This is a genomic window from Actinophytocola gossypii (genome assembly GCF_025165815.1).
GTDB lineage: Bacteria > Actinomycetota > Actinomycetes > Mycobacteriales > Pseudonocardiaceae > Actinophytocola > Actinophytocola gossypii.
The window spans coordinates 110,103-166,361 of sequence record NZ_JAFFZE010000024.1 but is presented as its reverse complement, the minus strand read 5'-3'; the positions used below and the strand labels follow the sequence as shown (position 1 = coordinate 166,361).

At 73.4% G+C, this 56,259-nt stretch carries 55 protein-coding genes and 1 other RNA gene (2 of these 56 running past the window's edge); 16 read left to right on the top strand and 40 right to left on the bottom strand.

All coding sequences use genetic code 11. The features are described 5' to 3' along the window. Both JT362_RS30300 and sigJ read left to right on the top strand, forming a co-directional pair. A protein-coding gene (locus JT362_RS30300; RefSeq protein ID WP_260195249.1) for an MFS transporter crosses the window boundary here: on the top strand, nucleotides 1-1,327 show its 3' portion. It extends 425 nt beyond the left edge of the window; 1,327 of the gene's 1,752 nt are visible here — the last part of the coding sequence; its start codon lies beyond the left edge, outside the window; the stop codon is at nucleotides 1,325-1,327. Further along, nucleotides 1,306-2,184, top strand: coding sequence for an RNA polymerase sigma factor SigJ (sigJ, locus tag JT362_RS30295; RefSeq protein ID WP_260195248.1), 879 nt, complete (start codon nucleotides 1,306-1,308; stop codon nucleotides 2,182-2,184). Before JT362_RS30300 ends, sigJ begins: the two co-directional genes overlap by 22 nt. Nucleotides 2,185-2,187: 3 nt before the next feature. Here sigJ and JT362_RS30290 read toward each other — a convergent pair whose 3' ends face one another. Then, nucleotides 2,188-3,744 carry an alpha/beta hydrolase gene (locus JT362_RS30290; RefSeq protein WP_260195270.1) on the bottom strand — a complete coding sequence of 519 codons (1,557 nt, stop codon included), beginning with the start codon at nucleotides 3,742-3,744 and terminating at the stop codon, nucleotides 2,188-2,190. A 182-nt stretch (nucleotides 3,745-3,926) separates the two neighbouring features. On the opposite strand from JT362_RS30290, the gene secA2 reads away from it, so the two are divergent. From secA2 to JT362_RS30270, 4 genes are all read left to right on the top strand, one after another. Beyond that, nucleotides 3,927-6,257 (top strand): accessory Sec system translocase SecA2, encoded by a 2,331-nt coding sequence (gene secA2, locus JT362_RS30285; protein WP_260195247.1) that lies wholly within the window; start codon nucleotides 3,927-3,929, stop codon nucleotides 6,255-6,257. A 42-nt stretch (nucleotides 6,258-6,299) separates the two neighbouring features. After that, nucleotides 6,300-8,003, top strand: coding sequence for an NAD+ synthase (locus JT362_RS30280; RefSeq protein WP_260195246.1), 1,704 nt, complete (start codon nucleotides 6,300-6,302; stop codon nucleotides 8,001-8,003). A gap of 196 nt (nucleotides 8,004-8,199) precedes the next feature. After that, complete coding sequence (panB, locus tag JT362_RS30275) at nucleotides 8,200-9,075, top strand: 3-methyl-2-oxobutanoate hydroxymethyltransferase (protein WP_260195245.1); 876 nt, start codon at nucleotides 8,200-8,202, stop codon at nucleotides 9,073-9,075. A gap of 134 nt (nucleotides 9,076-9,209) precedes the next feature. Beyond that, the gene (locus JT362_RS30270) at nucleotides 9,210-9,824 is read left to right on the top strand and encodes a dihydrofolate reductase family protein (RefSeq protein WP_260195244.1); all 615 of its coding nucleotides are present in this window, start codon (nucleotides 9,210-9,212) and stop codon (nucleotides 9,822-9,824) included. Here the strand turns inward: JT362_RS30270 and JT362_RS30265 are convergent. Next, nucleotides 9,821-10,327: an SRPBCC family protein gene (locus tag JT362_RS30265; RefSeq protein ID WP_260195243.1), complete on the bottom strand. Its 507-nt coding sequence runs from the start codon at nucleotides 10,325-10,327 to the stop codon at nucleotides 9,821-9,823. The genes JT362_RS30270 and JT362_RS30265 overlap by 4 nt on opposite strands. Before the next feature lie 78 nt (nucleotides 10,328-10,405). After that, nucleotides 10,406-11,341 (bottom strand): glutathione S-transferase family protein, encoded by a 936-nt coding sequence (locus JT362_RS30260; RefSeq protein ID WP_260195242.1) that lies wholly within the window; start codon nucleotides 11,339-11,341, stop codon nucleotides 10,406-10,408. A 25-nt stretch (nucleotides 11,342-11,366) separates the two neighbouring features. On the opposite strand from JT362_RS30260, the gene pip reads away from it, so the two are divergent. Continuing rightward, nucleotides 11,367-12,320: a prolyl aminopeptidase gene (pip, locus tag JT362_RS30255; RefSeq protein ID WP_260195241.1), complete on the top strand. Its 954-nt coding sequence runs from the start codon at nucleotides 11,367-11,369 to the stop codon at nucleotides 12,318-12,320. A gap of 43 nt (nucleotides 12,321-12,363) precedes the next feature. On the opposite strand, the gene JT362_RS30250 is transcribed toward pip, so the two are convergent. From JT362_RS30250 to JT362_RS30145, 22 genes are all read right to left on the bottom strand, one after another. Beyond that, nucleotides 12,364-12,936: a lytic polysaccharide monooxygenase auxiliary activity family 9 protein gene (locus JT362_RS30250; RefSeq protein WP_260195240.1), complete on the bottom strand. Its 573-nt coding sequence runs from the start codon at nucleotides 12,934-12,936 to the stop codon at nucleotides 12,364-12,366. 107 nt (nucleotides 12,937-13,043) lie between these two features. Next, nucleotides 13,044-13,808 carry a helical backbone metal receptor gene (locus JT362_RS30245; RefSeq protein WP_260195269.1) on the bottom strand — a complete coding sequence of 255 codons (765 nt, stop codon included), beginning with the start codon at nucleotides 13,806-13,808 and terminating at the stop codon, nucleotides 13,044-13,046. A 12-nt stretch (nucleotides 13,809-13,820) separates the two neighbouring features. Then, nucleotides 13,821-14,210: a DUF4326 domain-containing protein gene (locus tag JT362_RS30240; RefSeq protein WP_260195239.1), complete on the bottom strand. Its 390-nt coding sequence runs from the start codon at nucleotides 14,208-14,210 to the stop codon at nucleotides 13,821-13,823. Between the two features lie 3 nt (nucleotides 14,211-14,213). Further along, nucleotides 14,214-15,074, bottom strand: coding sequence for an SDR family NAD(P)-dependent oxidoreductase (locus tag JT362_RS30235; protein ID WP_260195238.1), 861 nt, complete (start codon nucleotides 15,072-15,074; stop codon nucleotides 14,214-14,216). Nucleotides 15,075-15,079: 5 nt separating this feature from the next. After that, nucleotides 15,080-15,736 (bottom strand): NADPH-dependent F420 reductase, encoded by a 657-nt coding sequence (npdG, locus tag JT362_RS30230; RefSeq protein WP_260195237.1) that lies wholly within the window; start codon nucleotides 15,734-15,736, stop codon nucleotides 15,080-15,082. After that, nucleotides 15,729-17,171 (bottom strand): RNB domain-containing ribonuclease, encoded by a 1,443-nt coding sequence (locus JT362_RS30225; protein WP_260195236.1) that lies wholly within the window; start codon nucleotides 17,169-17,171, stop codon nucleotides 15,729-15,731. Before JT362_RS30225 ends, npdG begins: the two co-directional genes overlap by 8 nt. Before the next feature lie 29 nt (nucleotides 17,172-17,200). After that, on the bottom strand, nucleotides 17,201-17,395 hold the full coding sequence (locus JT362_RS30220) for a hypothetical protein (protein WP_260195235.1): 195 nt from the start codon (nucleotides 17,393-17,395) through the stop codon (nucleotides 17,201-17,203). A gap of 14 nt (nucleotides 17,396-17,409) precedes the next feature. Beyond that, nucleotides 17,410-17,877, bottom strand: a complete 468-nt coding sequence (locus tag JT362_RS30215; protein ID WP_260195268.1) for a hypothetical protein — start codon at nucleotides 17,875-17,877, stop codon at nucleotides 17,410-17,412. 22 nt (nucleotides 17,878-17,899) lie between these two features. After that, complete coding sequence (locus JT362_RS30210; protein ID WP_260195234.1) at nucleotides 17,900-18,907, bottom strand: C40 family peptidase; 1,008 nt, start codon at nucleotides 18,905-18,907, stop codon at nucleotides 17,900-17,902. Next, on the bottom strand, nucleotides 18,907-19,533 hold the full coding sequence (locus JT362_RS30205) for a hypothetical protein (protein WP_260195233.1): 627 nt from the start codon (nucleotides 19,531-19,533) through the stop codon (nucleotides 18,907-18,909). The genes JT362_RS30210 and JT362_RS30205 overlap by 1 nt, the downstream gene beginning before the upstream one ends. Before the next feature lies 1 nt (nucleotide 19,534). After that, entirely contained in the window at nucleotides 19,535-21,649 is a 2,115-nt protein-coding gene (locus tag JT362_RS30200) for a magnesium transporter (RefSeq protein ID WP_260195232.1), read from the bottom strand. Beyond that, nucleotides 21,646-24,540, bottom strand: a complete 2,895-nt coding sequence (locus tag JT362_RS30195) for an ATP-binding protein (protein ID WP_260195267.1) — start codon at nucleotides 24,538-24,540, stop codon at nucleotides 21,646-21,648. Before JT362_RS30195 ends, JT362_RS30200 begins: the two co-directional genes overlap by 4 nt. Nucleotides 24,541-24,751: 211 nt before the next feature. Continuing rightward, on the bottom strand, nucleotides 24,752-25,237 hold the full coding sequence (locus JT362_RS30190; protein ID WP_260195231.1) for a hypothetical protein: 486 nt from the start codon (nucleotides 25,235-25,237) through the stop codon (nucleotides 24,752-24,754). A 21-nt stretch (nucleotides 25,238-25,258) separates the two neighbouring features. Beyond that, entirely contained in the window at nucleotides 25,259-25,525 is a 267-nt protein-coding gene (locus JT362_RS30185; protein WP_260195230.1) for a hypothetical protein, read from the bottom strand. 484 nt (nucleotides 25,526-26,009) lie between these two features. Next, nucleotides 26,010-26,462, bottom strand: a complete 453-nt coding sequence (locus JT362_RS30180) for an SRPBCC family protein (protein ID WP_260195229.1) — start codon at nucleotides 26,460-26,462, stop codon at nucleotides 26,010-26,012. Further along, nucleotides 26,459-26,827 (bottom strand): ArsR/SmtB family transcription factor, encoded by a 369-nt coding sequence (locus JT362_RS30175; RefSeq protein WP_260195228.1) that lies wholly within the window; start codon nucleotides 26,825-26,827, stop codon nucleotides 26,459-26,461. The genes JT362_RS30180 and JT362_RS30175 overlap by 4 nt, the downstream gene beginning before the upstream one ends. An 86-nt stretch (nucleotides 26,828-26,913) precedes the next feature. Continuing rightward, an RNA gene (gene rnpB, locus JT362_RS30170) (RNase P RNA component class A) lies at nucleotides 26,914-27,292 on the bottom strand. 47 nt (nucleotides 27,293-27,339) lie between these two features. Further along, complete coding sequence (locus JT362_RS30165) at nucleotides 27,340-28,473, bottom strand: bifunctional RNase H/acid phosphatase (RefSeq protein WP_260195227.1); 1,134 nt, start codon at nucleotides 28,471-28,473, stop codon at nucleotides 27,340-27,342. Continuing rightward, a complete protein-coding gene (locus tag JT362_RS30160; RefSeq protein WP_260195226.1) occupies nucleotides 28,422-29,159 on the bottom strand; it encodes a zinc ribbon domain-containing protein in 738 nt (245 codons plus the stop codon). The genes JT362_RS30165 and JT362_RS30160 overlap by 52 nt, the downstream gene beginning before the upstream one ends. After that, a complete protein-coding gene (locus JT362_RS30155; RefSeq protein WP_260195225.1) occupies nucleotides 29,156-29,989 on the bottom strand; it encodes a Nif3-like dinuclear metal center hexameric protein in 834 nt (277 codons plus the stop codon). Before JT362_RS30155 ends, JT362_RS30160 begins: the two co-directional genes overlap by 4 nt. Before the next feature lie 367 nt (nucleotides 29,990-30,356). Next, nucleotides 30,357-31,376: an Rv2231c family histidinol phosphate aminotransferase CobC gene (gene cobC / locus JT362_RS30150; RefSeq protein WP_260195224.1), complete on the bottom strand. Its 1,020-nt coding sequence runs from the start codon at nucleotides 31,374-31,376 to the stop codon at nucleotides 30,357-30,359. Beyond that, nucleotides 31,373-32,155 (bottom strand): AraC family transcriptional regulator, encoded by a 783-nt coding sequence (locus JT362_RS30145; RefSeq protein ID WP_260195223.1) that lies wholly within the window; start codon nucleotides 32,153-32,155, stop codon nucleotides 31,373-31,375. Before JT362_RS30145 ends, cobC begins: the two co-directional genes overlap by 4 nt. A gap of 49 nt (nucleotides 32,156-32,204) precedes the next feature. Between JT362_RS30145 and JT362_RS30140 the strand changes: the two genes are divergently transcribed. The 4 genes from JT362_RS30140 to JT362_RS30125 are packed head-to-tail and all read left to right on the top strand — an operon-like array spanning nucleotide 32,205 to nucleotide 34,748. Continuing rightward, nucleotides 32,205-32,615: a DUF2000 domain-containing protein gene (locus JT362_RS30140; RefSeq protein WP_260195222.1), complete on the top strand. Its 411-nt coding sequence runs from the start codon at nucleotides 32,205-32,207 to the stop codon at nucleotides 32,613-32,615. Between the two features lie 14 nt (nucleotides 32,616-32,629). Further along, on the top strand, nucleotides 32,630-33,100 hold the full coding sequence (locus tag JT362_RS30135) for a low molecular weight protein-tyrosine-phosphatase (RefSeq protein ID WP_260195221.1): 471 nt from the start codon (nucleotides 32,630-32,632) through the stop codon (nucleotides 33,098-33,100). Next, entirely contained in the window at nucleotides 33,097-33,933 is an 837-nt protein-coding gene (locus tag JT362_RS30130; protein WP_375546581.1) for a fructosamine kinase family protein, read from the top strand. The genes JT362_RS30135 and JT362_RS30130 overlap by 4 nt, the downstream gene beginning before the upstream one ends. Before the next feature lie 20 nt (nucleotides 33,934-33,953). Further along, nucleotides 33,954-34,748 (top strand): SURF1 family cytochrome oxidase biogenesis protein, encoded by a 795-nt coding sequence (locus JT362_RS30125; protein WP_260195220.1) that lies wholly within the window; start codon nucleotides 33,954-33,956, stop codon nucleotides 34,746-34,748. 13 nt (nucleotides 34,749-34,761) lie between these two features. Here the strand turns inward: JT362_RS30125 and JT362_RS30120 are convergent, their stop codons facing one another. Beyond that, nucleotides 34,762-35,694, bottom strand: a complete 933-nt coding sequence (locus tag JT362_RS30120; protein WP_375546580.1) for a cobalamin biosynthesis protein — start codon at nucleotides 35,692-35,694, stop codon at nucleotides 34,762-34,764. Between the two features lie 134 nt (nucleotides 35,695-35,828). Here JT362_RS30120 and JT362_RS30115 point away from each other — a divergent pair, with 134 nt between their 5' ends. After that, nucleotides 35,829-36,263: a hypothetical protein gene (locus JT362_RS30115; protein WP_260195219.1), complete on the top strand. Its 435-nt coding sequence runs from the start codon at nucleotides 35,829-35,831 to the stop codon at nucleotides 36,261-36,263. On the opposite strand, the gene JT362_RS30110 is transcribed toward JT362_RS30115, so the two are convergent. Continuing rightward, complete coding sequence (locus JT362_RS30110; protein WP_260195218.1) at nucleotides 36,260-36,613, bottom strand: VOC family protein; 354 nt, start codon at nucleotides 36,611-36,613, stop codon at nucleotides 36,260-36,262. The two genes, JT362_RS30115 and JT362_RS30110, sit on opposite strands and share 4 nt — an antisense overlap. A 52-nt stretch (nucleotides 36,614-36,665) precedes the next feature. Here JT362_RS30110 and JT362_RS35480 point away from each other — a divergent pair, with 52 nt between their 5' ends. Further along, nucleotides 36,666-37,172 carry a TetR/AcrR family transcriptional regulator gene (locus tag JT362_RS35480; RefSeq protein WP_311202767.1) on the top strand — a complete coding sequence of 169 codons (507 nt, stop codon included), beginning with the start codon at nucleotides 36,666-36,668 and terminating at the stop codon, nucleotides 37,170-37,172. A 78-nt stretch (nucleotides 37,173-37,250) separates the two neighbouring features. Here JT362_RS35480 and JT362_RS30100 read toward each other — a convergent pair whose 3' ends face one another. From JT362_RS30100 to JT362_RS30075, 6 genes are all read right to left on the bottom strand, one after another. Next, nucleotides 37,251-37,673: a protein-tyrosine phosphatase family protein gene (locus JT362_RS30100; protein ID WP_260195217.1), complete on the bottom strand. Its 423-nt coding sequence runs from the start codon at nucleotides 37,671-37,673 to the stop codon at nucleotides 37,251-37,253. Beyond that, nucleotides 37,652-38,632 carry an NAD(+) diphosphatase gene (gene nudC, locus JT362_RS30095; protein ID WP_260195216.1) on the bottom strand — a complete coding sequence of 327 codons (981 nt, stop codon included), beginning with the start codon at nucleotides 38,630-38,632 and terminating at the stop codon, nucleotides 37,652-37,654. The genes JT362_RS30100 and nudC overlap by 22 nt, the downstream gene beginning before the upstream one ends. Then, the gene (locus JT362_RS30090) at nucleotides 38,629-39,993 is read right to left on the bottom strand and encodes a M16 family metallopeptidase (protein WP_260195215.1); all 1,365 of its coding nucleotides are present in this window, start codon (nucleotides 39,991-39,993) and stop codon (nucleotides 38,629-38,631) included. The genes nudC and JT362_RS30090 overlap by 4 nt, the downstream gene beginning before the upstream one ends. Beyond that, nucleotides 39,990-41,273 (bottom strand): M16 family metallopeptidase, encoded by a 1,284-nt coding sequence (locus tag JT362_RS30085; RefSeq protein ID WP_260195214.1) that lies wholly within the window; start codon nucleotides 41,271-41,273, stop codon nucleotides 39,990-39,992. Before JT362_RS30085 ends, JT362_RS30090 begins: the two co-directional genes overlap by 4 nt. A gap of 125 nt (nucleotides 41,274-41,398) precedes the next feature. Further along, complete coding sequence (locus tag JT362_RS30080) at nucleotides 41,399-41,863, bottom strand: hypothetical protein (protein ID WP_260195213.1); 465 nt, start codon at nucleotides 41,861-41,863, stop codon at nucleotides 41,399-41,401. 37 nt (nucleotides 41,864-41,900) lie between these two features. Next, entirely contained in the window at nucleotides 41,901-42,968 is a 1,068-nt protein-coding gene (locus JT362_RS30075) for a potassium channel family protein (protein WP_260195264.1), read from the bottom strand. Nucleotides 42,969-43,077: 109 nt separating this feature from the next. Here JT362_RS30075 and JT362_RS30070 point away from each other — a divergent pair, with 109 nt between their 5' ends. Continuing rightward, nucleotides 43,078-43,827, top strand: a complete 750-nt coding sequence (locus tag JT362_RS30070) for a CU044_5270 family protein (RefSeq protein WP_260195212.1) — start codon at nucleotides 43,078-43,080, stop codon at nucleotides 43,825-43,827. Between the two features lie 4 nt (nucleotides 43,828-43,831). Here JT362_RS30070 and JT362_RS30065 read toward each other — a convergent pair whose 3' ends face one another. Beyond that, a complete protein-coding gene (locus JT362_RS30065; protein ID WP_260195263.1) occupies nucleotides 43,832-47,056 on the bottom strand; it encodes an ATP-dependent helicase in 3,225 nt (1,074 codons plus the stop codon). A 20-nt stretch (nucleotides 47,057-47,076) separates the two neighbouring features. Next, entirely contained in the window at nucleotides 47,077-50,262 is a 3,186-nt protein-coding gene (locus JT362_RS30060; RefSeq protein WP_260195211.1) for an ATP-dependent helicase, read from the bottom strand. A gap of 68 nt (nucleotides 50,263-50,330) precedes the next feature. On the opposite strand from JT362_RS30060, the gene JT362_RS30055 reads away from it, so the two are divergent. Continuing rightward, nucleotides 50,331-50,618 carry an MGMT family protein gene (locus tag JT362_RS30055; RefSeq protein WP_260195210.1) on the top strand — a complete coding sequence of 96 codons (288 nt, stop codon included), beginning with the start codon at nucleotides 50,331-50,333 and terminating at the stop codon, nucleotides 50,616-50,618. On the opposite strand, the gene JT362_RS30050 is transcribed toward JT362_RS30055, so the two are convergent. Genes JT362_RS30050 through nirB form a run of 4 tightly spaced genes read right to left on the bottom strand, consistent with a single transcriptional unit; the run spans nucleotide 50,600 to nucleotide 55,201 of the window. After that, nucleotides 50,600-51,292 (bottom strand): sirohydrochlorin chelatase, encoded by a 693-nt coding sequence (locus tag JT362_RS30050; RefSeq protein ID WP_260195209.1) that lies wholly within the window; start codon nucleotides 51,290-51,292, stop codon nucleotides 50,600-50,602. The two genes, JT362_RS30055 and JT362_RS30050, sit on opposite strands and share 19 nt — an antisense overlap. Beyond that, complete coding sequence (locus tag JT362_RS30045) at nucleotides 51,289-52,413, bottom strand: uroporphyrinogen-III synthase (RefSeq protein WP_260195208.1); 1,125 nt, start codon at nucleotides 52,411-52,413, stop codon at nucleotides 51,289-51,291. The genes JT362_RS30050 and JT362_RS30045 overlap by 4 nt, the downstream gene beginning before the upstream one ends. Next, nucleotides 52,410-52,727 carry a nitrite reductase small subunit NirD gene (gene nirD / locus JT362_RS30040; RefSeq protein ID WP_260195207.1) on the bottom strand — a complete coding sequence of 106 codons (318 nt, stop codon included), beginning with the start codon at nucleotides 52,725-52,727 and terminating at the stop codon, nucleotides 52,410-52,412. The genes JT362_RS30045 and nirD overlap by 4 nt, the downstream gene beginning before the upstream one ends. Then, the gene (gene nirB / locus JT362_RS30035; protein ID WP_260195206.1) at nucleotides 52,724-55,201 is read right to left on the bottom strand and encodes a nitrite reductase large subunit NirB; all 2,478 of its coding nucleotides are present in this window, start codon (nucleotides 55,199-55,201) and stop codon (nucleotides 52,724-52,726) included. Before nirB ends, nirD begins: the two co-directional genes overlap by 4 nt. A 120-nt stretch (nucleotides 55,202-55,321) precedes the next feature. On the opposite strand from nirB, the gene JT362_RS30030 reads away from it, so the two are divergent. After that, nucleotides 55,322-56,167: an urea carboxylase-associated family protein gene (locus JT362_RS30030; protein ID WP_260195205.1), complete on the top strand. Its 846-nt coding sequence runs from the start codon at nucleotides 55,322-55,324 to the stop codon at nucleotides 56,165-56,167. 4 nt (nucleotides 56,168-56,171) lie between these two features. Here the strand turns inward: JT362_RS30030 and JT362_RS30025 are convergent, their stop codons facing one another. Further along, nucleotides 56,172-56,259: the 3' portion of an MFS transporter gene (locus JT362_RS30025; RefSeq protein ID WP_260195204.1), read on the bottom strand. The gene runs 1,337 nt beyond the window's last position; the window shows 88 of its 1,425 coding nt (coding positions 1,338-1,425); the start codon falls outside the window, past its right edge; its stop codon occupies nucleotides 56,172-56,174.

The following is a 56,259-nucleotide window of genomic DNA, read 5'->3' as shown; positions in this document are numbered from 1 at the left end:
GACGGTGCTGGGCGCGGTCGGGGCGGCGCAGGAGCTGGGGTCGGTGCTCGGACCGCTGTACGGGATCGCGATCGCCGCGGTGGCCGGGTGGCGCGGGGTGTTCTGGGTGAACGTGCCGCTGGCTGTGTTCGCGATGGTGGCGGTGTACTTCACGGTGCCGTCGGCGCGGGCGGCCGCGCGGGGAGCGGCGCGGGTGGCCGCGCGGGCGGCGGGCGACTCCGGTGCGGCCACGCCGTCCCCGCACGCGATCCGACCGGCAGACGAAGCCGGCAACGCTGGTGCGGCGACGAACGACACCGTGGCGGCGGCGCGTACGGACGGGCACGGGCCCCGGCAGGCGGTGGACGACGCCGGCAACGCGGCCGGGCCGCCACCCGCGCACGCGGCCCGGCCGGCGGTGGACGTCGTGGGCGCCGCGTTGTTGACCGTGGTGCTCGGCACGGCCGTGGTCGGGCTGTACAACCCGGAACCGAGGGACCGGGTGCTGCCGCCGTGGGGGGTGCCGCTGCTGGTCGTGGCCGCGGTGGCGCTGGTGTGCTTCGTGGTCTGGGAGAAGCGGGCGCGGACGAAGCTGATCGACCCGCGCGGGGTGTCGCTCGTGCCGTTCCTGGCCGCGCTGGGGGCGAGTCTCGCGGCGGGTGCGGCGCTGATGGTGACGTTGGTGAACGTCGACCTGTTCGCCCAGACCCTGCTCGGTCGGGACGACACCGGCAGCGTGCTGCTGCTGGTCCGGTTCCTGGTGGCGTTGCCGGTGGGCGCGCTGGTGGGCGGGTGGCTGGCGGCCCGGTTCGGCGACCGGTGGCCGGCGGTGGCCGGGATGCTGGTCGCGGCGGTGGGCTTCCTGCTGATCTCGGGCTGGCCGGTGGAGGTGCTGGCGGCCAGGCACGACCTCGGGTTCGTGTCGCTGCCCCGGCTGGACACCGACCTCGCGGTGACCGGGCTCGGGCTGGGGCTGGTCATCGCGCCGCTGTCGGCCGCGGCGCTGCGGGTGGTGCCGGAGTCGCAGCACGGGGTGGCCGCCGCGGGAGTGGTGGTGGCGCGGATGACCGGGATGCTGGTCGGTGTCGCGGCGCTCGCGGCCTGGGGGCTGCACCGGTTCCACTCGCTGACCGCCGAGCTGGACACGCCGCTGCCGTTCGGCAAGCCGCCGGAGCAGGCGGAGGCCGAGCTCGCCGCCTATCGTGCGGCGGTGAACGACGCGCTGCTGACCCAGTACACGGAGATCTTCTTCATCACCGCCTTCGTGTGCGTCGCGGGTGCCGTGCTGGCGCTGTTCGTGACGGGACGGGACGGATGGCGCGGAACATGGCACCGAACACCGGAGTGATCGAGCGGTTCGACGAGCACCGCGGCCGGCTGCGCGCGGTCGCGTACCGGATGCTGGGCTCGCTCAGCGAGGCCGACGACGCGGTGCAGGAGACGTGGCTGCGGTACGACCGCACCGACGTGGCCGAGGTGGACAACCTGGCCGCCTGGCTGACCACGGTGGTGTCCCGGGTCTGCCTGAACATGCTGCGCTCCCGGGAGACGCGGCGGGAGGAACCGCTGGAGGTGCACCTGCCCGACCCGCTGGTCAGTCGAGCGGACGTGCCCGACCCCGAGCAGGAGGCACTGCTGGCCGACTCGGTCGGGCTGGCCATGCTGGTGGTGCTCGACACACTGGCACCGCCCGAGCGGCTGGCGTTCGTGCTGCACGACATGTTCGCGGTGCCGTTCGACGAGATCGCTCCGATGCTCGACCGGAGTGCCACCGCGACCAGGCAGCTGGCCAGCCGGGCGCGGCGCAGGGTGCGGGACGCGGCCCCGGCGCCCGACCAGGACCTGGCGAGCCAGCGCAAGGTGGTGGACGCGTTCTTCGCCGCCGCCCGCGACGGCGATCTGGACGCGCTGGTGTCCGTGCTGGACCCGGAGGTCGTGCTGCGGGCCGACGGCGGGGGCGCGCGCGGGCGGCCGACGTTCGCGGTGCGCGGGACGCGGAACGTGCTGGAGCACACGGTCACCGGCACCCGCTGGGCGTCGGCCGTGCGGCCCGCGCTGGTCAACGGCGGCGCCGGGGTCGTGGTGGCGACCGAGGACCAGGTGTGGTCGGTGATGGCCTTCACCGTGGTGAACGGGCGGATCGTCGCCATCGACGTGCTCTGGGACCCGGAGCGGCTGGCCGGCCTGGACCTCGGTGCCGGGTAGCGGTCACGGCTGGCAGCGGGTTCCTTCCCCGGGCACGGTGCCGTCGACCAGGTACGCGGTGCCAGCGTCGTCGACGCACGGGTTGCCCTGCAGGAACACGGTGTGCTGGGTGGCCTCGTAGGTGAGCAGCGCGCCGCCGAGCGCGTCGGCCAGGGCGACGCCGGCCTGGTAGGGGGTGGCCGGGTCGCCTGTGGTGGAGATCACCAGTACCGGTGGGATGCCCTCGACGTCGGGCAGGTGGGGTTCGCCGGTGTTGGGCACGGGCCAGAACGCGCAGCTGTCCCTGGCGGGGCTGGGCGGGTTGCCGTGGTCGAGGAACGGCGCGGCGTCCAGGTACCGCTGGCCGAGGAACCGCACCTGTGCCGGCTCGGTGATCCGGGGGTCGTCGACGCAGCGGATCGCGACGAAGGCGTCCTGGGTGGTGGAGTACTCGCCGTCGCGGCCGCGTTCGAGGTACAGGTCGGCCAGCGACATGAGCGTGCTGCCCTGCCCCTGGGAGAGCTCGGTGAGGCCGGTCTTGAGGTGCTCCCACAGCTGCTGGGAGTACAGCGCCTGGATCACGCCGGTGGTCGCGTCCTCGTAGGAGAGCGGGCGGCCGTCCGGCAGCTCGATCGGGTTGTCGGCGAGCGGCCGGGTCAGGTCCTGGAACGCGGTGGTCGCGGTCGCCGCGGAGTCGAACGGGCACTCGCCCTGGTCGACGCACCAGGCGACGAAGTCGTCGAACGCCTCCTGGAAGCCCTTGCCCTGGGCGACGACCTCGTCCTCGGGGCTCTTGGTCGGGTCGACCGCGCCGTCGAGGACCATGGCGCGCACGTTCTCCGGGAACGTCTCGGCGTAGGTGCTGCCGATCCGGGTGCCGTAGGAGAAGCCGAGGTAGGTGAGCTTCTCGTCGCCCAGGGCGGAGCGGAGCACGTCCATGTCCTTGACGACGTCGCGGGTGCCGAGGTTGGCGAGCATCTCCTCGCCGAACTCGGTCCGCTCGACGCACTTGGTCGCGTAGTCGCGGTTCTCCTGCTCGGTCTCGGTCACGCCGGCCCCGGTCGCGTCGATCTCGACGTCGTCGGCCCGGTCCGCGTCGCGCTCGTCGCCGGTCAGGCACTCGATGGTGGGCTCGCTGGAGCCGACGCCGCGCGGGTCGAAGCCGACGAAGTCGAACCGGGCGGCCAGGTCGTCGTTCTCCGCGCCGAGGGCCGCCGCGGTGGACAGGCCGGCGACGCCCGGTCCGCCGGGGTTGATCAGCAGCGAGCCGATCCGCTCGGCCGGGTTCGACGCGGGCCTGCGCAGCACGCCGATCCGGATGGTCTCGCCGCCCGGGTCCGTGTAGTCGAGCGGCACGGTCAGGTGGGTGCACTGCACGGCGGGATCGGCCAGCGGCTGGGCGTCCAGGTCGCTGGAGGCGTAGTCGACGCACTTCTCCCAGGTCAGCGCCTGGCCGTAGAACTCGTCCAGCCCGTCGGGCACCTCGCCGGCCGGGCCCGCGCTCTCCTCGAATGGCAGCTCGGGCCCGGACGCCCCGTCGACCGACGACGTGCAGCCGGCCGCCACCAGGGCGAGGATCATGGCGAGGACGGGGGCCGCACGGCGCCGGGATCGGGTCAGGGTTCGGGTCACACGCCCGATCCTGCCAAAGCGGAGTGAATAGGCTGTGTTGGTTGGCCAGGAACCACACGGCGCGGTTCACCGTTACCGTGCAGGGGCAGTGACCGAGCGAGCAAGGAGGTGAGCGTCGGGTGGCGGCGTTCATGCGACGCGTCAAGGACCGGTTCGGCCGGCTCCTGGATCGTCCGGCCACCGTCGACCTCTCCCGGTACCAGGAGCTGCTGAAAAGCATCGACTGGCGCGAGGCGAAGCTCGAGAAGCTGTCCGACGAGGAGCTGACCGAGACCGCGACGAAGCTCCGCGAGCGGGACTTCGACGAGAAGACGATGGCCGAGCTGTGCGGCGTCGGCCGGGAGGCGGCGCGGCGGGCGCTCGACGAGCGGCCCTACGACGTGCAGCTGCTCGGCGTGATGCAGCTGCTGGCCGGCAACATCGTGCAGATGGCCACCGGTGAGGGCAAGACGCTCGCCGGCGCGTTGGCCGCGGCCGGGTACGCCATCCAGGGCAAGCCGGTGCACGTGATGTCGGTCAACGACTACCTGGCCCGGCGCGACGCGGAGTGGATGGGCCCGGTGTACGCGCTGCTCGGCGTGTCGGTCGGCTGGGTGTCGCAGACCTCCACGCCGGAGGAGCGGCGGGAGGCCTACGCCAAGGACGTCACGTACGGCTCGGTCAGCGAGATCGGCTTCGACCTGCTGCGCGACCGGCTCGCCACCGACGTCGCCGAGATGGTGGGCCGCGAGCCGGGCGTGGTGCTGGTCGACGAGGCCGACTCGGTGCTGATCGACGAGGCGAAGGTGCCGCTGGTGCTGGCCGGCTCGTCGGCGGAGGCGGAGACCGACCCGGAGGTCGCGAAGATCGTCCGGACGCTGCGGCCCGGCGCGCACTACCAGCGCGACGAGGACGGCCGGAACGCCTGGCTGACCGGCCGGGGCGCGAAGGTCGTGGAGCGCGCGCTCGGCGACGTCGACCTGTACTCCGGCGAGCACAGCGACCGGCTGGCCGCGGTGAACGCCGCGCTGCACGCGCACGCGCTGCTGGAGCGGGACGTCGACTACATCGTGCGTGACGGCAAGGTGCACCTGATCAACAGCTCCCGCGGCCGGATCGCGCTGCGGCAGCGGTGGCCGGACGGGCTGCAGGCGGCGGTCGAGGCGAAGGAGCGGCTGCGGCCGACCGAGAGCGGCGAGGTGCTGGACTCGATCAGCGTGCAGGGCCTGATCGGCCGGTACCCGACGGTGTGTGGGATGACCGGTACCGCGGTGGCGGTGGCCGAGCAGCTGCGCGAGTTCTACCAGCTGCGGGTGGCGGTGATCCCGCCGAACACCCCGTGCGTGCGCGAGGACGAGCCGGACCGGCTGTACGACACGGTGGAGGCCAAGGAGGAGGCGATCGTCGCCGAGATCGCCTCGGTCCACGAGACCGGGCGCCCGATCCTGATCGGCACCCGGGACGTCGCCGAGTCCGAGCGGCTGGCCAAGATGCTCGCCGACGCGGACGTGACGTGCGTGGTGCTGAACGCGAAGAACGACGCCGAGGAGGCCGCGATCGTGGCCGAGGCGGGCGCGTACGACGCGGTGACGGTGTCCACGCAGATGGCCGGCCGGGGCACCGACATCCGGCTGGGCGGCCGGGACGGCGCCGATCACGACAAGGTCGCCGAGTTGGGCGGGCTGCTGGTCATCGGCACCGGCCGGTACCAGTCGTCGCGGCTGGACGACCAGCTGCGGGGCCGCGCCGGCCGGCAGGGCGATCCCGGCGGTTCGGTGATGTTCGCCTCACTCGCCGACGACCAGGTGGTGCAGTACGCGCCGGACGCGACCGCGGGCGCCGAGCCCGACGACGACGGCAGGCTCGAGGACCCCACGACGCAGCGGTTCGTCGACCACGCGCAGAAGGTGTCCGAGGGGGTGCAGCTGGAGATCCACCGGAACACCTGGCGGTACACCCGGCTGATCGAGCACCAGCGCAAGGTGTTGCTGGAGCACCGCGACGAGCTGCTGACCACGGACCTGGCGGTGACCGAGCTGGCCGCGCTGTGCCCGGAGCGGTGGGAGGAGCTGACCGAGGAGCACTCCGAGGAGACGCTCCAGCTGGCCGCGCGGCAGATCATGCTGTACCACCTCGACGAGCGGTGGACCGAGCACCTGGCGTTCCTGGCGGACGTGCGGGAGACGATCCACCTGCGGGCGCTGGCCAAGGAGACCCCGATCGACGAGTTCCACCGCACGGCGATCCCGGTGTTCAAGCAGATCCCGGACGAGATCGGCGAGCGCGCGGCGGAGACCCTCAAGAAGGTGGAGGTCACCGAGGAGGGTGCCGCGCTGGAGCGGGTCGGGCTGCGGCGGCCGTCGGCGACGTGGACGTACATGGTCCACGACAACCCGTTCGAAACCGACGCGGAGCAGGCGCTGCAACGGGTCCGGGCGATGATCAAGAAGGTGAAGGGCGGCTCGCGCCGGGCCGCGACCTGACCCTTTTTCGCCTCGGGAGCGAAAACGTGTGAGGATGGCGCCATGCCGCAGCTACGCATTGCCATGGCGCAGGTCAACGCGACGGTGGGTGACCTGGACGGGAACGCCCGCGTGGTCCTGGAGCGGACCCGGGAGGCGCACGAGGCCGGCGCGCACGTCGTCGTCTTCCCCGAGATGGTGCTCACCGGGTACCCGGTGGAGGACCTCGCGCTGCGGGAGTCCTTCGCCGCCGGCTCGACCCGGGCGCTGGACGCCCTGGCGGCCAGGCTCACCGAGGCCGGGTGCGGGGACGTCGCCGCCGTGGTCGGCTACCTCGACCGGGACGGGGTCGGCCCGCGCAACGCCGTCGCCGTGCTGCACGGCGGGGCGGTCGTCGCGACGCAGTTCAAGCACCACCTGCCCAACTACGGCGTGTTCGACGAGCGCCGGTACTTCTGGCCGGGGCAGAGCCTGGACGTGCTGCGCGTCCACGGGCTCGAGGTCGGCATGGTGGTCTGCGAGGACATCTGGCAGGAGGGCGGCCCGGTCTCCGCGCTCGGCGCGGCCGGGGTCGACCTGGTCGTGGTGCCCAACTCCTCGCCGTACGAGCAGGACAAGGACGACCTGCGGCTGCCGCTGGTGCGCCGCCGGGCCGAGGAGGCCGGCGCTCCCCTGGTCTACGTGAACATGGTCGGCGGGCAGGACGACCTGGTGTTCGACGGGGACTCGATGGTCGTCGCCGCGGACGGGACGCTGCTGGCCAGGGCGCCGAGGTTCGTCGAGCATCTGACCGTGCTCGACCTCGACCTGCCAGGGGGTGCCGCTACCACGGCCGGTGAGGTCGACGGGTTCCAGCTCACCCGGCGGGTCCTGCACCAGGAGCCGCTGCCGGCCTACGAACCCGCCCCTCCCCCGCCGGTCGCCGAGCCGTTGGACGAGCTGGCCGAGGTGTGGGCCGCGCTGGTGCTCGGGCTGCGGGACTACACCGCCAAGAACGGCTTCCGGACGGTCGTGCTCGGCCTGTCCGGCGGGATCGACTCGGCGGTGTGCGCGGCGCTGGCCGTGGACGCGGTGGGTGCCGAGAACGTGCACGGGGTGTCGATGCCGTCGGTGTACTCGTCGGACCACTCCCGCTCGGACGCGCACGCGCTGGCCGAGCGGACCGGGCTGCACTACCAGGTCCAGCCGATCGCCGACATGGTGGCGGTGTTCACCGGGCAGCTCGGGCTCACCGGGCTGGCCGAGGAGAACGTGCAGGCCAGGTGCCGGGGCGTGACCCTGATGGGGCTGTCCAACCAGCACGGGCACCTGGTGCTGGCCACCGGCAACAAGACCGAGCTGGCGGTCGGCTACTCCACGATCTACGGCGACGCGGTCGGTGGTTTCGCTCCGCTCAAGGACGTGCCGAAGACGCTGGTCTGGGAGCTGGCGCGGTGGCGCAACCGGCAGGATGACGAGCCGATCCCGGCGAACTCGATCGACAAGCCGCCGTCGGCGGAGCTGCGGCCGGGGCAGGTGGACACCGACTCGCTGCCCGACTACGCGGTGCTCGACCGGGTGCTGGACGACTACGTGGAGGGCGACCGGGGCTACGACGACCTGCTCGCGGCCGGGTTCGCGCCGGAGTTGGTCGACCGGGTGCTGCGGATGGTCGACCGCGCCGAGTACAAGCGCCGCCAGTACCCGCCGGGCACCAAGATCACCTTCCGCGCGTTCGGTCGCGACCGCCGCCTGCCCATCACCAATGCCTGGCGCGAGGGGACGTGATGCCCTGAACGACCCTTTCGGGACGCTCGACGTCCCAAGCGAGTCGTTCAGGCACTTGACCGCGGCTCGCGGCGGCGTGTGAAGCTCATCGCAGCTCGATGTCGGCCGGCGCGGTTGGTGCGACGCTGGGGTGGTAAGCCATCCAGGAACACCCGGGGACCCGCGCACGCGGGCCTCGAGGGAAGGACGGTCGACGATGACGTCAGCAACCCCTGGCGGCGGCGAGCTCGCCGCGCCGTACGGGACCGGGGCCGGGTCGGACAAGGCCAAGCCGGCCAAGCGGGTCCGCATCCACCACCTGCGGGAGCTCAAGGAACGCGGCGAGCCGTGGCCCATGCTCACCGCGTACGACATGTACACCGCCGAGCTGTTCGACGAGGCCGGGATCCCGGTCCTGCTGGTCGGCGACTCCGCGTCGAACAACGTCTACGGCTACGAGTCGTCCCTGCCGGTCACGGTCGACGAGCTGGTGCCGCTGGTGCGAGCCGTCACCCGGTCGGTGAAGCGGTCACTCGTGGTCGCGGACCTGCCGTTCGGGTCCTACCAGCTCTCGCCGGAGCAGGCGCTGGCCACGTCCGTGCGGATGATGAAGGAGGGCCGGGCGCACGCGGTCAAGCTCGAGGGCGGGCGGGCGTTCGCGCCACACGTCCAGGCGATCACCCAGGCGGGTGTCCCGGTGATGGGCCACATCGGGTTCACGCCGCAGAGCGAGCACAACCTCGGCGGGTACCGGGTGCAGGGCCGCGGCGACGCCGGTGACGAGCTGGTCGAGGACGCGCTCGCGCTGCAGGAGGCCGGGGCGTTCTCGGTGGTGATGGAGATGGTGCCGGCCGAGGCGGCCAAGCGGGTCACCCACGAGCTGGCGATCCCGACCATCGGCATCGGCGCCGGCCCGGACTGCGACGCGCAGGTGCTGGTGTGGCAGGACATGATGGGCCTGCGGCGGGGCAAGGGGCCGCGGTTCGTCAAGCGGTACGCCGACCTCGCCGGGGTCATGTCGGGTGCGGTGGAGCAGTTCGCGGCGGAGGTCCGCGGGCGGCAGTTCCCCGCGCCGGAGCACGTCTTCCACTGATTTCGCACCGAGCTGTCGAGCACGTCGGCGGTCGCCTCCTGGCGGCCGCCGATTTTTTTCTCCGGGGGTGTCGATCGGTACGCGGTCGGTTCGACGCGTCAGCGAGAACCGAAACGAACTCCTCGGAGGACACCATGAGCACGATCGTCGTCAGTACCTTCCTCACCCTCGATGGCGTCATGCAGGCGCCCGGCGGCCCGGACGAGGACCAGTCCGACGGCTTCCCCCACGGCGGCTGGCAGGCCCCGCACTTCGACGAGGCCGCGGGCGAGATCGTCGGCGCGTGGTACGCGACCTCCACCGGGATGCTGCTGGGCCGTCGCACGTACGAGATCTTCGCCGGGTACTGGCCGACCGTCGGGGACGACAGCCCGGAAGCGGCGATGGCCAAGGTGCTGAACGAGATGCCGAAGTACGTGGCCTCCCGCACCCTGTCCAGCGTCGACTGGCAGAACTCGCACCTGCTCGGCGACGACGTGCCGGCCGCGGTGGCGAAGCTGCGCGCGGAGCCGGGCGGCGAGCTGCACGTGGTGGGCAGCGCCGAGTTCGCCCAGACCCTGATCCGCCACGACCTGGTCGACGAGTACCGGCTGATGGTGTTCCCGCTGGTGCTCGGCACCGGCAAGCGCCTCTTCGGCGACGGCACCGTGCCGGGGAACCTCGCTCTCGTCGAGTCCCGCACGACGCCGGCCGGGGCGGTCGCGTCCGTGTACCGCCGCGCCGGCGAGGTGCGCTACGGCTCGTTCTAGCGGCCCTCGATGTGGGCCTTCAGCCGGGCCAGGGTGGTGGCGATGTTGGTGGTGTTGGTCCCGGCGCGGTCCGGCTCGCCGGTGATGAGGATCGCGATCGGGACGAACCAGCGCGGGGCGCGCAGCCAGTTCCGCACGGCCAGCCGGCAGCCGGCGCCCTCCGGCGTGATCTCGTACTCCCACCGGGAGATCGGCACGACGAACCGCACCCGGTAGGCGAACAGGCGGCCCGGCTCCGCGGCGGTCACCGTCGCGTACGTGACCCAGCGGTGCCACCCGTTGCGGTTGCTGCCGAGGAACCGGTTGCCGACGCCGGCCTCGGTGGCGCCGCGCAGCCAGCGCGCCCGGTAGAACTCCTCGGCGAACGCGGCCATCGCGACCGGATCGCTCACCAGCCCGTACACCGCCTCCGGGGAGGCGTCGACGGTCACCTCGCCCTCGGCGAAGGGTCGCGCGTAGGCCTCCGCGTACGCCTGCTTGTCCGGCATCCTGATCAGCGTCACCGCGCACCTCCCAGTGGTCCCGCACCGACCACACCAGCGCGGGACGAACCGGTCAACAGCCGTTCAGGCGAAGGTCAGTTACGCGCGACCGTGGGGTTCGTGCCAGCCGGACAGGTCCGGGCCCTTCGGCACGATCAGCGTCGGGTTGATGGCGTCGTGGGTGGCGTAGTAGTGCCGCTTGATGTGGTCGAAGTCCACCGTCTCGCCGAAGCCCGGGGTTTGGAACAGGTCGCGTGCGTAGGCCCACAGCACCGGCAGCTCGGTCAGCTTGTTCCGGTTGCACTTGAAGTGGCCGTGGTAGACGGCGTCGAACCGGACCAGCGTGGTGAACAGCCGGATGTCGGCCTCGGTGATCGTGTCGCCGACCAGGTAGCGCTGGTGCGCCAGCCGCTCGGAGAGCCGGTCGAGCTCGGCGAACAGCGCGTCGTAGGCCTCCTCGTAGGCCTCCTGGGAGCCGGCGAACCCGCAGCGGTACACGCCGTTGTTGACGTTGCGGAAGATCGGTTCGCTGACCGCGTCGATCTCGGCGCGCAGGTGCTCGGGGTACAGGTCGGGTGCGCCGGGGGCGTGGAACTCGCGCCACTCGGTGGACAGGTCGAGGGTGATCCTCGGGTAGTCGTTGGTGACGACTTTGCCGGACTCGACGTCCACGATCGACGGCACGGTGTAGCGCCCGGAGAAGTCCTGGTCGGTGCGCAGGTACGCCTCGGACAGGTACTCGATGCCGAGTACCGGGTCGCGGCCGCCCTCGTCGAGGGTGAAGCGCCAGCCCTTCTCGTCGCGGATCGGGTCGACCACGGCGAGCGAGATCGCGTCGGTGAGCCCGAGCAGCCGCCGGACGATGATCGAGCGGTGCGCCCACGGGCAGGCCAGGCTCACCACGAGCCGGTAGCGGCCGGGTTCGGCGCGCCAGCCGGACGAGCCGTCCGCGGTGATCCGGTCGGTGAACCGGTTGGTCTGCCGGACGAACTCGCCCCGGTTCGAGGTTTCCTTGCCGAACTGCGTGGTCGCCATGGCTCCAGCGTAGAGAATGCTCGGCGTGCGCAACCTGTATCCGCCGGTCGAACCGCACGACCAGGGCATGCTCGACGTCGGTGACGGGCACCGGGTGTACTGGGAGGTGTCCGGCAACCCGGCCGGGAAGCCGGTGGTGTTCCTGCACGGCGGCCCCGGCGGGGGCACGGCGCCGCTGCACCGGCGGATGTTCGACCCGGCCGCGTACCGGATCGTGCTGGTCGACCAGCGCGGGTCCGGGCGCAGTACCCCGTCGGTGGTGGTCGCCGGGGACGAGGCGCTGGTGGCCAACACGACCTGGCACCTGGTGTCGGACCTGGAGCGGCTGCGGGAGCTGCTGGGGATCGAGCGGTGGCAGCTGTTCGGCGGTTCGTGGGGCGCGACGCTGGCGATGGCGTACGCGCAGACGCACCCCGAACGGGTGACCGAGATCGTGCTGCGCGGGGTGTTCCTGCTGCGGGCCGCGGAGCTGGACTGGATGTACCGGGGCGGGGCGGGGCACCTGTTCCCGGAGGCGTGGGCGGAGTTCAGCGCGCTGGTGCCGGACGGGGAGGATCCGCTCGCCGCGTACCACCGGCAGCTGGGCGATCGGTCGGCGGTGGTGTCGGCGCGGGCGGCGGCCGCGTGGAGCCTGTGGGAGGGGGCGGCGGTGTCGCTGGTGCCGAACCGGGCGGCGTCGGCGATCTACGCGGATCCGGCGTTCGCGGTGGCGTTCGCGCGGATCGCGTTGCACTACTTCACCCACCACGGGTGGCTGGCGGAGGACCAGCTGCTGCGGGACGCGGGAAAGCTGGCCGGGATCCCGGGGCGGATCGTGCAGGGGCGGTACGACGCGGTGTGCCCGCCGGTGACGGCGTGGGAGCTGCACCGGGCGTGGCCGGGGTCGGAGCTGCGCGTACTGCCCCAGGCCGGGCACTCGGTCGCCGACCCGGGCGTGCTGGAGGCGCTGATCGAGGCCACGGACGAGTTCCGACCATGAAGGTGACCTCCGGACGTGTCTCGGAGGTCACCTTCGGCAGAGGTCAGAACTCCACGTCGGCGCACTGGTAGAAGGCGTTGCCGGTGTCGGCGATGTCCCAGACGGACAGGATCAGGTGCCGGCCGGACTTGTTCGGCAGGGTGCCGCTGTGCGAGACGTCCGCCGGCGGCTGCTGGTTCTGGCCGTCGACGTACAGGAACGGCTCCGGCTCGAGCGCGGCCCTGGTCAGCGGCTGGCCGGGGTCCCACCCGTCCCGGGTGACGAAGTAGCGGAACGACGTCGTGACGTGCCGTGCGGTGAGGTGCCAGCGGAAGGTGAAGTCCTGGCCGCCGCTGACGTCGGTCGCCGGCCAGGCGCCGCCGCGCGGGTCGTCCAGCTCGGCGAACCGGGTGTTCCCGCCGGCGCAGATCGAGCCGTCGGCCGGGCCGGCCTCCGGGAAGCCCTTCGGGCCCTCGACGCTGTGCGGCTCCCACTGGATCGCGCCGCAGTCCTGCGCGCTGCCCTGGTTGCAGTGGTAGGCGCGGCTGGCCGGGCTGTTGGTGTAGCCGTGGGCCGACGCGCTACCGGTCGTCACCAGGGTCATCGGGATCACGGCGAGTGCCGCGATCGTGAGCATTCGTGTGATTCGTTTCCCCGACATGGTTACTCCTGTCGCTCAGGTGGTCACCAGAGGTCATTGTGCGACAGGGATCCGAACTGGTCTAGACCTCCGAAAGTATTGGTCTAATCCACCAGGGCGTCGGTGAGCGCGGCGTGCGCCTCGACCAGGGACGGCCCGCACCAGGTCAGATAGCGTCCGACGACGAGCGCGCAGCGGGCGCCGGGAAACGCCTCCGGGCCGTCGGTGGCGGTGAACTCGTACGGCTCGTCCGGCAGCACGACGAGATCCGCCTCGCCGTCGTCGAGCCTGGCGCGCAGGGCGTCCAGCTTCGGGCGCGGGTACCGGTCCCGGTCGCCGGCGTAGGCGTTGGCGACGCCGAGGCGGCGGAGCACGTCCCCGGCGAAGGTGTCCCGGCCGACGACCACCCACGGCCGCCGCCAGACCGGCACGATCGCGGTCGCGCGCACGGGCGGGACGTCCCGCCAGACGTCCTCGGCCTCGACGAGCCACTGGGGTTCGGCGATGGACAGGCCCTGGGTGAGCAGACGGCGGACCGAGCCGAGCCCCTCGGGGACGGTGGCCGCGGCCGTGGTCACCCACACGGGGATCCCGTCGGCGCGGAGCCGTTCCACGTCCTCCGGCCGGTTCTCCTCGGCGTTGGCGACGACGAGGTCCGGCCGCAGCGTCAGCACGTCGTCCACGCGCGGGTACTTCGAGCCACCGACCCGGGTGACGTCGAGCGACGGCGGGTGCGTGCAGTAGTCGGTAGCGCCGACGAGCAGACCGGGCCGGCTGGTCTCGATCGCGTCGGTGAGGGACGGAACCAGGCTCACCACCCGCTCCGGCGACGCGGCGACGGGAACGGGCTCCCCCAGGTCGTCGACGATCACGTGTCCAGGCTAGGCCAGTTCGGCCAGGACGTCCGCGTGGCAGGGTTCCGGGGCGCACCAGCAGCCGAGCGCGCGCCCGGCCAGCTCGGGGACGCGGTCGAGCAGGGCCGGGCGGGCGGCGAGCCAGTCCCGGTAGCGGCGAACCATCTCCTGGCGGTCGGCGCGCATGCCGACGAACGGGTTGGCGAAGTCGGACTCCGGCCAGGCGTGCCGAGGGCCGGCATGACCGACGTAGGTGAGCAGACCCGCCTCGACCAGCCACGGCACGAGCCGCCGGTGCGGACCGCCCTTGCGCACGTTGACCACGACGGTCCGCCCGGCAAGGACGTCGACGGCCAGTGCGCGCTCGGCCTCGGACCAGCGGTGCGCGCCGGGTGGCAGGGCCGTGGGTTCGGTCACCGGTCAGCCCTCGTCGCGCGGCGGGGGGTCGACCGTCGCGCGCGTCGGCCTGTCGAGGACGGCGAGCAGCTGGTCGTCGAACACCTCGGCGATGTCCTCGACGTCCCAGCCGTCGTTGCGCAGGACGGGGTCCTTGGCCGACAGCTGCCGCACGATGTGGATCTTGTTGGCGGTGAAGCGGATCAGCTGGCCGGTCACGGCCGAGGAGAGGTCGCTGAGCAGGTACGTCACGATCGGCGCGATCCGCTCGGGGGTTTCGTCGGCGGGCGCCGCCGACTTCGTGTCGGTCAGCGCCATTCGCGTGTGCGCCAACGGGAACAGCCCGTTCACCCGCACGCCGTGCTCGCCCAGTTCCCACGCCCACGCCACGGTCGTCGAGGACACCGCGCCCTTGGACGCGGAATAGGTCGCCGCGGTGGGCTGGCCGACCGTCGCCAGTGAGGCCATGTTCACGATCGACCCCGTGCCCCGGTCACGCATGGCCCTGGCGGCGGCGGACCCGCAGTACAGCGCGCCCAGAACGTTGACCTCGATCAACGCGCGCATCCGGTCCGGGGTGTCCTCCCACACCGGGGCCTGGTAGCGCACGCCGGCGTTGTTGACCAGACCGTCGATCCGGCCGAACGCGGCCAGGCAGCGCTCGACGGCCGCGTGCGCCTGGTCGGGATCGGCGACCGAACCGACGCTGGTCACCGCCCGACCACCGGAGTCCTCGATCAGCGAGACCACCTCGTCGGCGGGCTCCCCGTCGACGTCGTTCACGACCACCGCGGCGCCGTGCGCGGCGGCGTGCAGCGCGGACGCCCGGCCGAGACCGCGACCGGCACCGGTGACGACCACGGCCTTGCCGTCGAGAACACCCATGACGGCTAGATGTCGGTGACCCGGATGCCGGCGTGCGCCTTGTACCGCCGGTTGATCGCGATCAGGTTCGCGGTGAGGGCCTCGACCTGGTGGGAGTTGCGCAGCCGGCCGCCGTACACGCCGCGCATGCCGGGGATCGCGTCGGCGAGGGCCCGGACCTGGTCGGTCGCCTCGCGGTCGTCGCCGAGGACGAGGACGTCGGTGGTCATCTCGGCGATGGTCTGGTCGGCCAGGTGGACGGCGGAGACGTGGTGGAACGCCGCGGTCACCCGGGAGTCGGGGAGCAGCTTCTCCGCCTGCTGGGCGGCACTCCCCTCCTCGACCGGGAGCGCGTAGGGGCCCTGCTTGTCGAAGCCGAGCGGGTTCACGCAGTCGATGACGATCTTGCCGGCGAGCGGCTCGCGCAGGGACGTGAGCAGGTCGCCGTGGCCCTCCCACGGAACGGCGACCAGGACGATGTCGGCCTTCGCGGCGCAGTCGGCGTTCGCCAGGCCGCGGACCGACGACACCCCGGCCTCGGTGCGCAGCTCCGCCGCCGCCGACTCGGCGCGCTCGGCACTGCGCGAGCCGATGATCACCTCGATGCCGGCCTTCGCCCAGCGCAGGGCCAGGCCCCGGCCCTGCGGTCCGGTTCCGCCGAGCACACCCACGACGTCACTCACGAAACGAAGCCTCCTTCACCCGTTCGAAGGTCACCTTGCGTGCCTTCGCGTCCGCCCGCACCAACCGCACCCGAACGGTCCCGCCTTCCGGGAGGTCGTCAGGGAGGTCGCCAACCGGGTCCTCGTTGGCGCACTTCGCGATCACCGGCGGGTCCGGCACGAACACCTCCGCCGACGCACCCTCCGCACGAAGCACCACCGCGTCGAACTCCTGCCCGACCCGCTCCGCGAGGACCCACGCCTCCACCTGGTCCAGGCACGCCCGCTCGACCCGCCCGGCCAGCGCGTCCGAGGCCGCCATCACGCCCGGCAGCTCCGGCAACGCCTCCCGCACCCACGCCGGCACCGGCTCGTCCGCGCACAGCGCCAGGCACACCTCGGTGCCGTACCGGTCCACCAGCCGCCGCAGCGGCGCGGTCACGTGCGCGTACTCCGCCGCCAGGCCCGCGTGCGTCGACAACTCCGGCTCGGCGCCGTCGAACGCCGTGTACGCCGCGCCGCGCAGCAGCCTGGTCGCGTCCATGAACAGCGCGAGCGCCTCCGGCCGCGACGGGTCCAGCCCGCTGAGCAGCTCCGCCACGTCCACCGACCTCGGCCACTCGATCCCCAGCGAGTGGGCCGAGCGCCGCAGCCACCGCACCGCGCCGTCCTGGGCGGCCGGCAGCGTCCGCAGCACGCCGACCCCGGCGGAGAGCATCATCGACGCGGCCGCCATGCCGGTCAGCAGCGAGACCTCCGCGTTCCAGGCGTCCACCTCGGACCGCGGGCGCAGCGTCAGCCGCCAGCCGCCCCGGCCGTCCGGCTCGACCTCCTGGTCCGGCAGCGCCAGCTCCACCGCGCCGCGGGCCACCGCGTGCTCCCGGCGCAGCCGCCCGAGCGCGGGCAGCGCCGCCAGCGACGGGTGCACCGTGCCGCCGTCGACCATGGCCCGCACGGTCTCGTAGTCCAGGCGTTCCCGCGACCGCACCAGCGCGCGCCGCACGTGCGCCGACGTCAGCTCGCCGTCGGCCGAGCAGCGCAGGGTCCACAGCGCGGCCGGGCGCACCTGGTCGGGCAGCAGGCTCGCGGCGCCCTCGGAGAGCACGGTCGGGTGCAGCGGCACGTTCCCGTCCGGCAGGTACAGCGTCTGGCCGCGCCGGCGGACCTCCCGGTCCAGCGCGCCACCGGGCGGCACGAACGCGCCGAGATCGGCGATCGCGTAGTGCACCACGAACTCGTCACCGGAACGGGTGACGAGCATCGCCTGGTCGAGGTCCTTCGCGCCCGGTGGGTCGACGGTCACCAGCGGCAGGTCGGTCGCGTCGACGCGGTCCCCCAGCGGGCCGGCGGCGACCGCGCGGGCGGCCTCGTCCAGCACGGACTCCGGGAAGCGCACCGGCAGCTCGAACTCGGCGCGGATCCCGCCGAAGTCCGGTCCGGCCGCTCGGGACACCACGCCAGCACCCTATCCCGGCGCGCCGGGCGTCAGTCGTCGTTCCACTCCCGCTCGGCCTTGTCCCACGCCGCGCTGCGCTCGCGGGCGATCTCCAGCGCCCGCGACGCGGTCTCCCGGTCCGGGTACGGGCCGAGGCGGTCGGCGGCCCGGCAGACCTCGCCGTGCTCGACCGTGCCGTGCTTGGTGCAGTAGTACCAACCAGGGTCCGGGTTGCTGTCGGCCATGGCTCGAGCCTAGGTCAGGACCAGCGTTGCTGCGTGGGGAAACCGCGCGGCGGGGTGTCCTGGTTGGCGTTGCGGTGCTGCGACGGGATCGGGTCCAGGCAGGACACCAGCACCTCGGTGTGCTCCGGGTCGGCGATCCGCCTGCCGTTCCGCTCCCGGTACACCAGCTCCCCGTCCGCGTCGATCTCCACCAGGTAGCCGACCTCGGCCAGCTGGTCCTCGTCGAGGTTCACCAGCCGTTCGCGGCGGGACGGGACGACCCGGTACTCCGGCCAGTTCAGGTGCGCGTAGGCCTGGTGGAACTCCGCCAGGATCTGCGTCATCGCCTGCTGCCAGGGCAGCGGCATGGCCTCCACCAGCGACCTCGGCAGCACCACGTACCCGTCCGGCACGCCGGGGTGCGGCGTGGACAGGTAGTCGCGCACCGGCGCGCTGGACGCGGGCCGCCCGAGGTGCGGCTGGATCGGCTCCGGCGTGTACATGGTCACAACAGCCCCCTCAGCTCTATACGCCCGGCCGCACGGCCTGGGCGACCAGTCCCGACTCGTCCCAGCTCACCTCGCGGATGTGCACCGGAACCCCGGTCTGCTGCGCCTCGACCATCTTCCCGTCGCCGAGGTACATCGCCACGTGGTGGATCGTGTTCACCGGGTTGCTCGTGTCGTAGGCCCAGAACAGCAGGTCACCCGGTTGGGCCTGCTCCACCGGGAGCATCGCGCCCGCCTGGTACTGCTGGCGGGACACCCTCGGCAGCGTGATGCCGGCCTCCCGGTAGGCCTGCAGCATCAGGCTGGAACAGTCGAAGGAGTTCTGGTGCGTGGTCAGCGCGCCCCACTGGTACGGCTTGCCCTGCTGGGCCAGCGCGAACCGCATCGCCTCGCCCGCGGCCTCGGTCGGCGGCGGGAGCAGCGCCCCGGTGCCCTGCCCGCAGCCGGTCGGGTCGGCGACCAGGCCGACGTTGCCGATCAGGTGGGCGGCCATCGGCTCCCACTCGTGGTACCGGTCGGGGAACGCGGAGCGCTCGACGTCCTGCGCGGACTCGCCGGGGCGCTGCTGCTCCCAGTTCGGCACCTCCTCCAGCACGTCGTAGAACTTGTTGATCGCGTACGTCGGGTCGATCACCTGCTCGGGCGTGCCCCAGCCCATCGACGGGCGCATCTGGAAGATGCCGAGCGAGTCCCGGTCCCCGTAGTCCAGCGGGCGCAGGCCCGACTCGGTCATGCCGGCCTGGATCGCGACCTGCCACGCGCGCGGCGGCAGGTTCCGCTCCTTGCCGATCTGGATGATCTGGGCGACGATCCCGCGCTGGTCCTCGGTCAGGTTCGCCGCGTCCGCCGCGCCGCTGCCGGCCGGGCCGCTGGTGACCGGGCCGAGGGAGGCGTTGCAGGACAGGTTCGCCCGCCGCGCCTGGTCCTGCTCGGCGTCCTCGCGGACCACGGTGGTCACCGCGGTCACGCCGAACACCGTCACCGCGGCCATCACCACCGCTCCCACCGCCAGCGCCGCCTTCATCAGGCGACCTGCTCGTAGAAGGCCACCCGCCAGCCCTGCGGGGTGTCGATCACGGTGATCGCGAGCGTGCCGCCGTCGGTGGGCAGGTTGACCGTGACCGAGCTGGTGTACGAGTCGGTCGGCTCCGGTTCCCCGGTCACCTCGCTGGCCGGCACGTTCCTCGGGTCGACGGTCTCCATCTCGACCATGTACTCCTCGGTGGTCAGCGGGCGGAGCCCGTCGAGCCACTCCTCGGCGCTCACGCCCTCGTGGTCGACCCACGCCTCACCCCATCGGGTGGCCACCTCCAGCGCCGCCGGCTCGGCCGGCGCCGACGTCGGCCGCTGCGGGGGCGAGGTGATCCTGGTCGGCAGCTCGGTGGTCGCGCTTCCGCCACCGCCGGGCAGGGACTGCTCGTCGGTGGTGCCAGGACCCGAACCGGACGGGCTGGTCGACTGGCCGGTGGACCCGGCCGCGCCGGTTCCCCCGGCGCCGGAGCCGACGACCTGCGGGACGATCACGCTGATCGCGATGACCAGCACGGCCACCACGACGAGCACGACGACGAGGTGGGTGGGCGAGCGCATCGGCCAGCCCCACAGCTTGCGGTACACGGCGGCCCGGCCGCGGTTGGTGCGGATCGGCATGTCACCTCACCACCGAGTCGGTCTCCCGCGGCCCGTCCCGCAGCGGCATCTGGCGGGGCACCCGGCGTGGCGCCGGCTCGCGCACCTCCAGTCCACGGGACGGCCGGTACACCACGTGCACCGGGCGGCCGGCGACCATCTCCACGTCCGCCGGTCGGGGGGTCGGCCTCGGTGCGACCGGGGGCGCGGGCTCCTCGTAGCGACCGGACGCCTCACCCCGGCGACCCGGGACCTGGGACGGCACCAGGACAGCGTCCTCGCCGTGTTCCCAGCCCCGGTCCCAGCCTCGGTCGGCCACCGGCACGGTGTCGGCCACCCGGCTCGCCGCCCGGCCCGGCAGCATCCCGGCTGGGCCGTTGCGGCCGGGCGGGCCGGTGCCGATCAGCGCCTGGTCGGGGTCGAGGCCGTCGCGGGCGGCCGGCAGGGCGAGCCCGCCGGCGGCCAGGGCCGGCCGCCGGGTGTCCATGCGCTCGGCGGTGGCCTGCACCGGGCCGGTCGCCTCCGGGCGCGGGCGGCGCATCCGGCCGCCGGTGGTGGCGACCGTGTCGCCGGCCAGTTCGTCGTCGCGCAGCTGGTCCCAGAACTCGTCCTGCGGGCCGCGTTCGGCCGCCTGGCCCTTGCGCCTGCGGAACCGGGAGAACAGCCCGCCGGGGGTGGGCACCGAGGCACCGACCGCGCCGACGGACAGCTCGACCATCTGCCACATGCGCTTCATCGGCCGGCCGACCAGCAGGAACACCAGGGTGACGATGCCGGCCAGCAGCATCTGGGTGAGCATCGACAGGTTGACGTCCGGGCTGAAGATCATCTGCAGGAACTTGAAGTGGATGCCGGCCAGCACGGCCAGGATCAGCACGTTCAGCACCACCGCGGCGACCGCCCGGCCGACCTTGCGCAGGATGTCGTGGTGGATCAGCGCCACCAGGCCGATCACCGGCGCGGCCAGGGTGAAGATCCGCAGCAGCAGCTGGGCGAGCAGCACCGCGAGCTTGGCCATGAACTGGAAGAACGAGTACACCAGCGACTGGAAGAAGGCGAGGAACCCGGAGCCGGTGCGGCTGCCCTCGGCGCCGGTGAAGTAGCCCTGCGCCGAGCCTAGCTCGTTGTAGATCCGCTGGTACTCGGCGCGTTTGGCGGCTTCCTGCTCGTCGCTGTCGTCCCGGCCGGCGACCAGGTCGTCGCGGGTCCACGCCTGCGCCTCGAGCAGCGGGCGGCCGTGCTCCAGCGCCGCCGGGTCGTCCGGCTTGCCGAACTCGCCGCGCAGCCAGTTCTCGTAGACGACCCTGGTGTGCAGCTCGTTGGGCAGCACGTGCTGCTGCACGTCGTCGCGGTTCGGGTCCTCGAACCCGGCCTGGATGCCGGTGGTGGTGTCCACGATCAGCCGGTCGACCGCGTCGTAGTTGCTGACCAGCACCAGGGTGGACGCGGCGAGCCACATGCCGCCGAGGGCGAACAGCGCGCGTCTGGACACGGTGGCGAAGTCGCCGCGCCAGATCTGGCGGAACATCAGCACCGCCAGGATGATCATGAAGAGGCTGAACAGCTGCATGTAGACGTTGTCGAACACCGCGTTCGCGGCGTCGGAGATCTGCTGGTTCAGCCCGCCGAGCACGCCACCCTCGTGCAGCGTGTAGTGCAGCGAGTTGGTGGCGGCGACGATGTTCTTGCCGAGGTTGAACAGCTGGTTGCCGGCCCAGGTGTCGATCGTGGTGCTCGGGTTGGTGACCGACAGCGCCTGCTGGCAGTTCGGGTCGTAGACGTGCCAGATCATGCCCGCGTAGCCGTAGTCGCGGTACGGGCTGTTCGGGTACTCCTCGTTGGTGTAGGGCACCGGGTTCTCCGGCTCCCCGCGCAGGCCGTTGCCCTGCGGCGGGTCGATCGCGCCGGCCATGCCGGTACCCGGACGCTCCGCGGACGGCGCGCAGCTGGCGTCGGTCTCCGGCTGCGCCATCGCCGGCGAGCCGAGCAGCGTGCTCCCACCGAGGACGGCGGCCACCACGACCAGCGACGCGAACTTCCCGGACCGGGCGGTGGAACTCGTGGAACTCCTGGAACGACTCCGCCACCGCCGCGCGATGATCAGCACGGCGGTCATCACCACCAGGAAAGTGATCATGCGGCGTCGACCCGCCCCCGTTTGCCCGCCTGTGCCTTCCCGCCGTCCGGACTGGTGCCGCCGCCGGAGCCGTTGCCGCGCTGGTCGACCGCGGGCTTCCGGTCCGCGGCGCCGTTGCGGCCCGGTTCGACGTGGTCGGCCGGCACGTCCTCGTCGGTGAGGCCAAGCTCGAAGTCCGCCGCGAGCTCGAACTCGTCGTGCTCGCCCAGCTCGGGGTTCAGGCCGGACTCGTCGTCCACGCCGCCGTCGCGCGGTGGACCGCCGTCGTCGTCCGGGTCGGGCAGCTCGGGGGCGTGCTGGTCGGCCGGGAGCACGGCGCCGGGGGTGCTGTCGCGCAGCGCGTCCGGCGTGGTGTCCATGGCCGCGCGCAGGTGCTCCAGGTGCGGGCCGGACAGGTCGATCCGGATCCGCTCAACGCCGCCCGCGCCGTCGCCGAAGATGAACTGGCGCGGCGAGGTGTCCCGCTGCGGCTCGCGGTGCGCGCCCGGCCGGCGGCCGAGGCTCGCGATGACCTGCTCGTAGCCGGCGCCGACCGGCACCTTGAGCAGCCGCAGCGCGTCGGCCTGCGCCTGCTCGTCGTCGAGGCGGCCGACGAACACCGAGTCGAGCAGGCTGACGAAGCCCTGGATGCGCAGGAAGTCCGCCGGGATCTGCGAGGACAGCATGACCCGGACGTTCCACTTCCGGGAGTCGCGGGCGAACCGGTTCATCAGCACCCGGCCGGTCGGCACCTCGGACAGGAAGAACGCCTCGTCGATCCAGACGCCCTTGCGCAGATCCTTGGGCCGCTCGTAGATGGAGCGCTGGGTGAGCCACGCGGCGAGGTTCAGCATCTCCACGCCGAGCGCCTCGGCGTCGGTCCAGTGCTCGCGACCGACGCCGTCCTTGGGCAGGGTCAGGCCGGCCATGGTGAGCACGGTGAGCCGGTCGTCGCGGGCGTCGGTGTACGGGTCGGCGTCCTGTTCCGGGATGAGCAGCTGCATCCGCTCGCGCATCTCGTCGAGGAAGTCGGCGACCACGACGGCGTGCTCGTGGTGCTCGGAGGCGTCGCGGCGCAGCGCCTCGAACACCAGGCTGGGGTCGGCGTCCTGCCGACCGCCGACCATCCGGACCGCGCGCAGCAGCACGATCCTGGTCTGCGGCATCCGAGCCACGTCGTAGGGCAGCAGGCCGGTGAGCACGTCGAGCACGAGCCGGCGGCGGGTGGCGGCCGCGAGGGCCTTCTCCCGGCGCCAGGCCCGCTCCGGGTCCTCCTCGTCGTGGAAGTGCTCGAACTGCGGCTCGGCCACCACCCGGTACGGGTTGAGGATGCCCGGGTCGGCGTTGAGCAGGTTGATCGGCCGGGCGTAGGGCCGCAGCTCGGGCAGGTCGCAGAGCCGGGACAGCGGGCCGGACGGGTCGAGCAGCGTCCAGTGCGCGCCGGAGCGGAGCGTCTTGTAGACGATGCCGCCGCCGAGGAACGACTTGCCGCCACCCAGTCCGGCGACCATGGCCGTCAGGCCGGAGCCGTCGCGGATCTCCTGGGCCATCCACGGGTCCCAGGCCACGGGGCGGCGGGTCGCGGTGCAGGTCTCGCCGAGCAGGATGCCGCGCCGGTCACCGACCTCGGCGGTGGCGGTCGGCACCGAGGCGGCGGCCCAGACCACCGAGCCTCGGCGCATGTAGGCGCCGGAGGACAGCGGCTCGCCGGGGATGAACTCCCTGGCCAGGGCGTACTGCGCCTCCGGGTGCTCGATGGCGACCTTCGGCTTGTACAGCTCCAGCAGCTGCTGGGCCAGGCGCAGCGCGTCCCGCTCGGTGGGGCCGGACACCGCGAGCCGCCACCAGGAGCGGACCCGGGTGGCGAGCGCGGTGAAGCCCGACGTCATCTCGTCGTCGATCTCCAGCACCCTCGACGCCTGGCGGGCCAGCGACTGCGGCGGCTCCAGCTCGTGCTCGTCGGTGTAGTGCCGGACCTGGGAGCGGACCTTGTTCATCTGCCTGGCCAGCTCGCCCTGGACCTCCTCGGGGCGGCGCACGTAGATCCGCGCGGACCACTCGACGGAGGCGGCGAGCCGGTCGGAGTGCTGCACCCAGGGGTCGTCGATCTCGGGGATCTGCAGGCCGTGCATCTGGCCGACGGTGAGCACCGCGAGGTGCCGGGTCATGCCGGCGTTGGAGCCGGTGCGGCCGCGGACGGTGACCGTCGGCGAGTAGGGCTCCTGGTGGAAGTCGGCGGCGTCGGTGAACGACGCCAGGTCCTCCGGCTCCCACGCCGCGCCCGGCACGGCCGGCAGGTTGCGCGGCGCGGGCAGGCCGAGCGAGCACGACCGGTGCATCAGCCAGGACATCTCCTCGGCGGTGACCGGTCGACCCTCCAGCCCGGCGGAGCCGATCACCTGGTCGAGGTGCTCGACCTCGGAGTCGATGGCCAGCAGCTCGGCGTCGACGGCGGTCGGGAAGACCTTGCGCAGCAGCGGGGCCGCGCGTTCCACCGCCCGGTCGACCATGTTGCGGGTCTGCACCTGGACGCCGAGGTAGACCTCCTTCTCGGCCATCGACCGGCCGAGGAGCTGCTGCTGCTCGCCGATCAGGTAGTCGTCGAAGCTCAGCGCGCCCTGGGCGTCCGGGAGCCGGTTGACCGCGTTGTGCACGTGCGCCTCGGCCCACATCCGGATCGGGTACGGCCGGGTGGTGACCCGCAGGTGCAGCCAGCGGCCGGCGAGCTCGGCGTACTGCCCGGCGATCGCGGCGACCAGGTCCTGCCGCTGGGAGTCCGAGCGGAACGACCAGCGCTGCGGCGCGAGCCGGTACCAGGCGAACACGTCGTGCCCGTTGCGCAGCAGGTGGCCGTCGATGCTCCTGGCCGCGATGGACGGGGTGTAGGTGGGAATGGACTGCTCCCCCGGCAGCCGTCGGTTGCGCTTGCCGTTCCGGCCGGGGGCGACCGCCGGCCGGTACTGGGCCGGGTAGGCGGTGTCCCGCTTGCCGGACCGGACCGGGGGCGGCGGGTCGGCCGGCGTCGGCGCGGGGGCCGCGTGCCGGCCGTGCGGGCGCGGCTGGGGCCGGGGCAGCCCACCCGGGGGCGTTCCGACCACCGGGTACCCGGGCGCGGCCGACTGCTCAGGCGCGGGCTTGCGTCGGCGTCCGAACACCGCCACCCCTCCTGTTCCTGGCCGGGCGCTTGCTGCTGTGCTTGTGTTGACGGCTCGTGGACCGTTTCGGTTGTCGACCTTGCTTCGGTCTCGGCCGTGGCCGCTCGCCGCGCACCCGGACACGCGTGGCGCTGGCGGCGCCACCGGAGCCGGTGGTGACCTCGCGGGGTGCGGTCAGCTCCCGCACCCACATGGCGGCGGCCGCGCCGAGTGGCCGCTCGTGGCTGATCTTCGAGGTGATCAGCCGGGTGATCAGGATCGTGACCACGATGCCCCAGGCGATCGACCAGAACAGCGAGATGCCGATCCGCCGCTCGACGGTGAGCACGACCAGGAAGACGACGGCGCCGACGCCCCATGCCACGTAGCGGGCGCGCCACGGCATGGTGGCGCGGGGCGGACCGAGCCAGACCGCATCGACGCGGTACACCTCGTCGTCAGTACGAATGCGCACGCGATGTCCTCTACGGGTCGCTCAGCCGGTGAACAGGCCGGCTATCCACTTGCCGATGTTCTCCCCGGCGTTCGTGGTCACCGCCAACCCGATGATCGCCAGGGCGACGACGACTCCGCCGAGTCGGCGCATGACACCGGCGTTGTCCCCCTTGCCGCCGCCGAGCCAGAGCAGCAGCAGGGCGACCACCAGCAGCAGCAGCGGGATCAGGTTGTCGAGGATCCAAGTCCGGAGACCTCCGGTGCCCAGGCCCTCTTGGGCGAGCTCAAGGGTGGTCCTGGCGATCATGTCTTTCTCCCAAGTGCTCGGGGTGTTCGCGGCAGGCGCCCCGGGCGGCCGTTCTGCTGTCCGTCGGTCTGGTCGTCAGTGTGCGGTCGTTCGGCAACGAGTAGAGCACGTTTGGTATCACGATGTGTAGTGGTGGCCTGGCGCAGCGTCGATCGACATTCGCTCTCCTTCACGCCCTCCGGTACGCCGAGGCGTGTCGTATCTGACCACACCCATCATCAGGGGAACAGGCCCGGTTATGCGTCACGACCACCCGACTTGTCCAGGACGCATCGACAGGTTCACCCGGTTGCGGGGCAAGTCCTCACAGTAGGTACGGGACGTCACCGGTCAACCTGCCTTCGAACTCATGTCCGATAACCCGTTCGGTCGAAGCCGTGACGGACGCCACTGAGACTACGAGTTTCGAAACCTCTGCTCCACCTGGCCGTGCCCCTGCGCCGATCGACGCAGGGGCACAGGGCCGAGCGGGTGTCTCAGAACGTCACGACCCTTCGTCGATGTCCCGCAGGTGTGCGGCGAGGGCGTCGAGGACCGAGGCGAGCCCGGCGGCCGCCTGGGACGTGCGGAGCCCGGGAGGGAGCAGGCGCTGGTGGACCGTGAGGTCCGCGCCCTCGCCGGCCGGATGCACGCTGACCGTGGTGCGGAGGCCGGTGGCCGGCTCGTCGAACACCAGCTCGCGCGGGGCGGCGATGCTCACGTAGACGAACGCGAGCCGGTGGGTGGCGCCGTCCGCCGCGACGGTGTCGAGGGCGAACCCGCCGCCGGGGCGCAGGTCGACGGTGACCGAACCGGGGCGCACGATGGCGTGCGAACCGCCCCAGAAGGCCGCGATGCTCGCCGGGGTGGTGAAGGCGGCCCAGACCCGGTCCGGGCTCGCCGCGAGGCGGCGTCGGGCGATCAGTTCGTCGTCGATGAGCTGTGCGGTGGCGGTCAACGGTTCTCTCCTTCGGTGTGATCTTCGGTGTGATCGTCGGCGAGGTGTCGGTCGAGGACGTCGAGCCGGTCGTTCCAGGTGCGTCGCTGGTCGTCGATCCACGTGCCGAGCGCGGTCAGCTGGTCCACCCTCAGCCGACAGGGACGCCGGGCTCCCTCGCGGCGCTGCTCGACCAGCCCGCACCGGCGCAGGACGCTGATGTGGTGGGAGATGGCCTGTGGGGTCAGGTCGAACGGGGCGGCCAGCTCGCCCACGGTGGCGTCACCCTGGGCGAGACGGGTCACCAACGCGCGACGGACGCGGTCCCCGAGGGCGGCGAAGGCCGAGTCGAGCTCCGGCGTGGGCGCCACGGATGAGTCGGTCATGAGCCCACCCTATCGCAAACATATATTTGCGCAAATACTTGTTTGCGAATGAGGTCCCGCCGGACGGCGAAGGTCGCTTCCAGGGGCGGACGAGTCGGCGTGTAAGCCGGATCCTGTACCGGCGCGTGCGCCGGTGGCGGCCATCCATCTGGGCCCGCCGTCGCCGGCGGGCTCTAGCGGTCTACCCGCAGACTCGGACGGGCCGCCCTCGAACGCCTGCGCAGGAGCCTCTCGACTCCCTCTTGACCTTGCTCCGGGTGGGGTTTACCGAGCCACCCCGGTCACCCGGGGTGCTGGTGGTCTCTTACACCACCGTTTCACCCTTACCTGGCGTGACCGCCAGGCGGTCTGCTTTCTGTGGCACTGTCCCGCGGGTCGCCCCGGGTTGCCGTTAGCAACCACCCTGCCCTGCGGAGTCCGGACTTTCCTCGACGGGTTCTCCGCCGCGACCGCCCTGCCGACTCGTCCGCGACTCCAGGATAGCCGCCGGGTCGATCATGGTCTGATCTTGGTCAGAGATGGGACGTGTCGTTCACCAGTCGGACGGACGCCTGCCCGTCCGGGTAGAACTCGACCACGGACAGTGAGGCAAGGTCGAGGTGCAGCCGGTAGAGCAGCGACGGGCCGGCGTCCAGGCCCATCCGCAGCAGCGACTTGATCGGCGTGACGTGGCTGACCACGATGACCGTGCCGGCACCGTGCTCGGCGATCAGCGCGTCGCGGACCCGGCGGACCCGGCGGTGCACCTGGTCGAAGGACTCGCCGTCCGGGGCGGGCAGGGTGTGGTCGGCGAGCCAGCGGGCGTGCAGGTCGGCGTCGCGTTCGGCGGCCTCGGCGAAGGTCAGCCGCTCCCAGGCGCCGAAGTCGGTCTCGGTCAGGCCGTCGTGGACGGTGACGTCGCCGCCGGTCGCCTCGGCCACCGCGGCGGCGGTCTGACGTGCCCGACCGAGTGGCGACGACACGATCGGGGTCTCGGCGCTCACACCGGCAGTGACCGCGATGCGCTGTCCCGCGGCCTTGGCCTGCCGCTCGCCGAGCGGCGTGAGCGCGACGTCGCCGCGGCCGGAGTAGCGGCGTTCGACGGACAGCTCGGTCTGGCCGTGGCGGAGCAGGAGGAAGCGGGTCGGGGTGCCGGTCGCGCCGGTCCACCTCGGCGTCTCGGGGGCCGCGGGCCGTTCAGCCCGCGGGGCTTTTCCCGCCTGGGCGTCCATGGCCTCGTTGGCGAGCCGGTCGGCGTGCGAGTTCTGCGCGCGCGGGATCCACTCGTAGCCGATCCGCCCGAACTCACGGGCGATCCGCTGGGCCTCGAGCGCGAGCGGTTGCAGTGACGGGTGCTTGACCTTCCACCGCCCGGCCATCTGCTCGACGACGAGCTTGGAGTCCATCCGGACCCGCACGTCGTCCGCGCCGAGCTGCGCGGCCGCCCTGAGCCCGGCGATGAGCCCGCCGTACTCAGCGACGTTGTTGGTGGCGACGCCGATCCCCTCGGCCCGCTCGACCAGCACCTCGCGCGTGGCCGCGTCGAACACCACGGCCCCGTACCCGGCCGGGCCCGGGTTCCCCCGCGACCCCCCGTCGGCCTCCACGATGACCTTCACAGGCCCGACTCCGCCGTGCGCACCATGATCGCGCCGCACTCCTCGCATGTGACGACCTCGTCGGCGGCCGTGCCGGAGATCCGGGAGATCGCGCTGCGGTCGAGTTCGATCCGGCACGCCCCGCAGCGGCGGGCCCGCAGCAGGGCGGCGCCGATGCCCTTGTTCCGCCGGACCCGCTCGTACAGTCCGAGCAGCGGCTCGGGGAACTCGCCGACCAGGCCGCCGCGTTCGGCGTCGCGCCTGGCCTGGGTGGTGTCGAGGTCGGCCAGCGCGTCGTCGCGGCGCCGGGCGGCGTCGGCGAGCGCTTCCTCGGCCTTGGCGAGCTCGACGCCGGCGTGCTGGGAGTCGAGTTCGACGGCCTCGCGGCGTTCCATGATATCCAGCAGCTCGTCCTCCAGCGTGGACTGCCGGCGCTTGAGGGTCTCGAGTTCGTGCTCGAGGTCGGTGAGCTGCTTGGCGGAGACGCTGCCGTCGGCGAGCAGGGCGCGGTCGCGGTCCTCGCGGGCGCGGACGGCGTCGATCTCCTTCTCCTGGCGCTTGACCTCGCGGTCGAGGTCGGCGAGGGCGGTGTCGGTGGCGACCTGGGCGTCCCGCTTGGTGCGCACGGCCTGCTCGGCGGCGGCGATCTCGTCGAGCTCGGGCAAGGTGCGCCGCCGGTGGTCGACCCGCGCGAGCTCGGCGTCGATGTCGGCGAGCTCGAGCAGGCGGCGCTGCACTGCGGGATCGGCTTTCACCCTTGGGTCCTCCCGGTGTTGTCCGGACCGGCGGCGACGGTCCAGGGATCGGTGCGACGAGTGGAGACGGTGATGTCGACGGTACCGCCGAGCACGTCGCGCAGGATCGCCGCCGCCTGCTCGCACCACGGCCACTCACTCGCCCAGTGCGCGACGTCGACGAGCGCCGGCGCGTTCGGCCGGCCGAGGTGCTCGCCGGCGGGGTGATGCCGCAGGTCAGCGGTGACGAACGCGTCGACCCCCGCGCGGGTGGCCGCGTCGAGGTACCCGTCCCCGGCACCCCCGGACACGGCGACGATCCGGATCGGACGGGCGGGGTCACCCGCCCCACGCACCGCCCCGGCGGTAGTCGGCAGCGCCCCGGCCACCCGCTCGACGAACCCCGCGAACGGCTCGGCCACGGAAAGCTCGGCGATCCGCCCGATCCCGGTTCGCCCGTCCGCGTTCGGCGCCAAGGGCCCGACGACGGTCAGCCCGAGGGCGTCCGCGAGCGCGTCCGACACCCCGGGGTCGGCGGCGTCGGCGTTGGTGTGCGCGCAGAAAAGGGCGACCCCGGCTCGAACGAGCCGGTGCACGAGCCGCCCCTTCGGCGTGTCCGCCGCGACCCCGTGCACTCCCCGCAACAACAGCGGATGGTGCGCGACCACCAACTGCGCGCCGAGCTCGATCGCCTCGTCCACAGTGTCCTCGACGGGGTCGACGCAGACGAGGATCCGGCGCACCGCCTCGTCCGGATCCCCGCAGACGAGGCCCACCGCGTCCCACGCCTCGGCCAGCTCCGGCGGGTACGCCCGCTCGAGCACCTCGACGACGTCACCGACCCTGGTCACCGCATCCTCACCTCGTGGTCCCCCGTTCCGATCCCGAGTCCCCATCCGAACCCGCACGCACCGTCCATCCCCAGCTGTCCGCAATCATCCCGCTTGTCCACATGTCGATCTTGCACACCCCGCCCGGGCCCCACGCGGCACTAGACTGGCCCTGAGGGGTGCCCCCGGAGCGGGTGGGGGATGCCCTTCACGTGTTCGCGCGCGCGTTGAAAGAGGATTTGGGGCGCGGTTGCGCTTCGTGTGGGGGCCTCGTGGTGGGGCGCGAGGAGGATCGCGGACGGGAACCGCGGCGGGCGATGGGATCGGTGCCGAGGGTTGTCGGCTCGGTGAGCTTTCTCAGGCCGAGGATCGTGGACACAGCACTGGGCTAGCTGCGGACCTCGGCGGCCAGCGCCGCGATCAGGAGCTCGCACGTCTCGGGATCCCGGACGGCGACGCGGAGGTGGTCGCTCGTCAGGCCGGGGAACGTGTCGCCGCGACGTACCGCGATTCCCCGGCGCCGCAGGGCTTGGCGTACCCGCTCCCCCTCGCGCACGCGCAGCAGCAGGAACGGTCCCGCCGCCGGTAGCGTCACCTCGACGCCGGGTAGCCGGGCCAGCGACGCCGCCAGCGCGTCCCGGTGCTCGGCGATCTCCTGCGCCGCCTTCTCGGCCTCGGCCACGGCGGGGGGTTCCGCGCAGGCCGTCACCGCCGCCAGTTGGATCGTGCCCACCGGCCAGTGTGGACGGGCCGCCGCCAGTCGGGCCAGTACCGTCGGGGCACCCAGGGCGTAGCCGGCCCGCAGGCCGGGCAGTGCCCAGGTCTTCGTCAGGCTGCGCAGGACCACCACGTCCGGCGACCGCGTCCCCGCCAGGGACTCGACCTCGCCGGGTACCGCGTCCATGAACGCCTCGTCGACCACCAGCAGCCGGCCGGGGCGGGCGAGCGCGCGTACCGTCGCCGCCGGGTGCAGGGTCGACGTGGGGTTGGTCGGGTTGCCCACTACCACGAGATCCGCGGCGTCCGGGACCAGCGCGGGATCCAGTCGGTACTCCGGCAGGACCACTCGGCGCACCGGCACGCCCGCCTGGCGCAACGCCACCTCGGGCTCGGTGAAGGACGGGTGCACGATTGCGGCCAGCTTCGGCGCGAGCGACGGGAGCAGTGCGAAACCCTCCGCCGCTCCGGCCAGCACCAGCACCTCGTCTGGCGACCGGCCGTGACGCGCGGCGACCGCCTCGCGTGCTGCGCGGTCGTCCGCCGCGGACGGGTAGCGCCCGATCGTGTCCAGCGCGGTCACCAAGCGGTCTCGGAGCCACCGCGGCGGGCCGGTGCCGCGCACGTTCACCGCGAAGTCGACCAGGCCGGGACCGGCGTCCACGTCGCCGTGGTGCCGCAGGTCGGTCATCGGGCGGACCTGACGTACGCTCCCGGGCCGATCCCGAGCAGCCGGCTGAAGTGCCTGGTCAGGTGGGCCTGGTCGGCGAAACCGGCCAGGTCGGCCGCCACCGCTACCGGCACGCCGTCGAGCAGGTGCCGGCGCGCCAGCTCGAGCCGCCTGCCGACGACGTACCGGTGCGGCGGGATGCCGAACTCGGTGCTGAACGCCCGGACCAGCGAGGTCGGGTGTGCGCCGAGCGTCCGCGCGGCGTCGGTGAGCGGCACGGCCGACGGCAGCGCGGCGTCGAGCAGGTCGCGCAGCTCGTGGGCGAGGCCGGAGCGCGGCTCGATGCCGCGGGCGCGCGGGCGCAGGTGCCGGCGCAGCCGCTCGACCACGAACGCCAGCCTGCTCTCCGCCTCCAGGTCCTCGGTGCGTGCCGCCAGCGCGTCGTGCAGCTGAGCGATCCGGGTGCGCAGCAACGGATCCGGCAGGCTCGGGCGGTCGACCGCCGCGCCGACGAGCCCGGCACCGAGCACCGGCGGGTCCAGGTAGAGCACCCGCTTGCGGAACCCGGTCGGCCGCACCGACCGCCCGTCGTGCGGCACCCCCGGCGGCAGCAGGGTGACCGCCCGGCGCTCCGCACCGTGTGCCCGGCGATCCAGGTCGTAGCGCACCACCCCGTCGTCGACGATCAGCAGCGTCCACGCCTCGTGGGTGTGCGCCGGGTAGGCGTGCGCGGCGAAGCGGGCGTGGAACACCTCCTGGATGCCCACGACCGGCGGGTGCCACGCGCTGATGACCGCCACGCAAAGAACGTACAAGACGCGGTGGCGTGGCCGGGACCACGCTGACCAGGTGCGTTTCGAGACGAAGATCGCCGTGCTGATCCGGGACGACCTGGCCACCTGGCAGCGGCTGAACGTGTGCGCGTTCCTGGTCAGCGGGATCGCCGCGACCGTGCCCGAGCTGATCGGCGAGCCCTACCAGGACGGCGACGGAACCAAGTACCTGCCCATGTTCGGCCAACCCGTGCTCGTGTTCGAGGCCACCGCCGAGACCCTCACCACGGCCCACACCCGCGCCGACACGCGCGGCCTGCCGATGTCGATCTTCACCAGGGAGCTGTTCGGCACCGGCAACGACCAGGACAACCGTGCCGCCGTGCGCGCGGTCGGACGCGCGGACCTCGACCTGGTCGGCCTCGCCGTGCACGGTCCGCGCAACGCGGTGGACAAGATCGTCAAGGGCGCCCGGCTGCATCCCTGAGGCACAATGCGCACGTGCATGTGTGCTTCGTCTGCTCGGGCAACATCTGTCGGTCGCCGATGGCCGCGGTGGTGTTCACCGAGCATCTGCGGCGGGAGGGGCTGGCCGACAAGGTACTGGTGACCAGCGCGGGCATCGGGCCGTGGCATGTCGGGGAGCCGGCGGACCCGCGGGCGCTGCGGACGCTCCGGGACAACGCCTACGCGCCCGAGCACGTGGCCGCGCAGGTGGGGGCCGAGCACCTGTCGGCCGACCTGCTGCTCGCCATGGACTCCGGGCACGAGGCCGCGCTGCGTGACCTGCTCACCCATCAGGGTGATGACCCGAACAGGGTGCGGATGTTCCGCTCGTTCGACCCCGACGCCACCGGCGACCTGGACGTGCCCGACCCCTACTACGGCCACGGCGACGGCTTCGTCGAGGTGCTCGGCATGGTCGAGGCCGCGATGCCCGGCCTGCTCGCCTGGGTCCGCGAACGCCTGTGAGGGGCGCCGAGGCCGCGACCGCGCTGACCGGGGTCCGGGCGGTGTCGTCGGCCGCGCTCGGTGGGACGGCGCACCGGATCGAACTGGCGGACGGGTCGGTCGTGGTCGCGAAGCGGCACGACCACGCGAGCGCGGTGCTGGCCGAGGCGACCGGCCTGCGGTGGCTCGCGGACGCCGGCTCGGTCCCGGTACCGGCGGTGCGCGGGCACGACGACGAGTGGCTGGTCGCCGACCACGTCACCCCCGGCTCCCCCACGGCGACCGGCGCCGAGGCGCTGGGCCGGGACCTCGCCGGGCTGCACGCCGCCGGCGCGCCGGCGTTCGGGGCGCCGCCGCCGGACGGTCCGGTCGACGCCTGGATCGGGCTCGCTCCGATGCGGAACGAGACCGGCGCCGATTGGCCCTCCTGGTACGCCGCGCACCGCCTCGAGCCGTACCTGCGGACGGCCGCCGACCATGGCCACGACCTGCGCGTGGTCGGCGAGGTGTGCGAGCGGGTCGACGCGCTGGCCGGGCCGGCCGAACCCCCGGCCCGGCTGCACGGCGACCTGTGGAGCGGCAACGTGCTCTGGTCGACCGGCGGCGCCTGGCTGATCGACCCCGCCGCGCACGGCGGGCACCGGGAGACCGACCTCGCGATGCTTCACCTGTTCGGGTGTGCACACCTCGATCGGGTGGTCGCGGGGTACGAGGAGGTGGCCCCGCTGGCCGACGGCTGGCGGGCCCGGATCCCGCTGCACCAGCTGTTCCCGCTGCTGGTGCACACCGTGTTGTTCGGCGGCGGGTACGCGCGCCAGACGCGGGACGCCGCCCGGGCCGCACTGCGTGCGTGACCCTGCCCTACCGTTGGGGTGTGCGGTTGCGGTTCCTGCTCCGGCCAGGCTGGCTGGCGTTGACGGCGGCGGTCCTGGTCTTCGCCGGCGTCTGCTTCGCCGTGCTCGCGCCGTGGCAGTTCGGCCGGCACGCGGAGCGCTCGGCGGACAACGACGCGATCACCCGGTCGATGTCGGCGGAGCCCGTGCCGGTACTGGAGGTCGCCGAGCCGACCGAGTGGCGGACCATGACGGCCACCGGCACCTACCTCACCGACGACGAGCTGGTGGCCCGGCTGCGCAGCGTGCACGGCGAGCCGGCGTTCGAGATCCTCACCCCGTTCCGCCTGGCCGACGGCTCGGTGGTGCTCGTCGACCGCGGGTTCGTGCGGCCGGAACAGGGCGAGGTGCCGTCGTACGCGGAGCCGCCGGCCGGCGAGGTGACCGTCACCGCGCGGTACCGGCTCGACGAGCGGGACGCGCAGAACCGGAACGCGCCGCCCGGGCAGGTGTACGCGGTCGGTTCGCGCGAGGTGGCCGAGGAGACGGGGCTGTCGATCCGGCCCGGGTACCTGGCGCTGACCGAGGGGAGCCCTGGCGTGCTGTCGGCGTTGCCGTTGCCGGAGCTGGAGACCGGCCCGTTCCTGTCCTACGCCCTGCAGTGGATCACGTTCGGGGCGATGGCGCTGCTGGCGTGGCTGTACTTCACGTGGCGGGAGATCCGGCCGGGCGGCGCGCTCGCCACCCCGCGGACGAACCCGAACCGGCCGCGGCGGCAGTCGGTGGCGCAGCAGATCGCCGAGGAGGAGGCCAGGGAGCGCGCCACGAGCCCGTGACGCGGGCCGGCCGTCAGCGGCGGGAGCGGGCCAGCGCCGTCAGCGCGGCGAGCACCGCGGCCAGGCCGCCGACCACTCTGGACAGTTCCACCGCGCGCGTCACGTGCCCCGAGTCCGGCGTCCGCCCCTCCCCCAGGACCGGGCGCTCCTCCACGCCGTGCGGGTAGACCGTCCGGCCACCGAGGCGGACCTCGAGCGCGCCGGCGAACGCGGCCTCCACCCGGCCGGCGTTCGGACTCGGATGGGCGGCCGCGTCCCGGTGCCACGACTGCCACGCACCGCGCCACGAACCGCCGACCACCGGCGCCCCGGCGACGGTGAGCGCCGCGGCCAGCCGGGCGGGCAGCAGGTTCACCACGTCGTCGAGGCGCGCCGACGCCCAGCCGAACCGCCGGTACCGCGGGCTGCGGTAGCCGACCATCGCGTCGAGCGTGTTCACCGCCCGGTAGCCGAGCAGCCCCGGCACGCCCGCGACCGCGCCCCACACCAGCGGCGCGACCACCGCGTCCGACGTGTTCTCCGCGACCGACTCCACCGCCGCCCTGGCCAGCCCCTCGGCGTCCATCTCGGACGGGTCGCGCCCGCACAGGTGCGGCAGCCGTTCCCTGGCCGCCGGCAGCTCACCGGCGTCCAGCTCACGGCCGATCGCCGCGCCCTCCACCGCGAGCGACCGGCCGCCGAGCACCAGCCAGGTCGCGGCGGCGGTCGTCAGGGTCCGCACGACCGGGCTGTGCCGGCCGGCGCGCTCGACCAGCGCGCCGGCGGCGACCACGCCGCCGCCGAGCACGGCCACGTGCGCCACACCGGCGAGCTTGTGGTCGCGGTAGAGGACCCGTTCCAGCCGCTGCGCCGCCCGGCCGAAACCCGCTACCGGGTGCCCGCGCCGCGGGTCGCCGAACGCGCCGTCGGCGGCCACCCCCAGCAGCAGGCCGACCGCACGCGCCATGCCCACCACGTCATCACCCCCTCGGGCTCGCTCGGATGCCGAGCCACGAGATCGACACCGTATCGCCATCGAAGCGCACCGCGACGCACGGGCGCTGGTTGAATGCGCGCATGTTGCGAGCGAGCCGGCGAGGCGTGTTCAGACGAGCCTACGACCTCGTCGAGGACGACCACGCGGTGACCGAACTGACCGGTTTCCGGCGGGAGAGCTGCGAGTTCACCGTGGACGACCAACGGTTGCGGGTGGACCGCGAACGCGGCAAGCGGTTCGTGCTTTCCGGGCCGGTCGGCCGGATCGCGAGCGCGGACCGGGAGACCGGCCGTCGCTGGGCGATCACCACCGCCGCGGGCCGCCTCGAGTTGGAGCGACCATCGACGTGGCGGTCGGCGTGGGAGCTGCGGCGCGGCGGGGTGACCGTCGGCCGGTTCGAGCACCGCGGGGTGTTCTCCTGGACCGCGACCGGTGACGTGTCGGCCGAGCTGCCGCTGCCGGTGCGCGTGTTCGCGTTCTACGTGGTGCTGATGCTGTGGGAGCGGGCCGCGGCCACCGCCGCGGCGGCGTCGTCCTAGGCGGTTTGTTCGGCGGTGACGTCGAGCAGGTGGATGGTGTTGCCGGCCGGGTCGAGGAAGGCCGCGCCGCGTCCGCCGGGGAGGTCGAGCACCTCGCCGACCCACTTGAGGTCGGGGTGCTCGGCCATGAACGTGTCGACGCTGTCGACGGCGTAGAAGCCGCCGGCCTTCCACTCCGGGCCGTCGCCGGGTGGGACGTCGAGCATCAGTTCGACCTCGGTGCCGGGGAGGGCGAAGGCGGCGGTCGTGTCGCCCTCGCGCCAGGACTCGTCCAGGCCGAGGACGTCGCGGTAGAAGGCCACGGCGGCGGCGAGGTCGTCGACGGGTTGGTAGAGGAACATGAGCTTCATGCCCGGAACATAATTGGTTTACGGCCCTGGGTCAACGGATTATGGTGGGTCCGTGCGCGAATGGATTCCGATCCCGGGAAGCGTCAAGGCGAGGCTGGTGGAGGCCGCCGTGCACCAGTTCGAGCTGGCGGGCTACGAGGAGGTCAACGTCACGGAGCTGGCGGCGAAGGCGAGCGTGACGACGGGGGCGCTGTACCACCACTTCGACTCGAAGCTCGGGCTGTACCTGGTGGTGCGGGAGGAGATGGAGCGGCGGGTCGTGGACCGGATGGCCGGGGCGGCGGCCGCGGTGGGGGGCGAGGGCCGGGCGGCGGCCCGGGCGGCGTTGCTGGTCGCCTTCGACGCGGCGGTGCGGTTCGGGGTGTGCCGGATCCTGGCCGAGTCGGTGCCGGTGACGCGGGTCGATCCGATCGAGGCGACGTTGCGGCCACTGCTGCCGGACGCGGCGCGAACGGGTGGGGCGATGTTGGCGGCGGCCTGGCGGGCGGCACTACTGGCCGTGGCGGACGGGACGCCGAGCAGCACGGCGCGGGAGTCGCTGGAGTACGTGCTGGGGTAGGCGCGTTGGCCTCCGGCCCCCGGTTTCCATGCTACTCAGGGGTGCCGACAGTTTCGGGTTGAGTGGCGGAGAGGGCTCTCAGGGTGTGGGGAAGCGGGTGACCCAGCGGCGTTGCCAGGGGGTTTCGACGGCGCGGCGGTGGTAGTGGCGTCTGGTCCAGGCCACCGCTTCTCGTGGGTCTACGCCGGACAGGACGGCCAGGCAGGCGATCACGGTGCCCGTTCGGCCGATGCCACCGCCGCAGGCCACCTCGACCTGTTCGCCGGAGCGGGCGTGGGTGTGGAGGAGCTGGACCGCCCTGATGGCGGCGGGTGGGTCGCTCGGCAGGCGGAAGTCGGGCCAGTCGAGCCATTCGTGGGGCCAGTCCGGGCGGTAGTCGCGGTGGCTTCTGCCCAGGTAGAGGGCGCGGTCGGGCGGGTCGGCTGGGGCTGGGGAGCGGAGGGCGCGGCCGCGGACGCGGCAGCCGTCCGGGAGGTGGATCATGGCTGGGAACCCGCCCATCCGGTGAGCATCATGCGGGCTATGGACGTGGGGCCGGGGAGGCGGAGGCCCTCGATTTCACCGCCGGCGTCCAGGGCTTCGCGCACGCGGGCGCGGGAGATCCAGTGCGCCTCCTCGATCTCGCCGTCGGCGGGGTGGAGGGGGGCGCCACGGGGAGCCACGGCGGCGAAGCCGACCATGATCGAGCGGGGGAACGGCCACGGCTGGCTGCCGAGGTAGCGGATGTCGTGCACCGGCACGCTCACCTCTTCGGCGACCTCCCTGGCCACGCACGCTTCGAGGGACTCGCCCGCCTCGACGAAGCCGGCCAGCACCGAGTACCGCTCTGGCGGCCAGACCGGCTGCCTGGCCAGCAGGACGTGCTCACCGTTCACCCCGGTGTCGTCGTGGACCAGGCAGATCACGGCGGGGTCGGTGCGCGGGTACTCCTCCAGGCCGCAGCCGGCGCAGTGGGTGGCCCAGCCGGCGTTGCGTGCCTCGGTCCGGGCGCCGCACCTGCCGCAGAAGCGCGCCCGGTTGTGCCACCTGGTCAGCGCCACGGCCGTGGTGTACAGCCCGGCCGAGGTGTCGTCGAGGAGCGCGCCGATCGTGCGCAGGTCGTGCCATTCCTCGCCGTCCTCGGACGCCGCGCCGGTCCAGCGGCCCCAGGCGCTGTCGGGGGACGCGACGCCCTCCCGCAGGGTCATGGGCCGGTGGACGGCCCAGTAGCCGACGCCCTCGTGCTCGCCGAGCAGGTGGGCGTCGGCGGGACGCTCGTCGGCCACGGCGGACGCGGGGCGGGTGGCGAGGCTGGTGGCGTCCGGGCCGACCGGGGTGCGGCCCTTCTCGTCCAGCAGGATCACCCGGCCGGTCGTCCACAGTTCGGCCAGGCGACCGGGGTCCGTCCGCACCGGCTCGTTTCGGTCCACTGTGGACCTCGACAGGGTGGGCGGGCCGGACAGCTGGAACGGCACGCTCATGCCGACCGCACGCCGCCCAACGCCGTCAGGTACCGGACCTGCGCCTCGTCGCCGACCACGACGCCGGTGAAGCGGGCCGGGGCGTAGAAGTGCAGCGCCGCCTCGGCGATCTCGTCGGCGGTGACCTCGGCCAGCCGCGCGGGATGGTCGACGAGCCAGTCGACGCCGAGCCCGTACGCGGCCAGCGCGGCCAGCTGGGAGGCCAGGCCGGTCTGCGAGCCGGTCGAGATCAGCAGCGAGCCGATCGCGTACTGGCGCACGGTGTCCACTTCGGACTCGGTGGGCGGCACGACGCCGAGGCGGGCCAGCTCGTAGCGCATCTCGAGCAGCGCCGGCGCGGTGACCTCGCTGGCGGTGTCGGCCTCGACCAGCAGGGTCGCGCCGCTCGGCGTGAACTCCGGGTAGGACCGGGCGTGGTAGGTGTACCCCTTGTCCTCGCGGATGTTCTCCACCAGGCGCGAGGAGAAGAAGCCGCCGAACACCAGGTTCGCCAGCTGCAGCGCGGGGTAGCGCGGGTCGGTGCGCGGAATCGCCTCGGCGGTGAGCCGCAGCTGCGACTGCACGGCCCCCGCACGCGGCACGAACAGCAGGTCGCCGCCGGTGACCTCCGGCAGGTCGGGCAGCTCCACCGCCGACCGGTCCGAGCGCCAGCCGCCGAACGCGGACGCGATGCGCGCCACGGCGTCGTTCGGCTCGATGTCGCCGACCAGCACCAGCAGCGAGCCGCGCGGGAGCACCGAGGCGGCGTGCAGCTCGCGCACCCGCTCGGCGGTGACGGCCGCGACGTCGTCGGCATCGGGCATCTCGCGGGTGTACGGGTGGTCGCCGTAGCGGTGCCGCTGCAACGCCTCCCGCGCGATCACGCTCGGCTGCGAGCGCGCCACCGCGATCCGCTCGACCAGGCGGTCGCGCTCACGGACCACCTCGTCGTCGAGGTACACGGCACCGGTCAGCGCGTCGGCCAGCACGTCCAGCAGCGTGTCGAAGCCGCTGGCCAGCGCGTTGCCGCTGATGCTGAGCCGCTCCGGGTCGACGCCGGCGCTCAGCTCGCCGCCGACCAGCGCGAGGTCGGTGTCGATGGCGACCCGGTCGCGGCGCTCGGTCGCGGTGAGCAGCGTCTCGGCGAGCACCTCGGCGACCGCGGCGTGCGCCGGATCGGTGCCGGCGAAGGGGATGCGCATGCGCAGCTCGACCATCGGCACGGCCGACTGGTGCACGGCGATGACCCGCAACCCGTTGTCGAGCACGGTGTCCACACTGGACAGATTGGTGGCCGAGCGCTGCTCGCCGAGCGCCGGCAGCGGGCGCGGGCCGAGCTCGGTGCGGCCGATCTCGGCGGCGGTGCGGTAGCTGGTGGTCACTGGTTTCCTCCTGCCGGCGTGACGGTGAGCACCGCGCGCGCGTCCGGGCGCAGCGCCTTCGCGGCGGCGGCGACGGCGTCCGGCGTCACCGAGGCGATCCGGTCGGGCAGCCGGTGCACGAGGCCGGGGTCGCCGTAGAGCAGTTCGAGCGAGCCGAACGCGAGCGTGCGGGACACCAGCCGGTCGTGCTCGCGGTGCAGGCCGGCGGCCCAGCGAGCGGTGACCTTGGCCAGCTCCTGCTCGCTCGGCGGCGTCGAAGCGAGCGTGTCGAGTTCCTCGTCGACCGCGGCGAGCACCCTGGCCTGGTCGACCTCGGGCGAGTGCATGGCGGTGACGATGAACGTGTCCGGGTCGCGCGCCTCGAACGGGCCGAACAGGCCGCAGGCGGCGCCGACGTCGGTGACCACCGGCTCGCGGTGCAGCAGGCGCTGCTGCAGGCGCGACCCGTCGCCCTCGGCGAGGACCGCGGCCAGCACCAGGTTGGCCAGGTAGCCGTCGAGGTCGTTGATCGGGTCGGGCATCCGGTAGCCGGCGGCGAACGCGGGCAGCGGGGCGTGCGGGTCGAGGTGCTCGTCGCGCAGCTCGGTGGTCGGCGGCGGTTCGGCGAACGACGGCCGGTCGGGCGCGGGCCGGTGCGGCACGTCGCCGAAGTGCCGGTCGATCAGCTCGCGGGTCGCGTCGACGTCGAGGTCGCCGGCGACGGTGAGCACGGCGTTGGCCGGCGCGTAGTAGGTGTCGAAGAACTGGGCGCAGTCGTCGAGGTCGGCCTGCTCAAGCTCGGTGAAGTCGCCGTAGCCGTTGTGGGCGTTGGGGAACGTCCGGTAGAGCACCGGGGGCAGGAGGATCCAGGGGAACCCGCCGTAGGGCCGGTTCAGCACGTTGAGCCGGATCTCCTCCTTGACCACGTCGACCTGGTTGCGCAGGTTCTCCTCGGTGATCTTGGGCGCGCGCATCCGGTCGGCCTCGAGGAACAGCGCGCGCTCGAGGGCGGCCGAGGGCAGCACCTCGAAGTAGTCGGTGTAGTCCGGGTGGGTGGAGCCGTTGAAGGTGCCGCCCGAGGACTGCACGTGCCGGAAGTGCGCCAGCTTCTCCAAGCTCTCGCTGCCCTGGAACATCAGGTGCTCGAAGAGGTGCGCGAAGCCGGTGCGCCCCTCCGGTTCGGAGCGGAACCCGACGTCGTAGTGCACGCTCACGCCGACCACGGGCGCGGTCGGATCGGGCGCGAGCACCACCCGTAGGCCGTTGGGCAGCGTGAACCTGTTCAGCTCGGTTGCTGGCATGTCCGCAGCCTACGTGGCAGCACCGGCGCCCGGTCGGCGGCGCCACGGCCGCGACGGGAACGTACGACTCGCGCGACGGGAACGTACGACTCGCGGGACGGGAACGTACGACTCGCGGGGGGGAATCAGGGTTGGGGGGTTCGTGGGGGGCGGCGGAGAAGGTAGGTGTAGGCGGCGCCCGCGGTGGAGGCGGCGACGAGGAGGACGGAGCCGAGGCCTTCGCCCGCCGTGCCGTCGCCGGTGGCGGCCTGGGCGGCGTAGACGACGAGGTTGGGCGGGGGGTCGGCGGGGACGGTGATGTCGACCTGTTCGCCCTCGGCGTGGCCGCAGCCGTTGAAGCGGGCCTCGCGTTCCCGGCCGTCGATGGTGAAGGTGACCCGTTCGTTGGCGCCGCCGTCGGCGGTGCACGGGGCGCCCGCGGAGACGGTCGCGGTGACCTTCGTACCGGGGTCGCTCGACGCGGCGGCGAAACCGGTGAGGCCGAAGGCGTTGGCGGTGATCGTGATCCCGATGGCCAGCAGGAACAGCGCGATGCCCAGCGCAAGCCAGCGCAGGTACCCGAGGGGCACCGGCACTCGGGAGATCCGCACGCGACGATGGTCGCAGATCCCCGAGTGGGCGTATACCTCAGTCGGTGCCGCTCGCTGGGGTTATCTTCCGTACGTAGAGCAACCGGTCCCCGGCCTCCATCGCGTCGGCCTCGGGGTGGTCCACTCGATAGAGTTTGCCCGCTCGAACGACGCCCAACACGATGTCGGACAGGTGCCGGGGCGACCCACCGACCTCCGACGGATCGACGTCACGCTCCGCGATCGCGACCCCCGACTCGGGGGTGATCAGGTCCTCGACCATGTCCACGACCGACGGCGTGTGCGTGGCCATGCCGAGCAGCCGGCCGGCCGTCTCGCTGGACACCACCACCGAGTTCGCGCCGGACTGGCGCAGCAGGTGCACGTTCTCCGCCTCCCGCACGGCCGACACGATCTGCGCCTTCGGCGCCAGCTCCCGCGCGGTCAGCGTGACCAGCACGGCCGAGTCGTCCCGGTTCGCGGCCACCACGACCGCCCGCGCCCTCGGCACCCCGGCGACCCGCAGCACGTCCGACCGGGTGCCCGAGCCGTGCACGGTCACCAGCCCGAGCGCGGACGCCGCGTCCAGCATCGCCTGGTCGGTGTCCACCACGACGATGCGCTCGGGGTCGACGCCGTCGGACAGCACCGAGCTCACCGCCGACCGCCCCTTGGTGCCGTACCCGACGACCACCACGTGATCGCGCACCTTCGACCTCCAACGTTGCAGCTTGAACGCCTGGCGCGACCGCTCGGTGAGCACCGCCAGGGTGGTACCGACCAGCACGATCAGGAACAGCACCCGCAGCGGGGTGATCACCAGGATGTTGACCAGCCGCGCGGTCTCGCTCACCGGGGTGATGTCGCCGTACCCGGTGGTCGACAGCGACACCGTGGCGTAGTAGAAGCAGTCCAGCAGCGAGAGCCCGTCGCCGTTGCTGTCGCGGTACCCGTCGCGGTCGATGTAGACCAGGAACACGGCGGCCATCAGCGCCAGGAACGCCCACACGATCCGCCGCACGATCGAGGCGATCGGGCTGACCGAGCTCTCCGGCATCCGGATGACGCCGACCAGCGAGTGGTCGGGCCGATCCGTGAGCTTCTCGGCGGCCAGGCGCGCCCGCAGCTTCCTCGGCAGACGCCGTGCCGGCTCCTCTGGGCTGGTCACGCGCGGAAGCGTAACCAGCCCCGGTGCGCGCCGCCGCTCCGACCGGCCGAGGACCGACAATGTCGGCATGACCGACGACTACGGCCAGTACCACTACATCCGCACCCGCGGCTGGCACCTCTCCTCGCACCAGCGCCTCAGCCGCGCCGACGGCACCCTCACCGACATGGGGCTGACGTACCTGCAAGAGACGGTGGTCGAGCGGTGGGTGCCGGCACCGCCCGAACAGGAGTGCACCCAGCGCAACCACACCACCGGCGAGTACCAGTGGGTGGTCGGCGACGACGAGAAGGCCCGGGAGGCGGGGCTCGAGCTGCCGAAGCCGGACACCATGGAGCTGCGCGTGCCGTGCGGCGACTTCCCGGACGGCACGTGGCAGCGGCCGAGCACCGGGTTCCTGGCGGCGCTGCCGCGCGACCCGGGCGCGCTGCTCGACCGGCTGCGCCGGGACACCGAGGGCAAGCGCGGGGACCCGGACCTGCGGATGCTGGAGTACGTCGCCGACGCGCTGCAGTCCGGGCTGGTGCCCGCGGAGCTGCGGACCGCGCTGTACCGGGTGCTCGCCGAGGTGCCGGGCGTGGAGGTCGTCGAGCGGGTGCCGAACCTGGACGGCCGGGAGGGCACCGCCTACGGCCTGAGCCGCGCCGGCCGGCGGCGGGAGGTGTTCGCGGACCCGGACACCGGCCACTACCTCGGTGAACGGCACGTCGCCGAGGACGAGGCCCAGGTTCCGGCCGGCACGGTCACGTCCTTCACTGCGGTGTCGCTCCCGGTGGTCGTCGACTCGATCCCGCCAGGTGGCACGTCGGCGGGCTGACGGGTCACGACGAGGGGACGGCGCGCAGGAGGTCGCGGATGCCGTCCGCGGTGAGCAGGTCCGCGGGGCGGAGCGTGTGGTCCAGCCGCACGTAGTGGAACGCCGCGCGCACCCGATCCACCGGGGTGCCGGACAGGCTCGCCCAGGCCAGGCGGTACGCGGCCAGCTGCACGGTCAGCGGGCGCAGGTTCTCGTCCGGCGGCAGGGCGCCGGTCTTCCAGTCGACCACGGTCCAGCCGCCGTCCGGGTCGGCGAACACGGCGTCCATCCGGCCACGCAGCGAGATCCCGGCGATGTCGCAGGTGAACGAGACCTCCACCTCGTGCGGCACCCGGTCGGCCCAGGAACTCGCCAGGAACGCCTCCTTCAGCGCGTCCAGGTCGGAATCGGGCGCCGCGTCCTGGTCGGCCGAGCCGGGGAGCTCGTCGAGGTCGAGCAGCGCGCGGGAGCCGAACCGCTTCTCCAGCCAGGCGTGGAACGCGGTGCCCCGGCGGGCGGTCGGGTTCGGCGGGAACGGCAGCGGGCGGCGCAGCCGGCGGGCCAGCGCGACCGGATCGGCGGCGAGCTGCACCAGCTGGACCACCGACATCGACGCCGGCAGCGTCACCTGTTCCTGCGCGCCCGCGGCCTGGGCGCGTTCGGCGAGCAGCACGTCGGTGTCGGCTTCCCAGCCCTCCGGGTCCTCCTCCAGCATGGACAGCTGGGTGGTGCCGGCGCGCAGGTCGGCCAGCTCCGCGCGGACCAGCGAGGCGCCCGCGCGCACGTCGGCCCGGCCGAGCGCGAGCGGGTCGGACGGCCAGGTCGCGGTGCGGTCGGCGTTCGCGAGCGGGTTCTCCTCGTCCTCCTCCGGCGGCGGGGCCAGGTAATCCACCGTGGCCACCGCGGGATCCATCGTGGACACGAGATCGGCGACCTCGGTGAAGAAGTCCGAAGGCCCCTTGGGTTTCGCGCCGGTGCGGCCCCACCAGTGCGCGGAGACGAGCAGCGTGCGCTCGGACCGGGTCAGCGCGACGTAGCACAGCCGGCGTTCCTCGGTCAGGTCCCGCTCGGCGAACGCCTCCGCGTGCCTGGTCAGCTCCTGCTCGACCTCCTTGCGGTTCCCGCACCCGTCGAGGTTGAGCGACGGCAGGTCGGCGGCGTCCCCGCGCAGCGGCGCGGGCAGCTGGGTGACCGTGCGCAGCCACGACGAGGTCCGCCGCCGGCTGGGGAACACGTCGGTGACCAGGTGCGGCACCGCGACGATCTCCCACTCCAGCCCCTTCGCGGAGTGCACGGTGAGGATCTGCACGCGGTCCTCGGCGACCTCCACCTCGCCCGGCTCGAGCCCGTCCTCGGCGGCCTCGGCGGCGGCGAGGTAGTCCAGCAGCGCGGGCAGGCTCGCCGACGGGCTGGTCTGGGCGTAGTCGGACACCACGTCGGCGAACTTGTTCAGGTGCGCGCGGCCCGCGCCGCCCGGCCGCGCCTTGGCCTCGACGTCGAGCAGCATCACCCGCTCCACCTCGGCCACCAGCTCCGGCAGCGGCTGGTCGAGCCGTCGGCGCAGCCCGCTCAGCTCGGCGCCGAGCGCGCGGATCCGCCGGTAGCCCTCGGGCGAGTACGCGGCCGCGTCGCCCGGGTCGTCGATCGCGTCGACCAGCCCGGCCTGCTCGGCGCCCTCGCCCGGCACGGTGTCGACCAGCGCGCCGACGCCCTCGGTGGCCCGGAACGCCTGACCCAGCTCGGCGGCGCGCCGCCACAGCGCGGCCAGGTCGGCGGCACCGAGCCGCCAGCGGGCGCCGGTGATCACCCGAGCGGCCGCGGTGCCGGCGAGCGGGTCGATCAGCACGCGCAGCGCCGAGACCAGGTCGCGCACCTCGGGCTCGTCGAGCAGCCCGCCGATGCCGACGACCTCGACCGGCAGCCCGCGCTCGCGCAGCGCGGCGGCCAGGTCGGTCATGTCGGCGCGACGCCGTACGAGCACGGCCGCGGTCGGCGGTTTGCCGTGTTCGGCCACCGAGGCGCGCCAGCGCTCGGCGATCCGGTCGGCGACCCAGTCGACCTCGGTGCCGGCGTCGGGCAGCAGCGCGCACCGCACGTCGGCGGACTCGGCGAAGTCGGGGGCACGCAGCTCGTCGACCTCGATGCCGGCCGCGCGCAGCGGCGCGGACACCGCGTTGGCCAGCGCGAGCACCTCCGGCGGGTTGCGGAAGCTGGTGAGCAGGCCGTACCGGGTCGCGGGTTGCCCGCCGCGCTTGGGGAAGTCGGTGGCGAACCGCGGCAGGTTGGCCGCGCTGGCGCCGCGCCAGCCGTAGATGGCCTGCACCGGGTCGCCGACCGAGGTGACCGGCAGCGGCTCGCCGTCGGGGCCGCCGAACAGCGAACGCAGCAGGATCCGCTGGGCGTGCCCGGTGTCCTGGTACTCGTCGAGCAGCGCGGCGCCCCAGCGTTCGCGCTCGCCCCGGACGACCTCGGGGTGCCCGGCGGCGAGCTGGGCGGCCAGGGCCATCTGCTCGGCGAAGTCGAGGGCGCCCTCGCGCCGCTTGCGTTCGGCGTAGGCGTGCACGAGGGGTAGCAGCGCGACCCGGAACCGCTGGGTGGCGACGACCTCGCGGAGGTCCTGGGACAGCTCGGCGCGCTGGCGGGGGGCGCGTGGGGCGTTCTCGATGGCGGCGCGGACCTGTTCGGAGTACCGGACGAGGGCGTCCTCGTCGACCAGGTGCTCGGCCAGTTCCCCGGCGAGTTCGAGCAGGTAGCGGGTGACGGTCACCGGGACGCGGTCGGTCTCCAGGTCCTGGGTCCAGGTGGACACGACGCGGTGCGCGAGCTGCCAGCACGCGGTCTCGGTGAGCAGGCGCGCGCCCGGCTCGACCGGCAGCCGCAGCCCGTGCTCGGCGACCAGGCGGCCGGCGTAGGCGTGGTAGGTGAGCACGGTGGGTTCCCCGGCGTGCAGCGACGCGAGCCGGTCGCCGCCGGGGTCGAGCCGGGCGAGCAGCCCCGACCCGGCCAGGCGCCGCAACCGCGCGCGGACCCGGTCGGCGAGCTGGCGGGCGGCCTTGCGGGTGAACGTCAGCCCGAGCACGCGGTCGGGGGTGACCAGACCGTTGGCCACCAGCCAGACCACCCGCGCGGCCATCGTCTCGGTCTTCCCGGCTCCCGCACCGGCGACCACCAGCGCCGGCTCGGCGGGCGCGGCGATCACCGCGACCTGCTCGTCGGTCGGTGCCGGCAGGCCCAGCTCGGCCGCCAGCATCCGGGGGCTGATCAGGTCACTCACTCGGTCACCTGGCGGCCGCTGGGGTTGACCGGGCAGCTGAACCGGACCGGGCAACGGGCGCAGTCGGGGTTCTGGCGGGCGGTGTAGTCGGGACCGACACTGGCCGCGGCGGCGTCGGCGACCACGCCGGTCCAGTGTTTGAGGCCGGCGTCGTCGACCGGGGGCTGGGTGCGTTCGGTGGCGTGGGTCTTGCGGTTGGCCTTGGACACGTACAGCAGCCGCGCGCCGCCCGGTTCGCGGTCCAGGCCCAGTTCGACGAACGCACCGTACGCCGCCGCGAGCTGGTACACCGCCAGCTGCGGGTGCTCCTTGGCGTCCTCCGCGCTGACCGGGACGCGGCCGGTCTTGACGTCCACCACCACCGGGTGGCCGTCGGCGTCGGACTCCAGGCGGTCGACGCGGCCCTTGATCCGCACCGGGGGGTCGGTGTCGGGGAGGTCGACACCGAAGCCGCGTTCCACGGCCACCTGGGTCAGCTCGCCTCGGGTCGCGCGCAGCCAGCCGAGGAACGTGTCCATCATGGCGTGCAGCCGGGCCCGCTCACGCCGGGAGAACCACGGGGCGCCGGCGTCCACGGCGTCCCATGCGCGGTCCAGTTCGGCCCGCAGGCGGGCCTCGTCGGCGCCGTCGGCGGCGGCCTGGGCCAGCGCGTGCACCAGGACGCCGGTGATCGACGCCAGCTCCGCCGGGTCCGAGCCGCCGTGGCGTTCGACCATCCAGCGCAGCGGACAGCGCGCCAGTACCTCCACAGTGGACGGCGAGACGGCGATCCGCTCGCCGACCGGCATCACCTGGTCCATAGTGGACAGTTCGGGCAGGCCGTACCAGACGTCGGGGTCGGCGCCGGGCACGCCGGCGTCGGCCAGGCGGGCGAGCTGGCGCGCGGCCCGCCTTCTGCGTTCCGGCGTCGAGGTGCCGTCGCACACGGCCCGGCGCAGCTCGCCGACCAGGTCGGCGAGCACCAGCGCGCGGCGGGGCCGGTCGAAGCCGCCCGGGCGGGCGGTGTCCTCGACGTCGCCGCCGGCCAGCTCGGCCAGGAACCGGGACGGCTGCTCGTCCTCGCCGCGGATCGCGGACAGCAGCAGCGTCTCCCGCGCCCGGCTCGCGGCGACCAGCAGCAGGCGGCGTTCCTCGGCGAGCAGCGGGGCCTGCTGGGACACCTCGGCGCCGTCGATCCCGGCGAGCAGGTCGGTCAGGTGCTCCACGCCGAGCAGCGATCCGCGCAGCCGCAGGTCCGGCCAGGTGCCCTCCTGCACACCGAGCACCGCCACGACCGTCCACTCGCGACCGACGGCGGCGTGCGCGGTGAGCACCGACACCGCCTCGCCGCGCTGTGCTGACGGAGCCAGCGTGTCCCCCACGATCCGTTGCGCGGCAAGGAAGTCGGCGAACCCGGTGACACCGGCGCCGGGCAGCCGGTCGGCGTAGCGGGCGGCGGCGTGGAACAGGCCGACGATCGCGTCGAGGTCGCGGTCCGCCTGCGCGCCCAGGGTGCCGCCGCGCCGGGACTGGGCCGACCAGCGGGCCTCCAGGCCGCTCTCCTGCCACACCGACCACAGGATCTGCTCGATGCCCGCGTTGTCGGCGATCCCCTGCCGCGCGGTCGCCAGCAGCCCAGCGACCTTGCGGACGCTGCCGGCCTCCGCGTCGTCCAGCGCAGCGAGCGTGTCGGCCGAGTTCAGCACCTCGACCAGCAGCTCGTCACTCGGCCGGTCCTGGCCGGCGGCGAGTTCCAGCCGGCGCAGGCCGCGGCGCAGGCGGCGCAGGGCCAGCGGGTCGGCGCCGCCGAACTGGCAGGACAGCAGCAGCTCGGCGCGCGCGGGATCGAGTACGCGCGGGTTGGCGGCGACCCGGAGCAGCTCCAGGAACGGGCGGACGGCGGGCCGGCGGGCCAGCGGGACCTCGTCGGCGTCGGTGCTGACCGGGACGCCGGCGATGGACAGGGCGCGGTGCAGCACCGGGATCGCGAGGGTGGCGGAGCGGACCAGCACGGCCATCTCCGACCACGGCACCCCGTCGACCAGGTGCGCGCGGCGGAGCTGGTCGGCGGCCCAGGCGGCCTCGGCGGCGTCGGTGGCGTGCAGGCGGATGTCGACCCGGCCGTGCTCGCTCGGCGGCTCGTCGGGGTCGGTGGTCGGCCGTTGCGGGCCCGCGCCGGGGAGGCGGGCGGCGAGGCGGGCGACGGCCTGGCGGATGGCCGGCGCGTGCCGGTGGGTCTCGCGGAGGACGACGGTGCCGCCGTCGGGTTGGGTGTCGGCCAGCAGGCGGGGGTCGGCGCCGCGGAAGGAGAAGACGGCCTGGTCCGGGTCACCGGCGAGGACGAACTCCTTGGCGGCGAACCCGAGCCGGGCGAGCAGGCGGTACTGGAGCGGGTCGAGGTGCTGGGCGTCGTCGACGAGCAGGTAGCGGACCCGGTCGCGCTCGGCCGCGAGCAGTTCGGCGTCGGTGTCGAAGGCGAGCAGGGCGGAGGCGACGAGCTCGGCGGCGTCCAGTGCCGGGGCGGACTCCTGGGCGACCGCGCTGTCCGCGGCGCCGGCGAGGAGCGTGACCTGCTCGTACTGCCGCGCGAAGGTGCCGGCGGCGACCCACTCGGGGTTCCGGTTCTCCTGGCCGAGGCGGATCAGGTCCTCCGGCCCGAGACCGCGCTCGGCGGCGCGGAGCATCAGGTCGCGGAGCTCCTCGGCGAACCCCGGAACGGCGAGCGCGGGCCAGAGCCGGTCGGGCCAGTAGTCGACCTCGTCCTCGAGGTCACCGGCGAGGAGTTCCCGGACGACGGCGTCCTGCTCCGGCCCGGACAGCAGCCGCGGCCCCGGGACGTCACGCATCGTGGCGTGCAGCCGCAGGACGGCGAACGCGTACGAGTGAACCGTGCGCACGAGCGGTTCGCGCACGGTCCGCAGATCGTCACCCTCGGTGAGTCGCGTCGTGATGGCGGCCCGGACGTCGGTTGCGGCGCGCCGGTTGGCGGTGATGACGAGGAGCTGGTCGGGGTCGACGCCACCGCGCAGGATCCGGTCGGTGGCGACCTCGGTGAGCAGGGTGGTCTTGCCGGTGCCCGGGCCCCCCAGAACCCGGACGAACCCTTCGGCGCCGTCCAGCACGCGCTGGGCGGCGGCGTCCCACCGGGCGGGAGGCCGCGGTGGCACCGGCCGGCGCACCAGCCGAGGAGCCGTCAGGACCACGCCGACGATGAAAACACGGGCGCACGCCGGGTGCCGCACCGGCACGCCGCCGCGGGGGATACTTCGGTGTGGACGAAGAGCTGCACGAGCGGGTCCGGGACGTGATCGCGTCGGTTCCCGCTGGTCGGGTGACGTGTTACGGGGACGTGGCGGCGATGGCGGGCGCGTCGACGCCCCGGCTGGTGGGCCGGATCCTGAGCGAGGACGGGCAGGACCTGCCGTGGCACCGGGTGCTGCGGGCGAACGGGACGCCGGCGCCGCACCTGGCGCGACGGCAACTGGAGCTGCTGCGCGCGGAGGGCGTCCTGGCGGACGGGCAACGGGTGAGCATGCGCCGCTACCGCTGGCGGCCCTGAACCGCGACCCGCGCAGTCCTGGGGAGCCCCAGGGCGGGCCGAGGTGCCGGTGGGGCGGTGCGGTAACGCGTCACGATCAGGTCGACCACGTTGGGGTGGGTGCCGAGGGGGTCGGACACGACGGGGGCGCTCGCGCGGGCCGAGCGGTGGAACAGGCCCGGTGCGAGCAGCCAGGACGACACCGCCCAGCCCGGGTTCGCCACCTCCGTGATCCTCGGCGACCTGGTCGCGTAGCCGATGCGGACCTCGACGCCGGTGCGGGCGGCCAGGCCCGCCGCCGCTTGTTCGGTGTCGGCCTGGGCCTGGACGGCGGTGGAGCCGGCCGCGGCCAGGACGATCGGCTCGCCACGCCAGCCGGCTTCGGTGAGGCGGACGTGGGCGGCGGCTATCAGGCCCGGCGCCGGGCCCAACGGCTCGGTGATCACGGCTCGGTCGGCCACCTGGGCGGGGATGTCCACCCGCACGTGGTAGCCGCTCGCCAGGAACGCGGGGACGACCACCGCCGGGGCCAGCGCGGCCAACGCGGTGGTCACGTCGGGGTCGCGGACATCGGCGTAGGCGATCTCCACGCGAACCTGGGGCAAGCGTTTGCGGACCGCCACGGCCAGGTTTTCCACCACGCGCGCGCCGGCTGGGTCGCGGGTGCCGTGGGCCACCAGGAGCAGCGGCCTCACGAGGCGGGCACCGCCAGGCGGTAGCCGCGTTTGACCACCGTCTGGACCAGGTCGGTGGTGCCGAGGGCGGAACGTAGGCGCCCTACCGCCGTCTCGACGGCGTGTTCGTCGACCGACTCGGTGCGGCCGGAGTGGCGACGCAGCACCGCCCCCAGCACCGGGCGGGGCAGGGTTCGGCCGGGGCTCGCGGCCAGCGCTCGTAGGACGGCCATGGGGGCGGGTGGCACGGGGCGCAGGTGGCCGTCGACGAGCGCGGCCTGGCCGCGTAGCTCGAGGGTGCTGGTGCCCGCGCGCACGCGGACGGCGCGAGCGGGGAGGACGGTCGCCAACTCCCGGACCAGGGCGCCGATGCGCGCCCGCGCGGGGCTGATGACGGGCACACCGACGCCGGCCAGTGGGGCGGCGGTGATCGGGCCGACGCAGGCGACCAGCAGGCGGTCGCGCAGGACGTCCAGCACGGCCTCGTACCGGCCTCGGCGCTCGGCGGTGCGGAGGACGCTCGCCGCGGCGGGGGCGCTGGTGAACGTGAGCGCGTCCAACTGGCCGGCCAGCACGGCGTCGAGGAGGCGGTCCAGGGGTGCGGTGTCGGACGGGGCGGTCCAGCGGTAGACCGGCACCTCCAGGACCTCGGCGCCGGCCGAACGCAACGTGTCCACGAAGTCCCGCAGCGGTTCTCCGTGCAACTGCACGGCGATGCGGTGTCCGTCCACTCCGGACTTCAGGAGGTGGTCCAGTACCTCGGCGTTGGACTCCGACTCGGGGGCCCAGGTCTCGACCAGGCCGGCGGCCCGCACCGCGCCCTTGGCCTTCGGGCCTCGGGTGAGGAGGGTCGAGGCGGCCAACGTCCGGCGCAGGTCGTCGCCCATGGCCCAGCCGTCGGCGGCTTCCAGCCAGCCGCGGAAGCCGATGCCGGTGGTCGCGACCACCACGTCGGCGGGACGTCGCAGCAGGGCGCGGGTGGCGGCCACCAGTTCCGCGTCGTCGGCCAGCGGCACGATCCGGATCGCCGGGCCGTGCAGCACGGTGGCGCCGCGGCGTTCCAGGAGGGCGCCCAGCTCGTCGGCGCGGCGGGCGGCGGTGACGCCGACGGTGTAGCCGGCCAGCGGGGCGACCTCGCTCACGCGGCCACCACGACCTGGCCGGCCTCCACCCGTACCCGGTACACCCGCACGGACACCGCGCGATCCTCCACGCACGTGCCCGTGCGCAGGTCGAAGTGCTGTTTGTGCATGGGTGACGCGACCACGGGCACGCCGTCGAGGTCGCCGACGATGCCCCGGGAGAGGACCGCCGCCCGGCTGAACGGGTCGATGTTGGACAGGGCGAAGACCTCCCCGGCTCCGGTGCGGAACAGGGCGACCTGCTCGCCGGACGGCAGCAGGGCCGCGGCGCCCCGGTCGGGCAGCAGGTCGGACAGGGCACAGACGACGGTCATCCGACGACCTCCGGGACGCCCAGCAGCACCGGCACGCGCTGGCCGCGTTCCTCGCGGAACGTCACCGTCGGGTCCGGGGCGCCGGGGGCGTTGACGAACGACGTGAACCGGGCCAGCTTGTCGGGGTCGTCCAGTACGCCGCGCCACTCGTCGGAGTAGGACTCGACGTGCCTGGCCATCGCGGCTTCCAGGTCGGCGCAGACGCCGAGGGTGTCGTCGACGATCACCTCGCGCAGGTGGTCCAGGCCGCCGTCCAGGGACTCCAGCCACGCCGACGTGCGTTGCAGGCGGTCGGCGGTGCGGACGTAGAACATCAGGAAGCGGTCGATCAGGCGGACCAGCGTGGCCGAGTCCACATCGGACACCAGGAGCTGCGCGTGCCGTGGGGTGAAGCCGCCGTTGCCGGCCACGTACAGGTTCCAGCCGTGCTCGGTGGCGATGACGCCGAAGTCCTTGCCGCGCGCCTCCGCGCACTCCCTGGCACAGCCGGACACCCCGGCCTTGATCTTGTGCGGCGACCGCAGCCCCCGGTAGCGCAGCTCCAGCTCGATCGCCATCCGCACCGAGTCCTGCACGCCGTAGCGGCACCACGTGCTGCCGACGCACGACTTGACGGTGCGCAGCGCCTTCCCGTACGCGTGCCCGGACTCGAATCCGGCGTCCACCAGGCGCCGCCAGATCGCCGGCAGGTCCTCGACCCTCGCGCCGAACAGGTCGATCCGCTGCCCGCCGGTGATCTTCGTGTAGAGCCCGTAGTCCTGCGCGACCTGGGCGATCACCATCAGCCGGTGCGGGGTGATCTCCCCACCGGGGATCCTCGGCACCACCGAGTAGGTGCCGTTGCGCTGGAGGTTCGCCAGGAAGTGGTCGTTGGTGTCCTGCAACGCCGCCTGCTCGCCGTCCAACACGTGCCCGCCGCCGGTCGACGCCAGCATCGACGCCACCGCCGGCTTGCAGACGTCGCAGCCCCGGCCGGTGCCGTGCCGGGCGACCAGGTCGCTGAACGTGCGCACGCCGGTGGTCCGGACGATCTCGAACAGCTCCACCCGGCTCTGCGTGAAGTGCTCGCACAGCGCCTTGGACTGCACCACCCCGGCCTCGCCGAGCAGCCGCTTGAGCATCGGCACGCACGAGCCGCAGCCGGTCCCCGCCTTCGTGCACGCCTTGAGGGCCGGCACGTCCGCGCAGCCCTCGGCGATCGCGCCGTCGACCGCCGCCCTGGTCACCGCGTGGCACGAGCAGACCTGGGCGTCCGCCGGCAGCGTGCCCGCCGGTTCGGCTCCGGCGAGCAGACCGACCGGATCGACCGGGACCGGGCGGCCGACCAGCGGGCGCAGCGCCGCGTACGCCGACGCGTCGCCGACCAGCACGCCGCCGAGCAGGGTGGACGCGTCGTCGGAGAGCACGAGCTTCTTGTACGAGCCGGAGACCGCGTCGTTCAGCACCACCTCCAGGGCGCCCTCCGCGCGGGCGTGCGCGTCGCCGAAGCTCGCCACGTCCACGCCGAGGAGCTTGAGCTTGGTGGCGGTGTCCGCCTCGGCGAAGGTCGCCGTGCCGCCGAGCAGCCGGTCGGCGACCACCTCGGCCATCGCGTACCCGGGCGCGACGAGCCCGTGCACGCGGCCGCCGACACAGGCGCACTCGCCGACCGCCCACACGTGCGGGTCGTCGGTGCGGCACGCGGAGTCGACCACGACACCGCCGCGTTCGCCGAGCGCCAGCCCGGCCGCCGCGGCCAGCGAGTCCCTCGGCCGGACCCCGGCGGCGAACACCACGAGGTCCACGTCCAGCTCGGTTCCGTTGCCCAGCTTGGCGACCAGCCGCTCGCCGTCGCGCTCGATCGCCTTCGTGCCGGTGCCGGCGTGCACGGTGACGTCGAGGTCGGTGATCAGCCTGCGCAGCAGCGCGCCGCCGCCCGCGTCGACCTGCAGCGGCATCAGCCACGGCGCGAGCTCCACGACGTGCGGGGAGAGTCCCAGGTCGCGCAGTGCCTTGGCCGCCTCCAGGCCGAGCAGGCCGCCGCCGACGACCAGGGCGGCACGCCGGCCGCGGCGGATCCGCGAGGCGTAGTCGCGGATGCCGTCGAGGTCGTCGATCGTGCGGTACACGTGGCAGCCCGGCAGGTCGTGGCCCGGCACCGGCGGTACGAACGGGTACGAGCCGGTGGCCAGCACCAGCGCGTCGTACCCGAGGACCGCACCGCTGGCCGAGGTCACCGTGCACGCGGCCCGGTCGATCGACACCACCGGGTCGCCGAGCCGGACCTCCACGTCCCGGTCGTGTTCGGCCAGCGCGAGCCGGCCGGCGTCCCAGTCGTCCACATAGGACGTGAGGGCGACCCGGTCGTAGGCCGGGCGGGCCTCCTCGCCGAACACCACGACCCGCCACTCGCCCGCCCGGTCCCGCTCGCGCACCGCGGCGACCAGGCGGTGCCCCACCATCCCGTTGCCGACCACGACGAGTGTCTTCTGCACGGCCCCATGCTCGACGGCGGCCGTGTCGGCGTCGGGTCGCCGCTGTTTCGCCGCCGTTACGGAGCTCTCCCACCCGTGGCGATAGCGTGGCGAGAAGTCGCGGAGGAACGGGAGGACCGAGTGGGCGGACAGGCGGGCTACTACCAGGCGGGACCGGGCAGCGTGCTGGAGGTGGACCAGGGGTTCTACGACCGGCTCGCCGCCGACACCGACGGGCGCGAGGTGGTCGAGCGGTTCGAGATCCCGATCCGTTCCGGCCGGGCGTGGGAGGTTCCCGCCGGGTACCTGTGCCGGATCGTCACCACCGAAGCCGGACCGCAGTGCGGGGACTTCAACGTGTGGAACCGGCACAACCCGCGGGAGCGGCTGTGGACCTCGCGGACCCGGCAGCTGCAGGGCACCCACGTCACCCGGTACGACCGGCTGTGGTCCACCCTGCCGTACCTGCGGCCGCTGCTGACCATCACCGGCGACTCCCTCGAGGACTACGGCACCGACGCGGACGGCGCCCGCGTGCACGATCTGCTCGGCTCGCGGTGCGACCCCTACATCAACCGGATCCTCACCGGGGTCGACGCGGACGTGCACTGCCACTCGAACCTGGTCCGGGCCGTGCTGCCGTACGGGCTGACCGAGTTCGACGTGCACGACGTGTTGAACATCTTCACCGTCACCGGGATCAACGCCGACGGCGAGTACTTCATGAAGCCGTCGCCGGCCGAACCGGGCGACTTCTTCGAGTTCTTCGCCGAACAGGACCTGCTCTGCGCGCTGTCCACCTGCCCGGCGGGCGACCTGTCCGTGCCGATGTGGGGACCGGACGCCCGCGATCCGATCGACGTGTGCCGCCCGCTCGAGGTGGAGGTGCTGCGTCCGGCGGCGGCGTCGGTGGACGGCTGGCGGCCGCCGCCGGTCGCGCGGTACGCCGGGATGCACGGCCTGGACTTCCCGGAGCGGCACGCCTGACGCGTCAGATGGCGTTCGCGGCGCCGGCCAGGCTCGGCAGGCGCCGCACGGCGAACGTGCGGCGCAGGTAGCAGAACCAGGTGAGGAACGCG

What these genes read in the sequence shown, in the direction of transcription:
- JT362_RS30100 (WP_260195217.1), bottom strand. Translation starts at nt 37,673, where the DNA reads ATGGGCGGGTTCCCAGCCATGATCCACCTCCCGGACGGCTGCCGCGTC.
- JT362_RS30290 (WP_260195270.1), bottom strand. Translation starts at nt 3,744, where the DNA reads ATGATCCTCGCCCTGGTGGCGGCCGGCTGCACGTCGTCGGTCGACGGG.
- JT362_RS30280 (WP_260195246.1), top strand. Translation starts at nt 6,300, where the DNA reads ATGCCGCAGCTACGCATTGCCATGGCGCAGGTCAACGCGACGGTGGGT.
- JT362_RS30210 (WP_260195234.1), bottom strand. Translation starts at nt 18,907, where the DNA reads ATGAAGGCGGCGCTGGCGGTGGGAGCGGTGGTGATGGCCGCGGTGACG.
- JT362_RS30175 (WP_260195228.1), bottom strand. Translation starts at nt 26,827, where the DNA reads ATGACCGACTCATCCGTGGCGCCCACGCCGGAGCTCGACTCGGCCTTC.
- JT362_RS30200 (WP_260195232.1), bottom strand. Translation starts at nt 21,649, where the DNA reads ATGATCACTTTCCTGGTGGTGATGACCGCCGTGCTGATCATCGCGCGG.
- JT362_RS30215 (WP_260195268.1), bottom strand. Translation starts at nt 17,877, where the DNA reads ATGTACACGCCGGAGCCGATCCAGCCGCACCTCGGGCGGCCCGCGTCC.
- JT362_RS30165 (WP_260195227.1), bottom strand. Translation starts at nt 28,473, where the DNA reads ATGCGAGGAGTGCGGCGCGATCATGGTGCGCACGGCGGAGTCGGGCCT.
- JT362_RS30205 (WP_260195233.1), bottom strand. Translation starts at nt 19,533, where the DNA reads ATGCCGATCCGCACCAACCGCGGCCGGGCCGCCGTGTACCGCAAGCTG.
- cobC (WP_260195224.1), bottom strand. Translation starts at nt 31,376, where the DNA reads ATGACCGACCTGCGGCACCACGGCGACGTGGACGCCGGTCCCGGCCTG.
- nudC (WP_260195216.1), bottom strand. Translation starts at nt 38,632, where the DNA reads ATGAGCGTGCCGTTCCAGCTGTCCGGCCCGCCCACCCTGTCGAGGTCC.
- JT362_RS30120 (WP_375546580.1), bottom strand. Translation starts at nt 35,694, where the DNA reads ATGGCGCGTGCGGTCGGCCTGCTGCTGGGGGTGGCCGCCGACGGCGCG.
- sigJ (WP_260195248.1), top strand. Translation starts at nt 1,306, where the DNA reads ATGGCACCGAACACCGGAGTGATCGAGCGGTTCGACGAGCACCGCGGC.
- JT362_RS30110 (WP_260195218.1), bottom strand. Translation starts at nt 36,613, where the DNA reads ATGAAGCTCATGTTCCTCTACCAACCCGTCGACGACCTCGCCGCCGCC.
- JT362_RS30070 (WP_260195212.1), top strand. Translation starts at nt 43,078, where the DNA reads ATGACCGACGACTACGGCCAGTACCACTACATCCGCACCCGCGGCTGG.
- JT362_RS30220 (WP_260195235.1), bottom strand. Translation starts at nt 17,395, where the DNA reads ATGGCCGACAGCAACCCGGACCCTGGTTGGTACTACTGCACCAAGCAC.
- JT362_RS30260 (WP_260195242.1), bottom strand. Translation starts at nt 11,341, where the DNA reads ATGGCGACCACGCAGTTCGGCAAGGAAACCTCGAACCGGGGCGAGTTC.
- panB (WP_260195245.1), top strand. Translation starts at nt 8,200, where the DNA reads ATGACGTCAGCAACCCCTGGCGGCGGCGAGCTCGCCGCGCCGTACGGG.
- JT362_RS30085 (WP_260195214.1), bottom strand. Translation starts at nt 41,273, where the DNA reads ATGCCAGCAACCGAGCTGAACAGGTTCACGCTGCCCAACGGCCTACGG.
- nirD (WP_260195207.1), bottom strand. Translation starts at nt 52,727, where the DNA reads ATGACCGTCGTCTGTGCCCTGTCCGACCTGCTGCCCGACCGGGGCGCC.
- JT362_RS30270 (WP_260195244.1), top strand. Translation starts at nt 9,210, where the DNA reads ATGAGCACGATCGTCGTCAGTACCTTCCTCACCCTCGATGGCGTCATG.
- JT362_RS30235 (WP_260195238.1), bottom strand. Translation starts at nt 15,074, where the DNA reads ATGGGTGTTCTCGACGGCAAGGCCGTGGTCGTCACCGGTGCCGGTCGC.
- JT362_RS30065 (WP_260195263.1), bottom strand. Translation starts at nt 47,056, where the DNA reads ATGCTGGCGGCCGAGCTGGGCCTGCCGGCACCGACCGACGAGCAGGTC.
- JT362_RS30185 (WP_260195230.1), bottom strand. Translation starts at nt 25,525, where the DNA reads ATGATCGCCAGGACCACCCTTGAGCTCGCCCAAGAGGGCCTGGGCACC.
- secA2 (WP_260195247.1), top strand. Translation starts at nt 3,927, where the DNA reads ATGCGACGCGTCAAGGACCGGTTCGGCCGGCTCCTGGATCGTCCGGCC.
- JT362_RS30250 (WP_260195240.1), bottom strand. Translation starts at nt 12,936, where the DNA reads ATGCTCACGATCGCGGCACTCGCCGTGATCCCGATGACCCTGGTGACG.